46 protein-coding genes (2 of these 46 cut by a window edge) are annotated in these 57671 nt (G+C 39.4%); 15 read left to right on the plus strand and 31 right to left on the minus strand.

Annotated elements, in window-relative coordinates; translation table 11 throughout:
- The 25 genes from RGQ13_RS13960 to RGQ13_RS14080 form a co-directional block, all read right to left on the minus strand.
- Positions 1-11, minus strand: the 5' end (the start) of a protein-coding gene (locus RGQ13_RS13960; protein ID WP_348390356.1) for an RHS repeat-associated core domain-containing protein. The gene continues 4798 nt to the left of window position 1, outside the view; the window shows 11 of its 4809 coding nt (coding positions 1-11); it begins with the start codon at positions 9-11; its stop codon lies off the left edge, out of view.
- 874 nt (positions 12-885) lie between these two features.
- Complete coding sequence (locus RGQ13_RS13965; protein ID WP_348390357.1) at positions 886-2952, minus strand: M13 family metallopeptidase; 2067 nt, start codon at positions 2950-2952, stop codon at positions 886-888.
- Between the two features lie 596 nt (positions 2953-3548).
- Positions 3549-4157: an adenylyl-sulfate kinase gene (gene cysC, locus RGQ13_RS13970; protein ID WP_348390358.1), complete on the minus strand. Its 609-nt coding sequence runs from the start codon at positions 4155-4157 to the stop codon at positions 3549-3551.
- Positions 4158-4168: 11 nt separating this feature from the next.
- Positions 4169-5902, minus strand: coding sequence for an SLC13 family permease (locus RGQ13_RS13975; RefSeq protein WP_348390359.1), 1734 nt, complete (start codon positions 5900-5902; stop codon positions 4169-4171).
- A gap of 213 nt (positions 5903-6115) precedes the next feature.
- Positions 6116-7525, minus strand: a complete 1410-nt coding sequence (cysN, locus tag RGQ13_RS13980) for a sulfate adenylyltransferase subunit CysN (RefSeq protein ID WP_348390360.1) — start codon at positions 7523-7525, stop codon at positions 6116-6118.
- Positions 7526-7676: 151 nt separating this feature from the next.
- Positions 7677-8576: a sulfate adenylyltransferase subunit CysD gene (gene cysD, locus RGQ13_RS13985; RefSeq protein WP_348390361.1), complete on the minus strand. Its 900-nt coding sequence runs from the start codon at positions 8574-8576 to the stop codon at positions 7677-7679.
- A gap of 360 nt (positions 8577-8936) precedes the next feature.
- Entirely contained in the window at positions 8937-10820 is a 1884-nt protein-coding gene (locus RGQ13_RS13990) for a DEAD/DEAH box helicase (RefSeq protein WP_348390362.1), read from the minus strand.
- Between the two features lie 615 nt (positions 10821-11435).
- Entirely contained in the window at positions 11436-12434 is a 999-nt protein-coding gene (locus RGQ13_RS13995; protein ID WP_348390363.1) for a Vgb family protein, read from the minus strand.
- A gap of 357 nt (positions 12435-12791) precedes the next feature.
- A complete protein-coding gene (locus tag RGQ13_RS14000; protein ID WP_348390364.1) occupies positions 12792-13553 on the minus strand; it encodes a DUF4097 family beta strand repeat-containing protein in 762 nt (253 codons plus the stop codon).
- A gap of 228 nt (positions 13554-13781) precedes the next feature.
- A complete protein-coding gene (locus tag RGQ13_RS14005; protein ID WP_348390365.1) occupies positions 13782-15248 on the minus strand; it encodes an NADH-quinone oxidoreductase subunit N in 1467 nt (488 codons plus the stop codon).
- The gene (locus RGQ13_RS14010; RefSeq protein WP_348390366.1) at positions 15248-16789 is read right to left on the minus strand and encodes a complex I subunit 4 family protein; all 1542 of its coding nucleotides are present in this window, start codon (positions 16787-16789) and stop codon (positions 15248-15250) included. The genes RGQ13_RS14005 and RGQ13_RS14010 overlap by 1 nt, the downstream gene beginning before the upstream one ends.
- Positions 16786-18690 (minus strand): NADH-quinone oxidoreductase subunit L, encoded by a 1905-nt coding sequence (gene nuoL / locus RGQ13_RS14015; RefSeq protein WP_348390367.1) that lies wholly within the window; start codon positions 18688-18690, stop codon positions 16786-16788. The genes RGQ13_RS14010 and nuoL overlap by 4 nt, the downstream gene beginning before the upstream one ends.
- Positions 18690-18998: an NADH-quinone oxidoreductase subunit NuoK gene (gene nuoK, locus RGQ13_RS14020; RefSeq protein WP_348390368.1), complete on the minus strand. Its 309-nt coding sequence runs from the start codon at positions 18996-18998 to the stop codon at positions 18690-18692. Before nuoK ends, nuoL begins: the two co-directional genes overlap by 1 nt.
- Positions 18995-19534: an NADH-quinone oxidoreductase subunit J gene (nuoJ, locus tag RGQ13_RS14025; RefSeq protein WP_348390369.1), complete on the minus strand. Its 540-nt coding sequence runs from the start codon at positions 19532-19534 to the stop codon at positions 18995-18997. The genes nuoK and nuoJ overlap by 4 nt, the downstream gene beginning before the upstream one ends.
- Before the next feature lie 148 nt (positions 19535-19682).
- Positions 19683-20210 (minus strand): NADH-quinone oxidoreductase subunit NuoI, encoded by a 528-nt coding sequence (gene nuoI / locus RGQ13_RS14030; protein ID WP_348390370.1) that lies wholly within the window; start codon positions 20208-20210, stop codon positions 19683-19685.
- Complete coding sequence (nuoH, locus tag RGQ13_RS14035) at positions 20203-21192, minus strand: NADH-quinone oxidoreductase subunit NuoH (RefSeq protein WP_348390371.1); 990 nt, start codon at positions 21190-21192, stop codon at positions 20203-20205. The genes nuoI and nuoH overlap by 8 nt, the downstream gene beginning before the upstream one ends.
- A complete protein-coding gene (nuoG, locus tag RGQ13_RS14040; RefSeq protein WP_348390372.1) occupies positions 21182-24118 on the minus strand; it encodes an NADH-quinone oxidoreductase subunit NuoG in 2937 nt (978 codons plus the stop codon). The genes nuoH and nuoG overlap by 11 nt, the downstream gene beginning before the upstream one ends.
- The gene (gene nuoF / locus RGQ13_RS14045) at positions 24111-25535 is read right to left on the minus strand and encodes an NADH-quinone oxidoreductase subunit NuoF (RefSeq protein ID WP_348390373.1); all 1425 of its coding nucleotides are present in this window, start codon (positions 25533-25535) and stop codon (positions 24111-24113) included. Before nuoF ends, nuoG begins: the two co-directional genes overlap by 8 nt.
- On the minus strand, positions 25528-26121 hold the full coding sequence (gene nuoE / locus RGQ13_RS14050) for an NADH-quinone oxidoreductase subunit NuoE (protein WP_348390374.1): 594 nt from the start codon (positions 26119-26121) through the stop codon (positions 25528-25530). The genes nuoF and nuoE overlap by 8 nt, the downstream gene beginning before the upstream one ends.
- Positions 26122-26138: 17 nt before the next feature.
- The gene (nuoC, locus tag RGQ13_RS14055; RefSeq protein ID WP_348390375.1) at positions 26139-27926 is read right to left on the minus strand and encodes an NADH-quinone oxidoreductase subunit C/D; all 1788 of its coding nucleotides are present in this window, start codon (positions 27924-27926) and stop codon (positions 26139-26141) included.
- Complete coding sequence (locus tag RGQ13_RS14060; RefSeq protein WP_348390376.1) at positions 27926-28564, minus strand: NADH-quinone oxidoreductase subunit B family protein; 639 nt, start codon at positions 28562-28564, stop codon at positions 27926-27928. Before RGQ13_RS14060 ends, nuoC begins: the two co-directional genes overlap by 1 nt.
- A 1-nt stretch (position 28565) precedes the next feature.
- Positions 28566-29102, minus strand: a complete 537-nt coding sequence (locus tag RGQ13_RS14065; RefSeq protein WP_348390377.1) for an NADH-quinone oxidoreductase subunit A — start codon at positions 29100-29102, stop codon at positions 28566-28568.
- 265 nt (positions 29103-29367) lie between these two features.
- Positions 29368-29541 (minus strand): hypothetical protein, encoded by a 174-nt coding sequence (locus RGQ13_RS14070; protein ID WP_348390378.1) that lies wholly within the window; start codon positions 29539-29541, stop codon positions 29368-29370.
- Positions 29542-29580: 39 nt separating this feature from the next.
- Positions 29581-31977 (minus strand): AAA family ATPase, encoded by a 2397-nt coding sequence (locus tag RGQ13_RS14075; protein WP_348390379.1) that lies wholly within the window; start codon positions 31975-31977, stop codon positions 29581-29583.
- A 195-nt stretch (positions 31978-32172) separates the two neighbouring features.
- A complete protein-coding gene (locus tag RGQ13_RS14080) occupies positions 32173-32658 on the minus strand; it encodes a zinc ribbon-containing protein (protein WP_348390380.1) in 486 nt (161 codons plus the stop codon).
- Between the two features lie 207 nt (positions 32659-32865).
- On the opposite strand from RGQ13_RS14080, the gene leuS reads away from it, so the two are divergent.
- The 14 genes from leuS (at position 32866) to lipA (ending at position 47593) form a co-directional block, all read left to right on the plus strand.
- Complete coding sequence (leuS, locus tag RGQ13_RS14085; RefSeq protein WP_348390381.1) at positions 32866-35454, plus strand: leucine--tRNA ligase; 2589 nt, start codon at positions 32866-32868, stop codon at positions 35452-35454.
- On the plus strand, positions 35454-35966 hold the full coding sequence (locus RGQ13_RS14090) for an LPS-assembly lipoprotein LptE (protein WP_348390382.1): 513 nt from the start codon (positions 35454-35456) through the stop codon (positions 35964-35966). Before leuS ends, RGQ13_RS14090 begins: the two co-directional genes overlap by 1 nt.
- A gap of 8 nt (positions 35967-35974) precedes the next feature.
- A complete protein-coding gene (gene holA, locus RGQ13_RS14095; RefSeq protein WP_348390383.1) occupies positions 35975-37033 on the plus strand; it encodes a DNA polymerase III subunit delta in 1059 nt (352 codons plus the stop codon).
- A gap of 1 nt (position 37034) precedes the next feature.
- On the plus strand, positions 37035-37667 hold the full coding sequence (gene nadD / locus RGQ13_RS14100; RefSeq protein WP_348390384.1) for a nicotinate-nucleotide adenylyltransferase: 633 nt from the start codon (positions 37035-37037) through the stop codon (positions 37665-37667).
- A 293-nt stretch (positions 37668-37960) separates the two neighbouring features.
- Positions 37961-38284 (plus strand): ribosome silencing factor, encoded by a 324-nt coding sequence (gene rsfS, locus RGQ13_RS14105; RefSeq protein ID WP_348390385.1) that lies wholly within the window; start codon positions 37961-37963, stop codon positions 38282-38284.
- Between the two features lie 6 nt (positions 38285-38290).
- A complete protein-coding gene (gene rlmH / locus RGQ13_RS14110) occupies positions 38291-38761 on the plus strand; it encodes a 23S rRNA (pseudouridine(1915)-N(3))-methyltransferase RlmH (RefSeq protein WP_348390386.1) in 471 nt (156 codons plus the stop codon).
- Positions 38762-38767: 6 nt separating this feature from the next.
- Positions 38768-40711: a penicillin-binding protein 2 gene (mrdA, locus tag RGQ13_RS14115; RefSeq protein ID WP_348390387.1), complete on the plus strand. Its 1944-nt coding sequence runs from the start codon at positions 38768-38770 to the stop codon at positions 40709-40711.
- A gap of 61 nt (positions 40712-40772) precedes the next feature.
- The gene (gene rodA / locus RGQ13_RS14120; protein ID WP_348390388.1) at positions 40773-41888 is read left to right on the plus strand and encodes a rod shape-determining protein RodA; all 1116 of its coding nucleotides are present in this window, start codon (positions 40773-40775) and stop codon (positions 41886-41888) included.
- Positions 41889-42068: 180 nt separating this feature from the next.
- Entirely contained in the window at positions 42069-43016 is a 948-nt protein-coding gene (locus RGQ13_RS14125) for a septal ring lytic transglycosylase RlpA family protein (protein ID WP_348390389.1), read from the plus strand.
- A 403-nt stretch (positions 43017-43419) separates the two neighbouring features.
- A complete protein-coding gene (locus RGQ13_RS14130; RefSeq protein WP_348390390.1) occupies positions 43420-44583 on the plus strand; it encodes a serine hydrolase in 1164 nt (387 codons plus the stop codon).
- A gap of 86 nt (positions 44584-44669) precedes the next feature.
- Positions 44670-45518, plus strand: a complete 849-nt coding sequence (locus RGQ13_RS14135; protein ID WP_348390391.1) for a D-amino acid aminotransferase — start codon at positions 44670-44672, stop codon at positions 45516-45518.
- A gap of 55 nt (positions 45519-45573) precedes the next feature.
- Entirely contained in the window at positions 45574-45837 is a 264-nt protein-coding gene (gene ybeD / locus RGQ13_RS14140) for a DUF493 family protein YbeD (RefSeq protein ID WP_348390392.1), read from the plus strand.
- A 161-nt stretch (positions 45838-45998) separates the two neighbouring features.
- The gene (gene lipB / locus RGQ13_RS14145) at positions 45999-46604 is read left to right on the plus strand and encodes a lipoyl(octanoyl) transferase LipB (protein WP_405054199.1); all 606 of its coding nucleotides are present in this window, start codon (positions 45999-46001) and stop codon (positions 46602-46604) included.
- Between the two features lie 5 nt (positions 46605-46609).
- Positions 46610-47593 (plus strand): lipoyl synthase, encoded by a 984-nt coding sequence (gene lipA, locus RGQ13_RS14150; protein ID WP_348390394.1) that lies wholly within the window; start codon positions 46610-46612, stop codon positions 47591-47593.
- Positions 47594-47676: 83 nt separating this feature from the next.
- Here lipA and RGQ13_RS14155 read toward each other — a convergent pair whose 3' ends face one another.
- The 5 genes from RGQ13_RS14155 to prmB form a co-directional block, all read right to left on the minus strand.
- Entirely contained in the window at positions 47677-48741 is a 1065-nt protein-coding gene (locus RGQ13_RS14155) for an efflux RND transporter periplasmic adaptor subunit (RefSeq protein WP_348390395.1), read from the minus strand.
- A gap of 9 nt (positions 48742-48750) precedes the next feature.
- Positions 48751-51876, minus strand: a complete 3126-nt coding sequence (locus RGQ13_RS14160) for an efflux RND transporter permease subunit (protein ID WP_348390396.1) — start codon at positions 51874-51876, stop codon at positions 48751-48753.
- Between the two features lie 278 nt (positions 51877-52154).
- A complete protein-coding gene (locus tag RGQ13_RS14165; RefSeq protein WP_348390397.1) occupies positions 52155-54557 on the minus strand; it encodes a DUF748 domain-containing protein in 2403 nt (800 codons plus the stop codon).
- 177 nt (positions 54558-54734) lie between these two features.
- On the minus strand, positions 54735-55823 hold the full coding sequence (gene aroC, locus RGQ13_RS14170) for a chorismate synthase (protein ID WP_348390398.1): 1089 nt from the start codon (positions 55821-55823) through the stop codon (positions 54735-54737).
- A 3-nt stretch (positions 55824-55826) separates the two neighbouring features.
- On the minus strand, positions 55827-56762 hold the full coding sequence (gene prmB, locus RGQ13_RS14175; RefSeq protein WP_348390399.1) for a 50S ribosomal protein L3 N(5)-glutamine methyltransferase: 936 nt from the start codon (positions 56760-56762) through the stop codon (positions 55827-55829).
- A 70-nt stretch (positions 56763-56832) separates the two neighbouring features.
- Between prmB and smrB the strand changes: the two genes are divergently transcribed.
- Positions 56833-57378: an endonuclease SmrB gene (smrB, locus tag RGQ13_RS14180; protein WP_348390400.1), complete on the plus strand. Its 546-nt coding sequence runs from the start codon at positions 56833-56835 to the stop codon at positions 57376-57378.
- Between the two features lie 7 nt (positions 57379-57385).
- On the opposite strand, the gene sixA is transcribed toward smrB, so the two are convergent.
- Positions 57386-57671, minus strand: the 3' portion of a protein-coding gene (gene sixA / locus RGQ13_RS14185; RefSeq protein ID WP_348390401.1) for a phosphohistidine phosphatase SixA. 191 nt of this gene lie beyond the right edge of the window; the window shows 286 of its 477 coding nt (coding positions 192-477); its start codon lies off the right edge, out of view — the gene reads right to left on this strand; its stop codon occupies positions 57386-57388.

The following is a 57671-nucleotide window of genomic DNA, read 5'->3' on the forward strand; positions in this document are numbered from 1 at the left end:
ATTGGGCGCATATCTCCTCCTTGAGATTAAATACCTTAATGATGTAGTAGCCAATTATTGTGGCTTGGTTCACGCAACTCCTTTGCGCGTTAAATCATAATTAAGGCTAGTTTAGAAATTCAGGAATGCAAAATTTTTCGATACTAATTGCGAATAGAGTATGATCTACCTTCGAATACGCTGCGCTTAGAATACGTCATGCCCGGCTCACGTCATGCCCGGCTCGTTCGGGTATCGGGTATCCATAAAGAGCAGGAACAAAGAGGAAAGCTAGATTACCGCCTTCGCGGCAATGACGGGGGGTGGAGGAAGTTACAAGAAGATGAGCTGTCATACTCGACTCTCATCATGCCCGTGTCTCGTCATGTTCGACTCTCGTCATGCCCGACTTGTTCGGGTATCCATAAAAGCATGGATTACCGCCTTCGCGGCAATGACAGGGGGTGGCGGAAGTAACAAGAAGATGAGCGGTCATGCTCGGCTAGTCATGCCAGACTCTCGTCACGCCCGTGTCTCGTTATGCCCTGCTCGACTCTTGACATGCCCGCCTCTCGTCATCCCCAACTTGTTCGGGGATCCATAAAAGCATGGATTACCGCCTTCGCGGCAATGACAGAGATAAGCTACGGGAATGACAGCGATAACGCTAGGTAACTTTCGAGATAAACAAAAACGCGCCTTATAGGCGCGTTTTGAATGTTTAGATCCTGATTTGAGATCCTGAAACAAGTTCAGGACAATACTAACGATTCGAATACACTATCGTTTCGAATACGGTACTTCGTACCTCCTAATACGCTGTGCTTCGATAACTACTTCGGAATGAAATGTATTCGTAGTGCAACGTATTCGAAGGCGCAGAGCGCCGTATTCGTAACTTAGTTATTACCAGATTTTTACGCGTTTTTCAGGAGCGATGTACATTTTATCGCCTTCTTTAACGTCGTATGCTTGGTAAAACTCATCCATGTTAGATAGTGAGCCAAGTGCTCGGTAGTGACCTGGTGAGTGGCTATCAGTTGCTAAACGTTCACGAGCAGCTTTTTCAGTGTGCTTTTGACGCCAGATTTGCGCGTAGCCCATAAAGAAGCGTTGATCGCCAGTTAAGCCGTCAATTACCGGAGCTTCTGCACCATTTAATGATGTTTTGTATGCACGGTAAGCGATAGTTAAACCAGATAAATCACCGATGTTCTCACCTAACGTAAGTTCACCATTTACATGAGTATCTTCGAATGGGAAGTAACCATTGTATTGCTCAACAAGTTGCGCTCCACGTTTAGAGAATTCAGCTAAATCTTGCTCTGTCCACCAGTTTTTCATGTTACCTTCGGCATCGTATTTACTGCCTTGGTCATCAAAACCGTGGCCCATTTCGTGACCGATAACAGCGCCAATACCACCATAGTTAACAGCTTCATCTGCTTCTAGGTTAAAGAATGGTGGTTGTAAAATAGCGGCAGGGAAAACAATTTCATTTACTGTTGGGTTGTAATAAGCATTAACTGTTTGTGGTGTCATGCCCCATTCCCATGTATGGATAGGACCACCTAGTTTTTCTATTGATTTAGCAAAGTCTACTTTATCAACGTTAACTAAGTTAGCAATTAAATCATCATTTGAGATAGATACGGCTGAGTAATCTTCCCATTTGTCTGGGTAACCAATTTTAGGAGTAAAGGCAGCAAGTTTAACACGAGCGGCTTTTTTAGTATCAGCAGACATCCACTCTAATTCGTCAATAGACTCACCGTAAGCAGAACGTAAATTTTCAACTAATGTAACCATACGAGACTTAGCTGTAGGTGTGAAGTGACGTTTAACATACACTTTACCAATAATTTCACCTAAGTTACCGTTAATTAAACTAACACCACGTTTCCAACGAGGCTTTTGCTCTTGCTGACCGTTAATTGTTTTACCGAAAAATTCGAAGTTTTGCGCTGCAATATCATCGTTCAGGTAAGATGCAAAACCACCAACAACTTGCCAGTTTAAGAATGTTTTCCAAGTGTCCATATCGGTACTTGCAACAATTTCACCAAAACCTTCAACAAAGTCAGGTTGGTTAATAATGATATTTGCTTGATCTTGAACGCCTAAAGTTTCTAACCAAATGTTCCAGTTAAAGCTTTCAGTTAAAGTATTTAATTTAGCGGTTTCAAACTTATTGTAGCGCGCTTCACTGTCACGTGTAGCCACACGAGTCCAATGTAATTTAGCCATTTTAGTTTCAAGTGCCATAATCGATTCAGCAGATGCTTGAGGGTTATCAAGGCCAGCTAATTCAAACATTTTTGTAATATGAGCAACGTAAGCGGCACGCATTTCTACAAAACGTGCATCTTCTTTAAAATAGTAGTCGCGATCAGGAAGACCTAAGCCCGAATGCCAAACATGGCCGGCATAAGTACTTGAGTCTTTTGCATCAACAGATACGTAGTAGTATAGCGGTGAATCTAAACCCATAATTTGTGCTTTAGCAAAAAATGCAGCTAAGTCATCTTTTGTTTTAAGGGCTGCAACGTCGGCTAAAAATGGTGCTACAGGTTTAACACCTAACGTGTTTAACTTCTCAACGTTCATAAATGAACGGAATAAGTCAGCAACTTTTTGCTCATCTGAACCTGCTGTTAGTGCTTCAGCGGCAGCAAGTTCTTCAATGATAACATTTACGTCTTCGTCAGATTTATCACGTAGGTCATAAAAAGAACCGATAGAGGTTTTGTCAGCAGGAATAGCGTTTGTATCTTCCCACTTACCATTAACGTAAAGGTAAAAGTCATCTTGTGGACGTACATTTTCGCCCATGTTAGCGCGATCGATACCTGATGCTAATGGTGTTTTTTGTGTTTGTACTTCAGCGGCTGACTCTGCAGTGTTTGCAGCTTCATTACAACCTGCTAAAAGTAGTAATGACGAGCATACAACGCCCGTTAATAATGATTTCATCTCTCTTCCCGAATATTTTAGTTTTTTTCTAATGGTATAATTTTGTTATATTCTAATCGTATATATAATGCATTAGATTTATTTCGAGCTTGATATTACGAGGAATTAAAGTGAAGATCTAGTGTTAAGCGGCAAGATTAATGATTTGTTACAAGTTTAATTGTACAAGTGTAATGTTTTGTTGGCAGATTAACTTGATTTTTACAAGCATTGATCATTATTCATCAATTAAAAAAAAGACGCCTCACGACGTCTTAGATATTTCTTTACGGGTTAAAGTAGCTGCGAAACTATAACCTTTAAATGTGCGAGCATTTAAATTTAATATGATAGATATTAAATGCAAGTTATAAGCCAGTAAAAATGACTCTAACGTTTACAATACGTTAATCCATTTGGCTACTTAAGTCTCTTAGCTGTTGTAAAGAATACTGACAAAAATCTAGGCTCGAATACGTTACACTCCGGATACGTTTCACTACGAATACGCTGACGCTTCGATAGCTACTTCGTGATTCGAAATGAAATGTAATCGTAGTAGCGAAGCTACGTACTCGAAGGTACAAAGTACCGTATTCGTAGCGGCAGCGTATTCGTTACTTAGTTAAGTAACCATTTACTTCTAAGTAACTCACAATTTGCATAGCACATTGTTCAATGCTTTTGTCTGCAGTTTTTACATGAATTTCTGGTGTTACAGGGGTATCGTAAGTTGAATCGATACCAGTGAAGTCTTTGATCTCACCTGCTCGTGCCATTTTGTATAAACCTTTAGGGTCACGTTGCTCACAAATTTCTATTGGTGTGTCGATGAACACTTCAATAAATTCACCTTGCTCTAACATGTTTCTTGCCATGTCACGATCAGATTGAAACGGTGAAATAAATGCCGTGCTACAAATCAAGCCTGAATCGACAAATAATTTACCTACTTGGCTTATGCGTCTGATGTTTTCTATTCGGTCTTCATCACTAAAGCCTAAGTCACCATTTAAACCATGACGAACATTATCACCATCTAGCAAGTAGGTGTGGCATTGACGTTGAAACAATATATCGTCAACAGCATTAGCCACAGTAGATTTTCCCGAGCCGCTTAAACCGGTATACCAAAGCAAACAAGGCTTTTGATTTTTTAATTGAGCACGCTCTTGCTTAGTTACAAGGTGAGCATGCCATACTGTGTTTTCAGTTTTTTGAGTCATAATGATTATCTTTATTTAAACGGAAATATTAGTGGGATCATATATAACACCACTGCACTATAAGTTATTGAAATTGGCAGGCCAACTTTAACAAAGTCTTTTAATCGGTAGTTACCGGCATTGTATACCATTACGTTAGTTTGATACCCATATGGGCTGATAAAACTACCACTGGCACCAAACGCTACAGCCATGATAAAAGGTAACGGGTTGGCATCTAAACCAATCGCAATATTATAAGCGATTGGGAAAATAAGTGCTGCTGCAGCATTGTTTGTAATTGCTTCAGTTAACAATAATGTAATTAAAAACACCGCAACAAAAGCTATCATCACGCTTTTATCTTGTAAAAAACCATGAACTAAATCAGCAATAACTTGAGAAACACCAGTTCCTTCTAAAGCCGTTGCTAACGTTAATGCACTCACAACAATTAACCAAATTTCTAACGGAAAGCGACGCTTTATTTCATTGATAGATAAACAATTAAAAGCAAATAATGCTGCCATATAAAACATTAAGCACTTAAGTAACGATATTTCAAAAATGACAGATGTACTAATAGCACCAAGAAAACCAAACAGAGTAAATTTATCACGCCAGCCAGACAGCATATCTTCCGGTTCAACACCGGTTAAAATGAAAAAGTTTTTCGTTAAGTTCGTACGACTTACAAAGTCATTACCTACCGCAAGGACTAAAAAATCACCTGACTGAATAACTAAATCACCCAATTTACCCGATAATGTAGAGCCTTCTCGCCTAATAGCAACAACAGCTGCGTCAAACCTAGCTCTAAAGCCTGCTTGTTTGAGTGTCATACCGATAATGGCCGAACCTGGCTTGATTAATACTTCAGTAAGGTTGTCACGCAATAAACCATCTTGTTCAGCAAACAATTGCAAGCCGTCAAACTGTTGCAGTACGAACACTTTAGAAATATCACCGGTAAAAATAAGTTTATCACCCGGTTGGATATATTCTTCTGGCGTTACTGGCGAAATTAAATGGCCATGGCGAATAATTTCGATTAAAAATAATGAGTCCATGCTACGTAAACCATTATCTTCAATAGACCTGCCAATCAGCTTAGATTCTCGCATTACTTCTGCTTCGACAAAGTAATGCTTGTCATCCTTTGAATCGGCGGCTGTTTTAGGTAGTGCTCTAATGCGAATAAATAACACCAGTAAACACGCCCCCATTGCAGCTAAGCCAACCAAGGTAAAGTCAAAGAACTTTAAACTAGGCAAGCCTCGCTCTATCAGCATTGAATTTACAATAAGGTTCGTTGAGGTACCAACTAATGTTAATGTACCACCTAAAATTGCGGCGTAAGAAAGGGGTAACAATAACCGACCGGGGTTAATAAATTTATTATTCTTTATCGGAGAAATTAACGTCGCAACAACAGCTGTGTTATTAAGAATTGCCGATGCAAATGCCGTTGTTAGTAAAGTTTTAACATAAGATGAGGTTACCGATTTACTGATAAGACGGCTGGCCAATAAGCGTAAAAAGCTTGTACGTTCAAACGCAAAAGAGCAGTTTATTAATAGTATTAAGGTTATTAACCCGGGGTTAATAGCGTTATTAAAGATTTGTTCGGTTGTAACAAAAGATAAAGTAAGGCAGGCCATGGTCGCGGCGGCAAAGACACGCTCAGGGCTATTTTGATACTTCACTAATCCGATTAATGTGCCAGCAAAAATCGCTAACATCATCCATTGATCAATGCTGAGCATGGAAAACCTTTTTGTTTTGCTGTTAGGAACTAGGAACTAGGAACTAGGAACTAGGAACTAGGAACTAGGAACTAGGAACTAACATCATCAATTTTTTAATTATAAGTCAACATATACCATGCATTTTTTGCTGGCAAGATATATTGAATGATTAACTAAAAAGGCGACAAATGCCGCCTTTCTGAGTTGCAATTTTAACGGTTAGTTAAACCATTAAACAGGTTTACAGTTCCACTCAGGGAAGTTCTTACGTATAAACGCATTTAATTCCACTTCTGTAGGGCTGTATTGTCTTGTTTCTTCTTCAACGTCACCTTCAAGAGTAGTGTTAGTGATCATGCCTGCACCAACAGTAACATTGGTTAAACGATCAATAATTACAAATGACCCTGTACCTTCGACTTTGTCATAACCATCGATAACCACAGGGCCGTTAGTCGCAATATTACAAGAAGCAATTTCATTAAGCTTCATTTCATCTTCTTGAACGTGCTCTAATGTGTTGACGTTAATTCGGTAGTTGATGTTATCAATACGTCCATAAGTATTTTTAGTACCAATCTTTAATTCGTACTCTTTACCGGGTTGCATTGCTGCATCACTCATCCAAACAATAGTTGCAGCAAACTTATCGGATACCGTAGCTAATTTATTTGAACGAACTAATACATCACCACGAGAAACGTCAATTTCATCATTTAAAGTAATGGTGATTGCTTGACCAACATGAGCAGAGTCTAACTCGCCATCGGCAGTTACAATGGCTTTAACCGATGAAGACTTACCAGACGGTAAAGCTGTAACGATGTCGCCAATATTGATTACGCCGCCAGCAATAGTACCGCAGAAACCACGAAAATCTAGGTTTGGACGAGTAACGTACTGTACAGGTAAACGGAAATCTTCAAAGTTCTTATCAGAGTCAATTTTAACGGTGTCTAAAAGCCCCATTAATGTTGCGCCGGGGTACCAGTCCATTGCTTCTGAACGGTTTACTACGTTATCGCCTTTAAGGGCTGAAATTGGCACAAAGCGAATATCATGAAGGTTAATTTGCTCAGCAAATTCGCGATATTCAGTTTTAATTTTACGGTACTCATCTTGGCTGTATTCCACCAAGTCCATTTTGTTTACCGCAACAATGATATGTTTAATACCTAACAAAGAAGCAATGTAAGAGTGACGTTTGGTTTGTGTTTGCACGCCATAGCGCGCATCAATCATTACAATGGCTAAATCACAGTTAGATGCGCCAGTTGCCATATTTCGCGTGTATTGTTCATGACCAGGACAGTCGGCAATGATAAACTTACGCTTTTCAGTAGCAAAGTAACGATAAGCTACATCAATAGTAATGCCCTGCTCACGCTCAGATTGTAAACCATCTACCAATAATGCTAAGTCAAACTCTTCATCAGTGGTGTTGAATTTTTTAGAATCTGCTTTGATCGATTCTAAATGATCTTCAAAAATTAATTTTGAATCATGTAACAAACGACCAATAAGAGTAGATTTACCGTCATCGACATTACCACACGTTAAAAAACGCAGCATATCTTTGTTTTCGTGTACTTTTAAATATTCTTCAATATCGTTTTCTAATAAAGCTTGTTCAGTGCTCATTATTATTTTCCTTTCAATTCATGCAAATAATAACTACATGAATGATTTTTTAATTCTTTATGGGGCAATTAAGCTGTAATACTAAAACGCAGCAAAGCTGCATAGCCTTGACTCCTTACAACCTTGAATCCTTTCTAAATTTATCCGAAATTTAGAAGTAACCTTCCATCTTTTTCTTCTCCATAGAGCCTGATGAATCGTGATCGATCATTCGGCCCTGGCGTTCAGAGGTTTTGGTTAATAGCATTTCTTGAATAACTTCAGGTAACGTAGTCGCTTCAGACTCAACTGCGCCAGTTAATGGGTAATCGCCTAATGTTCTAAAACGCACCATTTTCATCATTGGCTCTTCACCATCTTCTAATGGCAAACGCTCATCATCTACCATTATCAAGGTGCCGTCACGCTCAACAACAGGGCGTTTAGCTGATAAATATAATGGAACGATATCGATATTTTCTAAATAGATGTATTGCCAAATATCTAGTTCTGTCCAGTTCGATAATGGGAAAACACGTATGCTTTCGCCTTTATTTACTTTGCCGTTGTAAGTATTCCACAATTCTGGACGTTGGCTTTTTGGATCCCAACGATGGTTTTTATCACGAAATGAATAAACACGTTCTTTCGCGCGAGATTTTTCTTCGTCACGACGAGCACCACCAAAAGCAGCATCGAATTGATGTTTATCTAATGCCTGCTTTAAACCTTGAGTTTTCATTACATCGGTAAATTTAGAGCTACCGTGATCAAATGGATTAATACCTGCCGCGCGGCCTTCTTCGTTGGTATGAACAATTAAGTCCATGCCACACTTTTCTGCCATCATATCGCGAAAGGCGATCATTTCTTTAAACTTGAATGTAGTGTCTACATGCATTAAAGGAAACGGCGGTTTAGCCGGAAAAAATGCTTTCATAGCTAAATGCAGCATTACTGCCGAGTCTTTACCTACAGAGTAAAGCATTACCGGATTATCGAACTCTGCCGCTACTTCCCTGATGATATGAATTGATTCAGCTTCCAGCTGTTTTAAATGTGTTAAGTTCATTGGCAACCATTTTATGTAAGTTGATGAAAAATTGAGAAATTTTTTAGAGCGCGTATTATTTCACAAAATCAGTGCTCTTTCTATATTAGTTTATATGATTCTGATCTGCGAATTTGCTATTAGATATAAGGAAAAGGTAGAAAGTTGAAAGTTCAAAGCTGGAAAGTTAGAAAGCTAGAAAGCGGGAAATATTCACACTTTTCCCCATCCATGGTACGGGAGGATAAGCATATTCTTTGTAAAGTATTGATTCAGCGATAAGACATCTAACATTTGCCATCCATGGCGGTTATACATTCCTTCGTCCATAAAAAAAGGATGACCTAAGTCATCCTTTTGTTGTTTTGATTAAGCTAGTGCTTAGTGACGTGCAGAACGCTCACCACGAGGCTTACGGTCACTATTCTCTCTACGAGGCTTACGTACTTGCGCTTCAACCGGAGCATCTGACACTGAGATGTCTAAACGTTGACGACGTATTTGTACACTACGTAACTTTTGGAATGCATCTTTTGGCATGCCTTTTGGTAGTTGTACAATAGTGTGGTTGTCATTCAAGTTGATTTGACCTATGTATGCACTGTCTAATGAAATTTCGTTAGCAATTGCGCCAACGATATCACCTGGACGAGCACCGTGATCTTTACCTACTTCAATGCGGTATGCTTGCCAATCTACGTCTGGACGTGCACCTGACGATTGACGACGTTCTTTACGCTCACCACGATCGCTGCGTTCGCCACGACCATTACGGTCATTACGATCACGGCCACCACGGTCATTACGATCTCTGCCACGAGTTTCACGAGAATCGCGTGAATCACGGTCTGAACGTTCACGACGAGGACGTACATCTTCTTTCGGTTGTAGAGGTTGCTTTAATTGTTTATCAAACAATAATGCCGCCGCTAAGTCAGCCATATCAACTTCTGAGTCTGCTGCCATTTTCTCTAAAATTTCACGCATGCTTGATAAATCTTTATCAGCAACTGAAGCAATTAACGATTTACGACAACGCTCTATACGTGACAAACCAATTTCTTGAATCGTCGGTAAGTTATATTCGTTAACAGTACCTGCAGTAGCACGTTCGTAGTGACGAACATTATAAAACTCACGAGGACGTACAAATGAAATTGCTGTACCTTCACGACCGGCACGGCCAGTACGACCAATACGGTGAACATAAGATTCAGTTTCACCTGGAATATCGTAGTTGATAACTAGGTCAATACGTTGAATATCTAAACCACGAGCAACAACATCAGTTGCTACCATGATAGAAAGCTTACCATTTTTAAGTTGCTCAACCGTACGTTCACGTTGTGCTTGGTTCATGTCACCGTTTAACGCTGCACATGGGTAACCTAAACGTTCTAATTGCTCAGAAATAGTTATTGTATCGTTACGAGTTCGAACGAAGATAAGCACAGCGTCGAAATCAAATGATTCAATTATGCGTTCAAGGGCAGTTTGTTTAGTAATACCACTTACTCGCCATGCAAGCTGAGTAATGTTCTTTTTAGACTCTTTTTTCGCTGCAATTTTTACATGTACAGGATTATCTAAGAAGCGGTCTGCAATCTTTTTGATTGCTGGAGGCATAGTTGCAGAGAACAATGCCATTTGTGTTTCTTTAGCTAAGTGATCAAGGATCCACTCAATATCTTCTAAGAAACCCATGTTAAGCATTTCATCAGCTTCATCTAGAGCACAAAATTTAACGTCAGCTAACTTTAATGTTTTACGACGTAAGTGATCCATTAAGCGACCAGGAGTACCAACAACAACTTGTGCACCTTTTTCTAGTTGCGAAAGTTGTGGACCGTAAGATTGACCACCATAAAGAGTTGCTACACGTAAGCCTTTCATGTTTTTAGCAAAATCTTCGATTGCTTCAGCTACTTGGATAGCAAGCTCACGAGTTGGTGCTAAAACCATCATTTGTGGTTTCTTTAATTTAACGTCAATGTTAGCAAGTGCAGGTAAACCAAAAGCAGCAGTTTTACCTGTACCAGTTTGTGCTTCACCTAAAACGTCACGACCTTCAATTAAAGGGCCAATAGTTTTTTCTTGGATAGGTGTAGGGTTTACAAAACCCATAGCGTTTAGTGCAGATAATAATACTTCAGGCAAACCTAAAGATTCAAAGCTAACAGTAGCGTTGTTTAATTCAGTCATTAATTTTGTCTTCTCAACAGGCAGATCAATACCTTTACGGTAAATAACTGCGAAAAAATTCAAAGTTATCCACCGGAAGACTTATGGCGAGATCGGTGCGCTACATGTGTTCAAACTACGTTCACATAGGCTTTTGGGATCTATAGCTAATTTGATGCTCTTTATCATAAGCACTCACTGCTTATGGATTCATCTGGGCTAGCTCTTGGCAAGTCAGTTGGCGGAAATAACCACTCTAATTACTAATAATTTGATTAGTAAAGTAATCTCCTATTAATCGCCGTTGTGTTGTGGCGTTAGGAGAAGTTGGCGCATGATACCTTTTTGTAAAAATAATGCAAGTAACATTGTGTAAAAAACAGGCTAAAAAACGTTATTTCACCACATTTAACGCAAAAACAGTGCCAAAAATCAGGTATTTATGAATTTAATTAAAAATTAACATAAATTTTACTAGTTTTTTCAGAACGTGGCTTCGCCATTACGCGCGAATGAATTCACGCCAACCATATACCACCCGTGGCAATTCTAAGTTAAATCATCCATGATTTAAAATTCACGCCAACCAAGTTAGCGTCACCAGAGCTCAACCCAATCAAGGCCCCGAAACCGGTTGGTCCGATTTCAATCGGACGTAATTCCCGAAGGGAAGGTAATGGCGAAGTCCCGTATTAGTAACTAGTGTAATTTTACTCGCCCAATTGTATTTGCATCGGTGCCGAACCAAACTTCTTTAGTGGCCATGTTATAATGCATATAGCGAATTGAACCTGCGCCACTTGGTACTTCTACATTTGCAATAAACTGTTTGCTATTACTATCAAACACTCTTATTTGATTTGGCGTGACACCAGTAAGGGCTATCCAAATTCGATCATTACTATCAATAGCTGAGCCATACAGTTTGGCCTTGTGCTCTTCTGGTAACAGCCAACGATTAATTTTTTTTGTAGCTGAGTTATAACTACCTAAGTAACCTAAACTGTGATCCAGATAATAAATATGGTTGTTTTGAGTTACCTCTAACCGTCTTGGGCGCTCGTTTATATCTATTAAATCTATTTGCTCAACAGTGAAACTTTCCGGGTTAATTTTTGCCAGCTTATTACTGCCAAATAAAACAACCCAAGGTATGTCGTCATAATCAACTTTAATACCATAAGGCCTAGCTGAATCGAACGGCATAGAAACAAGCTTAACCTCACCGGTTTGAGTGTTTAGAAATCCAACTTTATTACCCCATTGTGCGCTAAACCAAATATTTTCTGCAGAATTAAACACTAAAGTATGAGGATCTATTGGAGTGTCACCGGGCATGGAAAATTGCTTTATACTGCCATCAGTTGGATTTAGCCTACCAATATGGCCATTACGATTGCCGGCATACCAAACGTGATCTTTACTATCTATAATAAGGTTGTGTGGGTTAGTGTTATTACTTAATTCGAAACGCTTAAATTTTCCATTTAGAGGATTCAACATGGCAATATAATTGCCGGCTTGCCCACAAAACCAAACATTACCTTTTGAGTCTACGGCAGGATCCCTTGGACGGGTATTATCCCAAGGGACTTGCCATTCTTTAATATCAATAGTTTTAGGCCACTTTTGCTCAGCACTATGTGATGTGCAAACGAAAAGTAGAAAGGTAAAAACAATAAGATAATTAAGTTTCATAATTACTATTTTTATTATTAATTGGTAAGAAAAGTATAGTTGATAAAAAGATAGGTGTAGATCCTACTTACCACTATTTACTGAACCGACATCACTTACTGAACTCGATGCGTTAGCATCGCCATGAACTCGTTTCAGGGTCCTGCTGTTATTCCAATGACCCTGAAGTAAATTCAGGGAATGATGAGGTTGTAAAAGGGAAAACCCGATGCGCTCGTTTAAAAGCACATCGGGTTTAGGTTTTACTAACTGTTTAAAAGATTGACAGATCTTGGAAGTAAACAAAATTTAGTAAAATTCGTAAAATCAGAAGGTCAGAGTCAGGTTATTCTCAAATCTCCTGACCCTCTGATGTTTTTATGAATCGATATTAAATTCGCCTTTAACATCTTTAATATTTAAGCCACCTGAGCCACTGTCAGTAATCGTTAAGCCGCCAGCATCTGTTACTTCGATAGCCCCAGAACCGTCATCAATAGTTACAGTGCCGCCAATATGACGCAAGATCATTTCACCAGAGCCATCTTCGACATTTACTGAACCTGCTATATCAATCACAGTCATTTCACCTGAGCCGTCATTAATATCAACGTCGCCACTTACGTTGCTGATCTCCAACTCTCCGGAGCCATCATCAACAATTAAGTCACCTTGAATATTTTTAACAAATAATGCGCCGGAGCCATCTTCTACTTCAACAAAGTTATTAATATCAGTAATTGATATATCCCCTGAGCCATCATCAATATCTAATGCTAAATTTTTTGGTACCTGTACAGTTAAGTTGATTGATGGTGAATTACCATTCCAAAAACCGCTGGTTGAACCATGTTTAGCAATTAATACGGCTTTGCTGCCTACTTTAGTAAGTGTTAATTCATAATCACGCTTCTTTGTAGTTTCAATGTCGGCTTTTACAGTAATTTCAGTAGCACCTTCTACGCCAACTATATTTAAATATCCTGAGCCAGAATCTACTTCTAAAGAATTTAAATCTGCACTAGCTATAGCTAAGGTTTCTTGTAATTCTACGTTTGCACTTTGTGCACCAACATGAATAACACAGCCTGGTAATATAAGTACGGCAGATAATAAAGCGGCAATTTTGGTCATTTTCATTGTTAAATCCCTGAATTAAGTATTGTATTTTTAACTAATATTGTTACTAATACGTTAATACATCCAAAATCCAAGCCAACTTTATAACACGTTGTTTTTAAAGGGGTTGACAAACTTTAAAAGTAGTATTGCAATATTTAATTAGCGATAAATACTAAATAGTGGTGAAAAATAAAAACGAGGGTCAGAGTCAGGTTATTCTCAAATAACCTGACTCTGACCCTAGTTTCAACCAAATTTTGACAGGGCGAAAAAGCGAACTTCTTCTGAGATCACATCAGGTAAGATACCAAATATCAGTATTGTTATGCTTAAGCAAACAATAACCGCATGTGACAATCGGTTGAGTTTGATCAGGTGCTGGTTGTCTGCTTTGGCAAATAACGTAAAGATAATGCGTAAATAATAATATAAGCCTATACCACTACCCACAACTAAACTTGCTAGTAACCACCAAGCATCATTATTTACGGCAGTACTTATGATATAAAACTTACCAATAAACCCTGCAGTTAATGGAATACCTGCAAGTGATAACAGTGCAAATATCATTGCCGCAGCTTGTGCCGGAGAGCGCCAGAACAGCCCATTCCAATGCTGCCAGTTATCATTATCTTGCTCATTGTTAGCTTTAGATGTTTGGCATATGAAGGTGAATATCAGTAACGTTGCCAAACAATATGCCAGTAAATAAAATAAACCAGATTCCCACGCCATCTGTAGTGATTCATGTGACATTACGTTTAGAATTATCAGCAAATACCCCATATGGGCAATGGATGAATAAGCTAATAAACGTTTAATATTGGTTTGTTGTAACGCTAAAATATTACCAACTAACATAGATGCAATAGCAACAAAGCTGATCACGTTAAGCAGCTGATGCTCACCGTTTGGTGATACATATTGAACCGAGAAAAACCAAAACTTGATCAGCACGGCAAAAATTGCCGTTTTTGAAACCGTTGCTAGCAGCATACTTACTGGTGCAGGAGCCCCCTGATAAACATCGGGTGTCCACATATGAAATGGTGCTAATGATAGTTTAAACGCTAATCCTACAATGAATAACACCGAACCGACATTAAACAATAATTGCATTTGTGGGTTATTCACCGCTAAAAAGCTATTGCTAATATGATGAAAATTTAAATTACCACTGTAGGCATAGATCATCGCCATACCAAATAGCAAAATACTCGACGCCGTTGCGCTTAAAATAAGATATTTAAAACTTGCCTCTAAGGTTTGCCGGCGATTACGTAAGTACCCCACCATCCCAATCAACGCAATGCTCAATAACTCTAACCCTAAAAATACGCTCGCAAAGTGATTGCTTATTGCTAATAAGCTTGCGCCAAGGGTCACCAGTAATAACAATACATAATATTCATCATGAACTTCTTGGCTTACTTTTAAATAACGGCCACTCACTAAACACACAATAAACGCACAAAAGAGCACTAACGCGCTTATTGCCAGAGAAAAACCGTCTAGATAAAACAGTACTGTAGATTGAGTATTAATGGCCGGTAAAACCAGAAAATGAGCACTAGCTGCCAAAACAATACTGATAGCAGTAAATGCTTGGATCATTAACGTTGAACGCCTAATAGCAATTAATAACAGTTGTAAGACGATGGCCAATGACAATACCAGCTGCGGTAAAATGGCTAATAATTCTAAACTACTCATTATTTACTCCCTACAGCGTTAGTACTTGCTATATGACTACTTACCAATTCACTGGCACTAGCTTCAGTTAGGTTAACTCCAATGACGGCGGTTTCATTAACTGTCGCTATATATTGCTCGGGAAAATGGGCAAAAATAAGTTCTGGAAATAGGCCTAAGCAAATGAGTAAGCCCAGTAATGAACCACAGATTAATAACTCTCTTTTACCTAAGTCAGTAATACTGTGCTTAGCTTCGCCTTGAAAACTCTGCTGAAATAAATACATGCCATAAATTGCCGAGCCAATAAGACCAAGGGAGGCAAATATCACATGTAATGGATAGGTTTTAAAACTTCCAGTTAATACCATAAATTCGCCGACAAAATTAAGTAGTCCAGGTAAACCAAATGCTGCGGCAACAAATGCTAGTAGCATACCGCCCATTCTAGGCGCACTACTAAACATTCCGCCCATTGCTGATAAATCTCGGCTATGTAAGCGTTGATATAACATACCAGCCATTGAGAATAGTGCGGCACTACTCAAACCATGAGCGACAATGGTGAGTATCGCGCCATGATAAGAAATTTGTTGAAAGGAGAATAACGCTAACATAACAAAGCCCATATGTGAGATAGAGCTGTAAGCAACTAAACGTTTAAAGTCGGTTTGGGCAAAGGCAAGCTTTGCTCCGTATAAAATACTGATCACCCCAAGCACAACGGCAACATTAGCAAAGTCACTACTGGCTTGTGGAAACATATCTAAAACAAAGCGAATAAGGCCATAGGCGCCAGTTTTTAATAATACCCCCGCAAGTAATACACTACCGGCTGTAGGGGCTTGAGTATGTGCATCAGGTAGCCAAGTATGAACGGGAAATGACGGCAGTTTAACGGCAAAAGCAATAAAGAAGCCAAGCATAATGTAAAACTCTACCTCCGGATTTATTGCCATTTGCTTTAAGGTAAAGTAATCAAAACTCAAACTGCCAGTTTGTTGTTGATGAATAAACGCTAACGCGATAATGCCAATAAGCATTAATAGGCTGCTTACCTGGGTAAAAATAAAGAATTTTGTTGCAGCGTAAATCCTATTTTCGTGCCCCCAAATGGCAATTAATGCGGTCATTGGCAGTAGCATCACTTCCCAAAAAAAGAAGAATAAGAATAAGTCAGTGGCAATGAATACGCCTACTATGCCAGCAATAGATGCCATTAAATTGAAGTAATAAAAGCCAACTTTGTCGGTAATTTCTTGCCAAGAAACTAACACACAGATAACACCCAGCACTAACGTTAGTGCGATTAAAATAAAACTTAAACTGTCGATGCCGGTAGCATAATAAATATTAAATGCTGAAATCCATTCAACATTAGCCAACCTTAGGTATTGATGAAATAGCTGAGGATTATCCATGGAAAATTCAGCAAGTAAGCCAAAGCTGAACAAAATTGCTAGCAAGCTGATCCAACGCCCAGTATTAGCACGATGGTTTTCTGCTGCCCAAGCAATAACACCGCCCGTTAATAACGCAATTAAAATTTGAGTTAAAATCATAACGCACCTCCACCGATGCTAGAAACATCAGAGGTAAATAATACAATTGCTAACAGTAGTGCTACGCCAACACCTAGCATTGCCCCATACCAACGCAGTTGACCATTTTGGCTGGCTTTTAATACTTCATGCCAAGTTTGTACATTCCAGCGAATGCCGTGGACTAGTTGGTCAATAATGTCGTTTTTATTTAACTTGCTGATAAATACAAAAGGTTTAACCAGAAATGTATTATATAAAGTGTCAAAGCCTAAGCCCCGCTGTAAGAAGGAATATATATCGGCTCCGGAGCTAATACCTGGCGTTGTGTTTTCGCGGGGATCTACAACATCTTTCCCAGTTTTAGGGAAATACACTACATAAGCGATAACAATGCCAACAAATGGTGTCGCTATAGCTACCGTATGTAACCAGGAAGGATCACTATTGGTGGATGTTAAAGTTGGAAATAATGCGCTTAAATCTAAAGTAATTAAACCGCCGACAAGCGCTAGTACAGCCAGAATCATCAATGGTATTAGTTGCAGTTTATCTGTCACCTTATGTACAGTTTCATCACCACGATATTCGCCAAAGAAGGTTATAAATAACATTCTAAAACTGTAGATACTGGTGATAAGTGCGCCTAACACGCCTATCCACCAAAATACGGGCCCTGCTGTAGCAGATGAATACAGCTCCGCCAGTATTGCTTCTTTAGACACAAAGCCAGACGTTCCGGGAAAAGCGATTAGGGCAGCAATACCGATAATAAATAAAGCACTTATCAATGGAAGTTTTTTAAGTAACCCGCCCATTTTGAACATATTTTGTTGATGATGCAGAGCCAAAATAATTGAACCCGCAGTTAAAAACAGTAACGCTTTAAAAAATGCATGGGTCATTAAATGCATAACGCCAGCACTAAACGCACCAGCACCTAAAGCCAGCATCATATAGCCTATTTGGCTCATCGTAGAATATGCCAACACTCGTTTAATATCAGACTGGCCAAGCGCAGCAAAGCCGGCAAGTAATAATGTTAATGCACCGATCCAAGCGACAATAGTCATCACTTCTGGCGTTAATATAAACAAACCTTGCATTCGGGCGATTAAATATACACCTGCGGTTACCATTGTTGCGGCATGAATCAACGCACTAACCGGTGTTGGGCCGGCCATGGCGTCGGGCAACCAGGTTTGCAGAGGTAACTGAGCAGATTTACCAACCGCGCCGCCAACGAGCAGTAAACAAATCCAGAATGCCATATCATTTTCAACCAGATAATTACTATGCGCTAAAGCGGTTACATCAGAGATAGTTAAACTGCCGGTTTCACGAAATAATAAAAATAGGCCTATTGCTAGAAAAGTATCGCCAACACGGGTGACAATAAATGCTTTTTTCGCCGCCATCGCATTTTCTGGATTTTGATACCAAAATCCGATTAACAAAAAGCTGCATAACCCTACACCTTCCCAGCCAAGATAGAGTAATACCAAGTTATCAGCTAAAACCAACAACAACATCGCGACGATGAATAAATTCATGTACGCCATAAAACGTGAAAAATTTTCATCTCCTCTCATATAGGCAGCAGCGTAGGCATGAATTAAAAAACCAACTCCGCTGACCACAGAAATCATCACCATAGACAAACTATCAAGACGCAAAGCAAAGTTAATCGGCTCTTCACCTAATTTGAACCACTGCCATAAATGCGCATGTAAAACGGTGTCAGGAGTAAGCATGGCCACTTGCAATAAATACGCACTGCTGAGTGCGCTTAATGCCATAGCGCCAACGGACAGAATAGTCGCCATCAACCAAGATAATCGTTTACCCAAAAGCACTAATAACACAAAGCTCAATAACGGATAAAATGGTAAATATGAGAGTATTTGAATGTGATCCATCATTAGCCCTTCATTTCACTAAGTTCGTCAATATCCAGCGATAACCGCTGTTGATGTAAACGTATGAGTAGTGCCAAGCCAACAGCAACCTCTGCAGCAGCTAAGGTTAAAATTAAAATAAACATGATTTGGCCATCAGCTTCTTGCCAGCTACTGCCGGCAGCAATAAAGGCAATGCCAACAGAGTTGAGCATCACTTCTAAACTCATCAACATAAATAAGGTGTTACGTCTGGCAATAACGCCAATAAAGCCGATAAGAAATAGAATACCAGCTAGAATAAACGCATGCATTAATGGGATATGACTCATAAGTTGCCCCCCATATTGTCTTTACCTTGACCAAAGTCGTTTTCACCTTTGGCAAAATGATAACCAGCAATTAAACCGGCTAATAACAAAAAGGATGCTATTTCTACCGCTAATAAATAAGGACCATATAATAAAATACCGACTTGTTTAGCCGACATGATTGATGAGGTATATTGAGCGCTGTTGGCACTGTTAATAATTACATAGACAACTTCAATGAGTAATACTGATGATAATATAACTGGTCCGATCCACCGGCTAAACCAATGTTTTGAATAATGAATAGGGTCTTTATCGCCTTGTAAATCAAACATCATAACGGCGAATACAAACAAGACTAATATGGCTCCGGCATAAACGATAACCTCTAAACCTGCGGCAAACGGTGCCCCCATAAAATAGAAACATACCGCCACTGCTAACAGTGACACCACTAAATACAACAATGCATGGATCGCATTTGAGCCAGTAACCACCCGAATAGAGGCGATAATGGCAATGGCTGCGGCAATGTAAAATGGCAATTGGCTTATCATTATTATTCCTTTTAACTACGAATTACGAATACGGCGCTCTGCGCCTCCGAATACTTTTCACTACGAATTACGAAGCAACTATCGGAGCGAAGCGTATTCGAAGCATCGCGTATTCGTAGTTACGAAGTAACGTATTCGTCCCTAGTTGTTAGGGCATCAAATCTCTAACATTAACCGGCGCTTTTTCATGTTCACCTTCGCCCTTTCCTTTCACTCCTGTAGCAACACCAGACTGCTTGTAAAAGTTATAATCTGGGTATTTTCCAGGGCCACTGATCAATAGGTTCTCTTTTTCATAAACCAGGTTTTGCCGGTCATATTCGGCAAGCTCTATATCAGGGGTTAATTGAATGGCATAAGTAGGACACGCTTCTTCACAAAAGCCGCATAAGATACAGCGTGAAAAATTAATTCGGAAAAACTCAGCGCGCTTACGCCCATTAGGATCAATGGTTTGCTGCAGGGCAATACAATCAACAGGGCAAGCAACGGCACACAAGTTACAAGCGACACAACGTTCTTCACCGTCGGGATCACGAGTAAGCACAATACGACCACGATACCGCGGTGCTAAATAAGGTTTTTGCTCTGGATATTGCACGGTGTCAGCTTTGGTAAACGTATGTTTGAGTACTAACCACATAGTACGAAACTGGCTATAAAACATTTTAAGCATGTACGCCTCCAATAATGCCAGTAAGCTTTAAGACGGCTGTAAGTAGTAAATTAAATAACGCCAGCGGTAGCATCACCTTCCAGCCAAATTCAAGTAGTTGATCAAACCTGGGTCTTGGCAGTGATGTTCGTAACAAGATAAAAAACATAATGAGAACAAACACTTTACCAATAAACCAAACAAGCGATGGGATCATATTTGCCCATTCGCTTGGGAGAAACCCTGGCGGCAAATAACCACCAAAAAATAACGTAACTGACATCGCAGAAATTAAGGTGACACCTAAATACTCACCTAAGAAAAACAAAGCAAATTTTAGACCTGAATATTCAGTGTGAAACCCTGCCGTAAGCTCGGTTTCGGCTTCGGGCAAATCAAACGGTAAGCGATGGCTTTCAGCAATACCTGCCACTAAAAACACGATAAAACCGATCAGCTGAGACTGAATAAACCAGCCATCTTGTTGAGCAACCACTATGTCACGTAAATTAAAACTGCCGGTAATAAGCACTACGCCCATAACAGATAAGCCCATAAATACTTCGTAACTTATGGTTTGTGCAGCCGCGCGCATACTACCGAGTAATGCATATTTATTTTTTGATGCCCAACCGGCTAATACAACGCCATAGACAGCCAAGGATGTCATCGCTAAAAAGAATAAAACACCAATGTTGAGATCAGATATACCTATGGTGTCAGAGAAAGGTACTACGACAAAACTCAATAACACTGTAGTTGCAGCAATTACCGGTGCAGCGATAAATATAGCTTTATCGGCAAACTTAGGGGTGAACTCATCCTTGCCTAGTATTTTTAATAAGTCAGCAAGGGATTGTAAAATACCAAATGGTCCTACTCGGTTTGGCCCTAATCGGTCTTGCCAAATACCAATCATTCTACGTTCTACCCACACCAACATGGCTGCAATAGGAATAAGCAGCGCGAGAATGATACTCAGTTCAATCAGCTTAAAGATCATCTAAACCTCCCGCCATTAATCGAATAGGAATAAATTGATCGTTTTGTTTCAGCCGGACAAGTAACTGCTGTTTATTGGCTTCTGCAGAGCTGACTTTATTGGCTAAGCTTTGCTGAAATTCAGCAACCTGTTCAGTATTGGCAGCGGTTAACTTAGAATTATTCAACTCAATATGCTTACTGTCATTGCCAAATAAATAAACCAGAGCGCAATTTTCGGCGACTTCGTTAATGATTTTAAGCTGACAAATTTGATTTGAATCGGATAGTTGCAAATTCACATGCGAGCATTCACCTAAACCTAACTGTGAAGCCAAGGCGGCATTTATTTCGACATAAGGAATAGGCGATAATAATTCGAACTCGATACCTTTAAGACCTAAATAGTCATTGCCAAAAATATGCGCAGCAGGAATAAAGTTGATTGGATTATTTTTGCTTACGCTTTGATCCTTTATATTTTCACTAGCAACATTGGTATCCGGAGTTGATTCTCTACTCTCACTAGGATCATATATCTGTACTACGGGTGAACTATTAAGTAAGCCTGAACCTACTTGCTGCTGATATTTACTAATTGATTGGTTTGAATTCCACCCTGGCGCCCATGTATAAGGCATTGCATTAGCGGCGCTAGTGTTAGAACTAGCAGACTGATTGCTTTGTGGGTGACTACCTTCCATTGAAAATTTATAAGGTGAGTTATTATCAATAGTCGTTTTTCTTTCATGTACGTTTTGGTTCGCAGTCATCGCCGTTCGTCCTGACGCTCGATGTGTTTGCCTTGCAGTTTTTAATAAAAACTGTTCGGCAATAAACACCGACGTATCTGGGAAATTAGCTTCAAATCGCTGTAAGGTTTGCCAAAAGTCATTAATGGTTTTTACCTGCTCGTTTTCAGAGGTATTAACTAACTGACCGTCACCGATAATTGCATCTAACATAGTAACCACTCGCCAAGCTGGTAATATTGGCAGTTTAGGAGCAAATGCAGGATAAAAACATTGTGCCCTGCCTTGATAATTAACTAATAAACCTTGTGATTCACTAAATGTAGCCGTGGGTAAAATAACATCTGCATGTTCAGTTACGACGCTTTCGTTGTGATCGAGCGCTATAATCGTTGTAACCGATGTCAGTAATGTTTGCCTCTGTGTCGTAGTTAAATTAGACAGTTCATTTTCACAAATAACTAAGCCATCAATACTGTTGTCGCTTGCTTGTTGGCACAACTGCTCTAGGGTTAAACTTGCATCGTTAAGTAAGCTGGCTAAGCCAATACTGTTTGCTTTACTTGGCATTATCACAAAGCTCAAGTTAGGCACTCCAGTTTTCACTAAAGCCGTGTCATTAACCGCAGATGCCGCAAATCCTGTTGCTAAGTTTAAACATTGCTGAGCAAGCTCTACATTTTCTAGTGTATGACCACTGATAATTAACGGCCGTTTAGCACTTGATAATGCTGCTACAGCTTGTTCGACAAACTCGTTCTGTTTTGCAGTCAAAGAAGTAAACAGCGGTTTATGGTGGCAAAGTTTGGCATTTATCGCTTGCGTAATTGTAGCAATGTCATCGGGGTTAGAATAATTAACTGCCGTTGCTACATCATCAAGCTTGCTTGCCGTCACATCACAAATAAACAGTGGCGATAAGGTTTTTCCGGCTGCGGTTCTAACCGCTTCATCTTGCCACCTTGGAATTCGTAATTTATCGGCAATTTCAAGGCCAGCATTACGTACAGTTTGACGCAGGGCCAAAGCAATTCTTGGCGATGTTTGGGTTAAGTCTTCACCAAGTATTAATACACAGTCGGCTTGCTCGATTTGCTTCACGCTCAGCATGTTGACATGATTGAGCATTTGCTTGTTTATATTTAATAATTGCGTTTGCTTGTCAGTTAGACCAGAACAAAAGTTGTCTTCACCAAATAGATGCTTTAATGCGGCATTGGTTTCAAGCGATGCTCGCTCTGATCCAATTGCAACAAACCGTTGACCTTTATATTTTGCCAAAGATAATTGCACATCTTTGGTGGAAAGCTTGCTAGGAAATTCTTGCTTGATGCCTTTTGCTGTCGTAATTCTGTCATCGCTATTCACATAACCAAAGCCAAAACGGCCTTTATCACATAAAAAGTAGCCATTAACATCATCGTTGTATCGATTTACTACTCGTCGTACACAACCATAACGTTCACCAACACTGATATTACAACCGACAGCGCAGCCTTTACATATTGATGGTGCCGATTGTAGATCCCATTTACGAGCATAGTGCGCCGAAAATGGCTTGTCGGTAAAGACTCCTGTTGGACATACTTCAACTAAATTGCCAGAAAATTCTGATTCTAAAACACCATCTTGTTGGCGGCCAAAGTACACTTTATTTCTTGACCCATACACACCAAAATCTTTACCGCCAGCGTAATCTTTATAAAAACGCACACAACGGTAACAAGTAATACACCGATTCATTTCATGGCCAATATGCGGCCCTAAATTTTGATTGGTGAATGTACGTTTATCACCAACGTACTCACGTTGATTATGACCGGTCATCACGGTCATATCTTGTAAATGACACTCTCCGCCTTCTGCGCAAACAGGGCAATCATGGGGATGATTAGTCATCATTGCTGAAATGACTTGTTCACGAAAATGACTAGAGTAACTATCACCTAAGCCTATACGCATCCCATCAGTAATAGGCGTCATACAAGCCATGGCTAAACGACCTTGTTGCTCGGTTTCATCGTTATATACGGTAACCGCACATTGGCGACATGCACCAACCGATCCCATTGATGGGTGCCAACAAAAATAGGGTAAATCTAATTTACTTGAAAGCACGCCAGCCAATAAATTATCACCAGCATCAACTTGATAAGAAACCCCATCAACATAAATAGTTACGCTATTATCACTCATGAGCTGTCTCACTATTATTGTTGGTAGAAGTATTAATGGGTTTCGTAGTATTAGCAACGGCCGCTATATCTACCGCGTTGCTCATTGTGTTAGTGGTTGTTGCGAGTTTGTTGCCATGCTTGATTGGGCAACAACCTTTGTCGATGTGCTCTAAGAAATCATCATGAAAATACTTTAATGCACTTCTAAGTGGTTCAACTGCACCCGGTGCTAACGCACAATGAGTTTTACCAATCCACATAAAATCACAAAGTTTTTCTAAGCTATCAATATCGGCTAATGCGCCCTGACCATTTTCAATACGTGTCAAAATTTCAACAACCCAAGGCGTACCATCACGACACGGCGTGCAGTAACCACAAGACTCTTGTGCAAAAAATTGCAGTAAATTTAACACCATGCCTACCGGGCAATTATGATCATCTAAAACAATAAGCCCCGCGGTACCAAGTCGGCTGCCCACTTTAGCAATGTTGTCATAATCCATTGGTGTATCGAGATGCTCTTCAACCAGGAAATCGGTGGATGCACCGCCAGGTAATAAGCCTCTAAATTTCAACCCGTCTTGCATACCACCAGCTTTATCATAAAGCACATGGCGAATAGTCATTCCCATTGGCATTTCCCAAAGGCCTGGGTTTTTAACTCGGCCACTGGCGCCATAAATTTTACTGCCCGGATCGCTGTTCGGTGAAAATGCTTTAAACCAATCGCCGCCATTTTTAAAAATGTGCGGTAAATTACATAGCGTTTCGACGTTGTTGACAATGGTAGGTTTGCCAAATAAGCCACTTACCTGAGGAAATGGTGGTTTTGCCCTTGGGTTGGCACGCTTGCCTTCAAGCGCATTAATTAATGCGGTTTCTTCGCCGCATATATAACGACCTGCACTAGTATGTAAATATAAGTCGAGTTGAAAGTTACTGCCTTGAATATTATTGCCTAACCAACCGGCTTTATACGCTTCATCTATTGCATTTTGTATGCGTTTGGCTGCTAGGAAGTACTCACCTCGTAAAAATATATAGGCTTTGTTAGCACCAATAGTACGAGCACCAATAATCATAGATTCTACTAATTGATGCGGATTGCCTTCAATTAATAATCGGTCTTTAAAGGTGCCAGGTTCCATTTCATCGGCATTACAGACGAGGTATTTATTGTCAGGGGCATTTTCATCACCCTCATCAAACATTGGCACAAAGCTCCACTTCATGCCTGTTGGAAAACCTGCGCCACCACGGCCTTTTAAACCTGAATTTTTAACCACGTCTAAGCATTCAGCACAATTCATATTCAGAGCTTTTTGCGCACCTTGATAACCACCGTTTTGTTGATATGCGTCTAGATTTAACGGTTGTTCAAGGTTAATTAAGCCAGTTAATGGCATGCTTGGGTCAACAATAAAGTTACTCATTGTTTTCTCCTTGCTCGTCCGTTTTAGTTATTCCATCAGCCTTGGCCTGCATCCGTAAATTATTTAATAAGGCAATGACTTTATCTTTATCTAACTGTTGATAATGTTGCTCACCTATCATTAACGTTGGTCCTTTATCACAACCTCCCAAACAGGCATTAGTGATCAGGGTGAATATTCCGTCATCAGTGGTTTGCCCGTATTCAATACCCAGTTCGTTTTTTATGGTGTCGCTAATTGTTTCATAACCAGTGAGATAACAACTTATGCTATTGCATAAATGAATGACATATTTACCCACGGGTTGGCGGTAAATTAAGTTATAAAACGTTGCAACGCCTTCGAGTTGGGCTGCACTCATTTGCAGTAAATCAGCAATCGCATACAAACTTTCATCAGAGATCCAACCGCGACTTTTTTGTACGATTTTCAAGCCTTCAATACCTGCAGCTTCGCGGTATTCTAAAATAGTAGTTTCGTGCTCAATTTCATTAATTTCAGCTTCGGTTAAATAGTTTTTATAATCAATATTAACCACATCAATTTGCTGCTGTGCATTAGCTGTTTTGATTGAGAGTAAGGTCATAACGTTTGTACTAGCCTCTATCTATCTACGTCGGCCATTACGTAGTCGATACTACCTAATGTGGCGATTAAATCGGCAACCATTTGCCCTTGCGAAATCAACGGGATCATTTGCAAATGGGCAAAAGACGGGGTACGAATACGAGTACGATAACTCATCGTGCTGCCATCACTTACTAAGTGATAAGCCATTATGCCTTTGGTAGCTTCAACACTAACTGACACTTCACCTGCGGGGATCACTGGTCCCCAAGACACGTTGACAAAATGTGGAATTAAGGTGTCTATATCTTGCATAGTCCGAGACTTATCTGGTGGTGTGGTTTGTGGGTGGTCGGCTTTATAGGGTCCTGATGGCATATTATTTAAACATTGCTCAATGATGCGGATACTTTGGCGCATTTCTTCAACTCTTACGCGGCAGCGGTCATAACAATCGCCGTTGTGTCCAACTGGTATTTCAAAATCAAATTGATCGTAACCGCCATACGGACGCTGCTTACGTAAATCCCACGAATAGCCAGTTGCTCTTAGACCTGGACCAGTAATACCCCACTCAATTGCTTCTTTGGTGGTATAAGCGCCAACACCTACTGTACGAGCTTTTAGTAACTCATTTTGCATTACCATTTTTTCGTATTCATCTAAACGCTTAGGCAAGTAGTTCACGTATTCACGCACTAAACTATCCCACCCTTTTGGCAGGTCTGCGGCAACGCCACCAACACGGAAAGAGCTTGGATGCATACGAGCGCCAGTAAACGCTTCGATAATGCCAAACAGTTTCTCTCGATCAATAAACATATAAAAGATTGGTGATAACGCGCCAATATCTTGGGCAAAGGTACCGTAAAACAGTAGATGAGATAAAATCCGAAACATTTCTGACATCATGATGCGAATGACTTTTGCTCTGTCAGGCACCGTAATACCAGCGAGTTGTTCAACTGCCATCACGTAAGGGAAATTATTCATTACCCCACCTAAATAGTCGATCCTGTCGGTATAGGGTATATAGCTATGCCAAGATTGACGCTCACCCATTTTTTCAGCGCCGCGATGGTGATAACCAATATCGGGTACAGAATCAACAATCTCTTCGCCTTCCATTTGCAACACAACACGAAATGCACCGTGCACACTAGGATGGTTTGGACCAAGGTTTAAAAAACTAAAATCACTGGTTTTGCTTTGTCGTTTCATGCCCCAAGCTTCAGGGTTAAACTTTAATGCCTCTTGTTCAATGTCTTGTTGATCATCAGGCAGTGTAAACGGGTCCATTTCAGTAGCGCGAGCGGGATGATCTTTTAATAACGGATGACCAACCCAAGTATTCGGCATTAATATGCGAGCCAGATGGGGGTGATTATTAAAAGTTATGCCAAACATATCCCAAACTTCACGTTCATACCAATTGGCATTGGGCCAAATATTACTGACCGTTTCAGCACTTTTATCATTACTGTGCAGAGCCACTTTAATACGAACATCACGGTTACGAGCATAAGAGCGTAGATGATATATCAAGGTAAAATCGGCAACGTGTGAGCTTAATTTATGCTCGCGAACGCGTTCATCAATAGCGGTAAGGTCAAAGCAAAAATCAAAACCATCATCAAGTTGATGTCTAAGAAGATACATCAGCATGGCCAAATGTGCCCTATCTACCCAATAGGTTTCAATATTGTCGATTAATAATTGTTTGTGCAGAATTATTTCACTATTTATATTAGCGACTTCTTCACTAATACTAAACGGCGCTTGCACTTGCCAGTCTTTTGAATTTTTCAAAAAAGAGCTATTCATTATATGCTATCCGGCTCATCTAAAATCGTAACTTCAATACGACTTTTTTGTTTTATATCTCGTAGTGATGGCTTGACGACTTCAGTCGTGCCTTGTTCACCAACCACCCAACTTAGTGGCCTTGGTTGATTGGCAATTTTGGTTTGCAACAGTAATAAACCTTCAAGTAAAGCTTCAGGCCTTGGCGGGCAACCCGGTACATAAACATCTACAGGAATAAATTTATCAACGCCTTGTACTACCGAGTAAATATCATACATGCCACCAGAGTTTGCACATGAGCCCATGGAAATTATCCAACGAGGCTCCATTAATTGGTCATAAAGGTGGCGAATAACCGGTGCCATTTTTCGAAAACAAGTGCCGGATATAACCATTAAATCAGCTTGTCTTGGCGTAGCACGGATAACTTCAGCGCCAAAACGGGCAATATCATGTCTAGAGGTAAAGCCGGTAGCCATTTCGACATAACAGCAAGACAAACCAAAGTTAAACGGCCAGATGGAGTTTTTTCGGCCCCAGTTGATCATGTCATCGAGCTTGGCAAACATCACGTTGCGTTTTAAATCGTCTTCAGAGATATTACGAGAATCAAGCATTTCTTTGTCGATGGCGGCTTTTGTCATGGACCATTCCATATTATTGATCTCCCTTTACTGCGATATGGTTTACATTGTCAGATTTGGCTGCACTAGCACGAAGTAACTCTCTAGCGGGTAAATGTTTGTGTTTTAATTGCAAGCCTCCAATACGCCATACATAAATAAGCGCAACGAGTAAAATACCGATGAAAATTGACGCTTCAATAAAACCAGCAATGCCAACTTCGTCAAAGGCGATAACCCAAGCGAACAAGAAAATGGTTTCTAAATCGAAAATAACAAAGAATATGGCATACAAGAAAAAATGATTGGTGAAACGACTTTTAGGAGCATCAACGGCAACAATGCCAGATTCGTAGGGAGTATGAGTGTGACGACGATTAGTTTTTGGACCCAAGACTGCAGAAAGCCCGAGCATAATGGCAAGTAAAAACATTAACAGCACAAAATAGGCCGCAATAGGCCATATTTGTTCCATTTGCTGCTCAGCAACGGTTAATGTATTTGATGTGACAGCATTAACTGACTCAACAGCGATTGTTAATAGTACAACGGACAGATCTATCGCGCTCACGCAAACCCCCAATGTACGATAGACCACTGTGTATATGCTTAGCGCAAAATACACACTTATCGCGTTCTCTAAGTGCTTATTTTTATAAAAACGTTAACTTAGAGATAATATAAATTATTATTAATATATGTAATTTTTCAATTAGTTACTGATTAAAGAATAGCCAATTTTTGTAAAAAAGAAAAGGGGAAATGTAGATAAAGATGCCAGTATTTTAAACTGGCATTTTTAAAGGGATGTAGCGGAGTGTATTAACTAATTTTTACTAAATGAGTTGATTTATTAGCGCAGCAAACAACATGATAAACACTAAAATGATCAGCCATTTTGAATATTTTTGCTGCTCTTGTGCTTCCATCGGCTTACCGTATTTTTCACCGAGTATCACCATTATTGCAACACTGCCAAACACTACGGCTAAGATGACTAGTAAAGTCATAAATATTTTCCTTACAGTTTCGCAGTAACGAATTTGAATCTATTCGTTATCACCACCATTGATCATATCCGATAAATACGACAACTTGTCCATCGCCATTCCATGAATTGATTTTCGAGGATAACTGCCATCTCGCTTAGCAACGCCAGCTGTTTGTCCAAGCAATAGTTCAAGTGCTTGGTCGACATGTCCAACCGCATAAATGCTAAATTCGCCCTTTTCAACCGCTGCAATAACATCAGGATCGAGCATTAAGTTCATTTTATTGGTTTTAGGAACAATAACACCTTGATTACCAGTTAAACCTTTATCGCGACATAAACGATAAAAGCCTTCAATTTTTTCATTGACTCCACCAATCGATTGCACCTCACCGTGTTGGTTCATTGAACCCGTAATGGCAAGCTCTTGATTGATTGGCAACTTAGTAATAGAAGAAATTAACGCACAAAGTTCGGCCATTGAGGCGCTATCTCCATCGATATGCCCATAAGATTGTTCAATAGCAATATTTGCAGATATAGACAATGGAAAACTTTGACCGTATTTATGGCCAAGATAACCAATTAACAACAGTACACCCTTTGAATGAATTGATTTACCTAACTCGGCTTCTCTTTCAATATCAGTAACCCCTTGCGCACCAGCATAAACGGTTGCAGAAATACGTGCGGGTGTACCAAATACGCTATCACCAATTTCAAGAACTGTTAAACCATTAACCCTGCCAACAGCTTGCCCTTCGGTAGAGATGAGTACTTGCTCTTCTTTAATTTCTTGCAACCACGTTTCGCTTAAGCGTCCAGTTCGTCTCGCTTTTGCGGCAAGGGCAGCTTCAACATGCGCGGCCTCGATATTGCCGGTACTGCCTTGTTTTTGCCAAATAAACTTAGCTTCATCAAGTAAGTCGTTTATTTGCACAATATTTGCCGACAGACGCTGTTGATGCTCAGCTTTACGAAGTGAATAACGCACCAATAAACTTACCGCTTTATCATTAACCGACGGATAATCATGCTTTTGTGCATGTTGGCGTATCAGTGTTGCATAGGCTTTTAAGTTGTCTTCATTTTTATCAACATGGCGATCAAAATCTGCCAGCACACGAAACAATTCGGTAAACTCTTGATCGTACTCTTGCAAAGTGTAATAAATTTCAGAATTACCCAGTAAAATAACTTTAACTTTTAGCGGTATTTTTTCAGGCTGTAAGCTAACACTACTGCCCATTGCCATGTCGGCATATGGATGATCTATTTGTGCTTCACCTGTTTTTAATGCCAACTTCAACCGCTGCCATATCATCGGCTGGGTTAATAATTTTTCGGCATCCAATAATAAATAACCGCCATTGGCTCGATGCAATGCACCGCTTCGAATTAAGCGATAGTTTGTATAAACCGCGCCTTGAAAAGAAGAATAATCGATAGAGCCAAATAAATTTTGATAGGTTGGATTTTGCTCATAAACAACGGGTGCCCCCTCTCCTGGTATTCGTGATACCAGTAAGTTTGGCATAAAACGCTCTTCCATCATTTTACGACAACCCTTATCATCACGAGGATTATCAGAGCTTTCATCAATTAGTATATCTAAAACTGCCTCGGTGATAGAGCCTTTTACTTGATGAAGGTACTTCAGCACACCAAGGTTTGCTGAAAATTCACGTTCAAGCTCTTTTAGTAATGGTCTGATACTTTGCTCGGCAGTATCAAACTTTAATTTACGCATGGCTACGCTAGATTCACGTTTCCATAGAGGCAACTCTAAAAGCTTTTCGCTGAGAATGGTTTCTAACTCTTCCAGTAATTGATAAAACTCAGTACGTTTGGCTTCATCAAGGTTAGCGAAATCTTTATCATTTAGTGGTTTACCATCAACTAGTGGAGCAAAGCTTATCTCACCTTTTTCCTCATACAATACAACATCTTTTGAATAAGCATGTTCTTCAACATCCTCAATGGCTTTGTCGTATTTTTTATTAAATGCACGGTCAATTGCCGCTTTTTTTCGTTGGTAGCCAGGGTTATCAAAAATTTCAGGAAATAGATCCATCAAATCATCAATTAATGAATTTATTTTTCCTTGTAATTGCTTGCCTTCGCCGGCATTTAAATACAATTTGTGCGGCGCTTGATTATCGTCAAAGTTATTTATGTAACACCACTCGTCGGCAGTGTCTTGTTGACTGGCAAATTCTGCCAACATTTGACTTATTAAGGTTTGTCGACCACTGCCAGGCTCGCCTTTAGCAAATACATTAAACCCTGTTGATGGCATAGAAAGGCCAAAATCCAGCGCCTCTTTGGCCCGTTCATGACCAATAAATTTTTGTTTAACATTGACATCTACCTGACTTTTGGAAAATAGCGTTTCAGGTAATTCCGCACATAATTGCTTTGCTGGCACCTTGAGTGCGTCGTTAGATACTGTCATGTAATATTGATATCCTTTAAAGATATAAAGAAGGTGGTTTTATTATTTTTAGTTGGATCGAATTAGTAATTTATATGAATAAAATCCAATAAAAATAACAACCCTTTAAGGTCAGTGTATACCTAGGTAAGATACAAATGCAAAGCCAAAATAAGGTTAGTCTATAAACGTTGAAAAATTAAGCAGTTTACTACGTTAATCACTAAACGCTTGGCGAGAATATTCATTTGAGCCGCAGTTTGGACATTGAATAACCGTACTGGCATGGGTAATGTCAACTTGTCTGCCACAGCCATGACACTGGATCCGACCAAAACCAATGGAATCTCCGGTTTTGTATGTGCCGTCATGATTGAAATCATCAACTAACTCAGTCCATTCAACTTGTGTTTGATCAGTCATACCAGCTAAATGTTGCCACATGCCCTCACTGATGGCAGTAAGATACATAGAATTTTCGGCATCTTCTTTATTATGTTGATAAAAACCTAGCAAATCTTGCTTAAAGCTTTCTACTGATAATTGATATTCATTAATAGAGACTTGTTCAGCGGCATTAATAAACTCATCGGCCTTGTTTACCCATTGAATTATTGATTTCACTTCATCATCTTTGGCATCTTTTAACCAAAGATAAACCTTGTCGAAAACATTCTGATAATTGCTATTTTTGTCACTCATAAACAGTCTCAAATTTATAAAAATTAGTTGTTATAAAAAAAGTATAGTCAATCTACGTGGTTTAGGGATAAACCACGTGCTCTTCTATACCATTTATCAATTATTTAAGTTATTATTCGAGCAATATTTTAAATTCATGTCTAGTGCTAAACCAAAGCAATTAATTGCCACTATTTTTAGCACTACCAACGCTTGAGAAAACCGTTAATGGAATCCATTTATAATCCACAGTCTATTGAAGAAAAGATTCAACAGAGCTGGACTGAAAACAAAACTTTTGAAGCAACTGAAATCGCCGGTAAAGAAAAATTTTACTGCCTTTCGATGTTCCCATACCCAAGCGGACGCTTGCATATGGGCCATGTTCGTAATTACACTCTTGGTGATGTAATTAGTCGTTATCAACGTTTACAAGGCAAAAACGTAATGCAACCTATGGGTTGGGATGCGTTTGGATTACCTGCTGAAAATGCGGCGATCAATAACAAATCAGCACCAGCAAAATGGACTTATGAAAACATTGATTATATGCGTAATCAGTTACAATCATTAGGCTTTGCTTATGATTGGAATCGTGAATTAGCAACCTGTAAACCTGATTACTATCGTTGGGAGCAGTGGTTTTTCACTCAGTTATTTGAAAAAGGCTTAGTTTATAAAAAGAACGCTACGGTTAACTGGGATCCTGTTGATCAAACCGTATTAGCCAATGAACAGGTTATCGATGGCCGCGGTTGGCGTTCAGGCGCTATTGTTGAGCGTAAAGAAATTCCACAGTGGTTTATTAAAATTACTGACTACGCAGAAGAGTTATTAAATGACTTAGACCAACTTGAAGGCTGGCCTGAGCAAGTGAAAACCATGCAGCGTAACTGGATTGGTCGTTCGGAAGGTGTCGAAATGACTTTCCAAGTTGCTGATTCAAGCGAAAGCTTTGATATATATACAACTCGTCCGGATACACTAATGGGGGTTACATACGTAGCTCTTGCTGCGCAACACCCTTTAGCGTTAGCAGCAGCTAAAAACAATAGTGAATTAAGCGAATTTATTGCTTCATGTAAAAACAATAAAGCCACAGAAGCCGATATGGCGACTATGGAAAAATTAGGTGTTGATACGGGTCTTAAGGCCATCCATCCAATTACTGGTGAGCAAGTACCAGTTTGGGCAGCCAACTTTGTCTTAATGGATTACGGTTCAGGTGCGGTAATGTCAGTACCTGGTCATGATCAACGCGACTTCGAATTTGCCTTAAAATACGGTTTAGAAATTAAACAAGTTATTGCTGATGCTGAAGGCGATGACATAAACGTTGCCGCTATCACAGACAAGAACGTGCTAATAAATTCAGGTCAATTTGATGGTTTATCGTTTGAACAAGCATTTAAAGCCATCAGTGAACATTTAAGCAATGAAGGTAAAGGTAGCGTTAAAGTTAACTACCGTTTACGTGACTGGGGGGTTTCACGCCAACGTTATTGGGGTACTCCAATTCCAATGTTACGCCTTGCTAATGGTGAGTCTGTTGCTGTTCCACAAGACCAATTACCGGTTGTATTACCTGAAGATGTAGTTATGGATGGCGTAACGTCACCAATTAAAGCCGATCCTGAATGGGCTAAAACCACTTACAATGGTGAAGAAGCGTTCCGTGAAACCGATACTTTCGATACCTTTATGGAATCGTCTTGGTATTACGCTCGTTACTGTAACCCAGGTAACGATGAAATGATGCTAGACCCAAAGAAAGCCAATTACTGGTTACCAGTAGATCAATATGTTGGTGGCATTGAACATGCAATTTTACATTTATTGTACTCTCGATTTTTCCACAAACTAATGCGTGATGTTGGTTTAGTCGACTGCGATGAACCGTACAAGAGTTTATTATGTCAAGGCATGGTATTAGCAGAAACATTTTATCGAGAAGAAAGTAACGGTTCACAAACTTGGATTTCACCAAGTGATGTTGACATCGAGCGCGATGAAAAAGGTGCTGTAACTAAAGCGACTTCTAAAATTGATGGCCAACCAGTAATTTCTGGCGGCATGACAAAAATGTCAAAATCAAAAAATAATGGTATTGACCCACAAGAAGTAATTAATCAGTTTGGTGCTGATACCGTGCGTTTATTCATTATGTTTACTTCACCGCCAGAGCAAACTTTAGAATGGTCAGATTCAGGTGTTGAAGGCGCACATCGCTTCTTAAAACGAGTGTGGAAATTAGCATTTGATTTTACTGAAGCTACAAAAGATACTGCAATTCCTGCATTAGCTGATGTTGAGCTTAATTCGTCTCAGAAAAACTTACGCCGTGAACTTCATAAAACTATTGCTAAGGTAAGTGATGACATTGGCCGTCGTAATACCTTTAATACCGCTATTGCGGCAATTATGGAATTAATGAATCACTTAGCCAAAGCTAAACTTGAATCTGACGCCGATAAAGCCATTATGCATGAAGCTATTCAAGCTATTGTCTTAATGCTAACACCAATTACACCACATTTAGGCCATGAATTATGGGCAACAATTGGTGATGGTACTGCCGTTGAAGAAGCCGCATGGCCTTTAGTTGATGAAGCCGCCTTAGTACAAGATGAAAAGCTAGTGATTGTGCAAGTAAATGGTAAATTACGTGCAAAAGTTACCGTTAGTGCCAGTGCTTCACAAGAAGATGTTGAAAAGATTGCGTTTTCAGAAGAGAATGTAGTTAAATTTACTGAAGGTAAAACCGTTCGTAAAATCATTTATGTGCCGGGTAAACTTCTAAACATAGTAGCTAATTAATGATAAAAACTGTTGTTTTTACAAAATGGATAAAAGTTGCTGTTAGCGCCTTGCTGACGGTAACTATACTTACTGGTTGTGGATTTCATTTACGTGGTGATTATTTATTACCCGATGAAATGCAAACATTATACGTAAGCTCACAAGATCCGCATGGTGAACTTACCCGTTTTGTAAAAACGCATTTAAAAGATAATGATGTAAAGGTAATGAATAAAAGCGGCGCAAACATTCCAGAGTTGCGTATTTTAAAAGATCTGCTGAATCGTCGTACCTTATCTTTATTTGAGAACGGTCAGGTTGCTGAATATGAATTAACCTATTCAGTACGTTATGAAGTCAGATTTGAAAACAAAGAGACGCAACGCTACAATTTCGACCTTACACGTAACTATCAAGATGATCCAGATAGAGCATTAGCAAAATCTAGAGAGTTAAGCTTATTACGCAAAGAAATGCGTATTGAAGCTGCCTCCACCATTTTACGTAACCTTGCTTCTACCGAGCTTTAATCCCTTATATGCGCATTTATCATAACCAACTTGCTAACCAACTACAGAAACAATTACTCGATGTTTGGTTAATTTTTGGAGATGAGCCTTGGCAAAAAAATGACGCCTTAGACAACATTAAACTCAACGCTAAAAATCAGGGTTATGATGAATTAATTCGTTTTAGTAACGATGACAAATTTGACTGGAACCAGGTATATAATGAGTTTCAATCATTAAGTTTGTTTGCTGAAAAGCGCATTATTGAAATCGATTTAGTTAATAATAAACTCGATGACAGTGCGGTTAAAACACTTACCGATATTGGCAACTTTATTTCTACTCAAGGTCAAAGCGATGTTTTGTTAATATTGCATGGTCCTAAAATTGATGCCTCAACGGCTAAGAAAAAATGGTTTAAATCCTTAGATAAAATTGGCTGTTATATTCCGCTTTATGATCTTGAAGGAAAAAGCTTAAGTATTTGGCTGAATAATCAGTGCCGGCAGTTAAAGCTGAACATGGACTCGCAAGCACAATTGTTGTTAAGCGATTTTTTTATCGGTAATACTCCAGCTTTAGCGCAAGAACTACAAAAACTCACCTTGTTATTTGATCAGCAATTTATTCGCAGCGAAGATTTAGAGCAACTACTGATCAAACAGTCGAAATTCAGTCCATTTCAACTAACCGATGCCCTACTTTCTGGCCAGCTAGAGCAATGTAATAACATGCTTACCCAAATGAAACATGAAGGTGTAGCTTTGGCACAACTTGTTTGGATAATCCATAAAGAAATATTACAAATTGAGATGATGCTTAATCGCATAGCTAATGGTGAAAGCCGAGATGCCTTGTTTAAAGAATTACGCATTTGGGACAAGAAAAAGCCTCTTTATAACCATGCGCTTAACAACATCAGCTTAGCCAATATTAAACGGGCTAAAATGCGTTTAGCTAAAACCGACTTGATCAGTAAAACCAGCAGTGATTTTGATGATTTTATTTTGTTATCTGATGTTTGCTTAACTTTATATTATGGTGATGTAACGCAAAACCTGTCACTAGATTATGAGTATTTCGCCTAGCATGCCGACAGAGCATATTGGCATTTTTGGTGGTACCTTTGATCCCATTCATTTAGGGCATATAAAACCTAGCGAAGATATCGCTAAACAACTAGATCTTAGTCAAGTTTTACTTTTACCAGCCCATATACCTCCACATAAGCAATCTACATTTGCCAGTACTAAACAACGAAAAGAAATGGTTGAACTAGCCTGTGAAGAACATGCACTATTTACTTTAGATGCTCGCGAATTAAATCGGCATACAAAATCATATACCATAGATTCAATTAAAGAATTAAAACAGCAGTATCCAAATGCTAAGCTTTATTTTTTCATTGGTACTGACTCATTAATTTCATTACCTAGCTGGCATCAAATACAAGAGTTGTTGACACTTTGTCATTTTGTTGTTGGTACAAGACCGGGTTATTGCGTTAGTAACTTAAATGATGAAAGCATTCGCACTCGAATTACTGACGATATTAGCTTAGTCAAGCAACAAAGCGCCGGCAGAATTTTGTTATTAGAAACCTGCCAAGTAGATATTTCATCAACATTAATTCGTGAAAAGCTTAATAATAAAGAAAATTGTAGTGAATTTTTGCCGAACAAAGTGTCGCAATTTATTGAGCATAATAAACTTTATCGTTAATTTTCGGCCCTACTATTAACTTTTCTCACTTCGGGTTAGAATACACGCTGTATGATAAATATTTGCCTGAACAGGCAGCAGTTATTTTCGCACTTGGCCATAAAAATACCAAGTTCAATAACTATCTATTCATTTTTAATGGATAAAACGAATAACTACAGCGTTATAAAATTTTCAAGTAGAATAACTACTTATAAAATTTAATGCCTTGTATTTATCCGTTTTTCCTCATCAAAAAGTAGAACACATATTTATTGAAATTGATATAACGTTTAAATCCTAAGGAATACACTTTGCAAGCAGAAAAATTAGTTGAATTTGTACAAACTCAATTAGAAGACATTAAAGCCCGTGATATTGTAACTCTACATGTTGCAGAAAAAGCCAGCTTTACCGACTATATGGTTATTTGTTCAGGTAACTCATCAAGACACGTACGTTCAATCGCAGAAAACTTAAACACCGCAGTGAAGGCTGAAAAGATGAAGCCAGTTGGCATGGAAGGCACTGATGTTGGTGAATGGGCTCTGATCGATTTAGGTGATGTTATTGTCCATGTTATGACTGATGACACCCGCGACCTTTATCAACTTGAACAGCTTTGGTCTGACGAATAATCTCCTATGCGCCTCACCCTCATTGCCGTAGGTAACAAAATGCCTAGTTGGATTGCTCAAGGTTTTAGTGAGTATTCTCGTCGTTTCCCTCGTGATTTAAGTTTCGATTTAATTGAAATAACCCCAGGTAAACGTGGCAAAAATGCCGACATAGCGCGCATTTTAGAAAAAGAAGGCGAACAAACCTTAGCGGCTATTCCTAAAGGTAGTCGCATTGTTACCTTAGAAGTAGAAGGTAAGCCTTGGACAACTCCTCAATTAGCAAAAGAACTGGAAAAGTGGCAGATGGATGCCCGCGATGTCGTCTTGTTAGTTGGTGGTCCAGAAGGTTTAGCGCCAGCATGCATAAAAGCGTCGGAACAAAAGTGGTCATTGTCGGCTCTAACCTTACCACACCCTATGGTAAGAGTTATGATCGCAGAAAGTTTGTACCGTGCTTGGAGCATTAACAATAACCATCCTTATCATCGTGAGTAATGGTTAGTGGCAATAAAACACGTATCAATTAGAAATCACAGCGCTGAGGCAAACCTGTTTGCCCGAAGAGCTTTTATCACCTTTTTAGGTGTATTAGTTATGCTATTGATTTTATTTAATAATTTATACGAGTTAGAAGTAAACTCTTATGAAAAATATCAAACCAGATCAAACAAAAACCGTATAAAACTATTGCCAGTAGCGCCTAATCGCGGCCTGATTTATGATCGAAATGGCGTATTGTTAGCTGAAAACAAGCCTGTTTATTCTTTAGAAATAATTCCTGAGCAAGTTAAAGATATCAACAAAACCTTAGATTTACTCGCCAGTATTGTTAATATTTCAGCGGAACAAAAAACAAAATTCTTAGAGGCAATGCGTTACAAGCGTCGCTTTAAGCCAATTGAATTAATTTCTCGTTTAAATGATGAACAAGTGGCTAAAATTTCGGTAAGCCAACATTTGTTCCCTGGGGTTATCATTGAAGCGCGATTAAAGCGTTATTACCCTTTTGGTGATTTAACCACGCATTCTTTAGGCTATGTTGCCAAAATTAACCGCAAAGATTTAATCAACCTAGACGAGCAAGGCAAGTCGGAAGATTATAAAGCGACTCGCGACATGGGAAAATTAGGCCTAGAGCGCTATTACGAAGACATTCTACACGGCACCATGGGCCATCAAGAAGTTGAAGTAAATAACCAAGGTCGAATTTTACGAACCCTGAGTTTTACTCCACCGATACCTGGCAGTGATATCACCTTAAGCCTAGATATTGAGTTACAGATGATTGCTAAGCGAGCATTATCGGGTAAACGTGGTGCGGTGGTTGCTATCGACCCAAGAGATGGTGGTATATTAGCATTTTATTCAAATCCAAGTTATGACGGTAATTTGTTTGTGCATGGTATTTCATCAAAAAATTATAAAAAACTACAAAACCGCAACCGTCCATTAATCAACAGGGCAACAAAAGGCACTTATCCGCCAGCTTCAACTATCAAACCGTTTTTAGGATTAACTGGTTTAGAAAGTAATATGATCACCACAACATCCAAAATTTGGGATCCAGGTTTTTTCAAGCTTAAAAATGGTAAGCGAAAATACCGTGACCATTTAAAATGGGGACATGGCTGGGTAACAATAGAAGAAGCGATAATGCGCTCATGTAATACCTTCTTTTACGATTTATCTTACAAACTCGGAATTGATAGGATCTCGGAAACTATGGCCAAATTTGGTTTTGGCGAATCAACCGGTATCGATATTTATGAAGAAAGTGAAGCGATAATGCCAAGCAGGGGTTGGAAACGTGCACGTTATAATCAGCCTTGGTATCACGGTGATACGGTAAATATTGGTATTGGGCAAGGTTATTGGACTGTTACGCCATTACAATTGGCGCAAGCAACATCCATTTTAGTTAATAAAGGCGAAATAAAAGAACCACACTTTTTGTCCGCAATACACCAAGTCCCGACATTAACTGCTGAAGTTGATCATGATGTCCAGAGCGAAATGGAACAAACAACAGCGTTAACGAGAGAAATTATCCCGTTCGAAATAAATGAAAAACCACCGATTGAACTAAATAACCCAAACAGTTGGGACATTATCCTAGAAGCAATGCATAAAACCGTAAGGAAACCTTCTGGTACTGGTTATCGCGCGTTTTTAGGAACCAAGTACGACGCAGCAGGAAAATCAGGGACCGGTGAGGTTGTTGGCCGCGCACAAGACACAGATTATGATGCCACCAAGATCTCTGAAAATAACCGTGATAACGCCATGTTTATCGCCTTTGCTCCATTTACTGCGCCTGAAATCGTAGTAGCAATCGCAATAGAAAACGTTGCGGTGGGCGGCGGCGGTTCTAACGCGGGCCCTGTAGCAAGGCAGATCATGGATCAATACTTTGCGAATAAAAATCTTGTGGCAAAGATTAAATAAAACAGAAGCGCTAAGCTACAAGCTTTCTAGCTCCAACATTTAAATAATAACCGAGAAAAACATGCGCTATGTAGGTAAAGACGAAGCGAAAAAGAAAACGCTATTACAGCGGATCCACATTGATCTGCCGCTGTTGTTTGTGCTGTTAGTGCTGATGACTGTTGGCTTATTTGTTATTTACAGTGCTGGAGGTCAAGATACTGACTTAGTTATACGGCAAGTGATCCGTTTAGGCATTGGCCTTGGCGTAATGTTTGTTGTTGCACAAATACCACCATCGGTGTATCAACGTTGGGCAGTAATTGTATTTATTCTTGGCTTATTAATGCTCTTAGCCGTACTTTTGTTTGGCCATGTTGGTAAAGGTGCACAGCGCTGGTTGGATCTAGGTTTTATGAAGTTTCAACCTTCAGAAATCATGAAACTTGTTGTACCAATGACCATCGCCTGGTTTATTAGTCGTTATGACCTTCCTGCTAAAACAAGACATATCTTAATTGCCTTTGTCTTAGTAATGCTACCTACCTTGATGATCGCTAAGCAACCTGATTTGGGTACTTCATTATTGATTGCCTGTTCAGGCATTTTTGTTTTGTTTTTAGCTGGCGCCAGTTGGAAATTAATTGCTATATGTGCAGGGGCTATTTCAGCGTTTATGCCCATATTATGGATGTTTTTAATGCGTGATTACCAAAAACAACGGGTATTAACGTTTTTAAATCCTGAGCAAGATCCTCTTGGCTCGGGTTATCATATTATCCAATCGAAAATTGCTATCGGCTCCGGTGGTATCTCAGGTAAAGGTTGGCTGCAAGGCACACAATCACAATTAGAGTTTTTACCTGAACGACACACTGACTTTATCTTTGCGGTATTTAGTGAAGAGTTTGGCTTAATTGGCATTGTAGGTTTATTACTGATCTATTTATTAATTGTTATGCGTGGTTTATGGATTGCCTTTAATGCTCAAGAAGCATTCACAAAATTACTGGCCGGCAGCTTAACGCTAACCTTCTTTGTTTATGTATTTGTAAATATTGGTATGGTTTCAGGCTTATTGCCAGTTGTAGGTGTGCCACTGCCCTTAGTAAGCTATGGCGGTACCTCTATGGTTACCTTAATGGCTGGTTTTGGCGTTATTATGGCAATTAGTACTCATAGGCGATTGATTTCTTAACAAATAACTTAAACTAGGGATAAGCCCCCATAATCTCTAGTTCAAGTTAAATATTTAAAGTACACAAATTAAGCTAATAAATAACAACAAAACGGTTGAGTCTATTGTTATAAATTACTACACTGACTGCTGTATATACCCACTGCAGAGTAGGTTTAAAATAATAAAAAGAAGTCAATTGTGCCGTTAGCTAAATCCATTTTTCTTATATTCACCATTTTTACTCTCCTAGCTTGTGAGAGTAACTCTCGTTATTCTCAAAAACATGACAGTGTTCCTACGCGTCTGCCTACAGAATTTGAACTAAAGGAGCCTACACCTAAAGTAGTTGCGCCAAGTAGAGGTGGAAATAAAAACTATCAGGTATTTGGCAAGCCTTACAGTGTAATGAAAACGGCAGAAGGCTATAAAGCAACCGGTACGGCCTCTTGGTATGGGAAAAAATTTCATGGTCATTTGACTTCAAATGGTGAAGTTTACGATATGTATGCCTTTAGCGCTGCTCATAAATCATTACCCTTGCCTACTTACTTGCAAGTGACCAATTTAGCAAATAACAAATCCGTTATTGTACGAGCTAATGACCGAGGTCCTTTTCATCAAGATCGTTTAATCGACCTTTCTTATAGCGCAGCTTACAAATTAGGTATGTTAAGTAAAGGCACGGCCAAAGTAAGGATTGAAGCAATTACCCACTCTAATTTAGCTAAGTTTACTAAGCCTACTTATTCAAACGATGTTATTGCGACAAATACAATTGAACGGTTACCACCACTTGAAGCAATAGCTTCAACACCTAACGTCGTAAAGACAGCTAAGACTAATGTGCCAGTTCATCACGTAAAGAAATCGAATGAGTTGTCGCGTACAAAATCGACAGTGAAAACTCCATCAGCAACATTTAGACCATATATTCATGTGATGGTGACTCGCGACAAGCTATTAGCGAACAATACAGCTAAAGGTATACAGTTTTTATTGCAAGTTCCGGTAAAATTATCAGAAAAAAATGAACTTTTTAGGGTACAAGTGGGACCAATATATGATGCCGAAGAGGCAAAAATGTTGCTCGCTAATATACAGAAGCAAGGGTATCCGGAAGCATACCCGCTAAGAGCACCAAAATAAACGATAAATAGCAGGATATAAACCATTAGCAGCTGTATACCCGTTGCTATTCAAGATGCAGGTTTCAGAGTGCTTGAGCGATGCCAGTACAAGGCGCAGTTATGTAGTAATGGTACTCCCTTGCAAATATCTGCAACGAAGTAGTGGAATTGCTCAAGCTCTTCTTCGATGGGTTTAAAAGTAATTTATGCCGCGTTATTAAGTTGAAAAATGGAACAACCATTCTCTAAATTTAATGCCTTGCCTAAATTGCTTTTAATTCCCACTGAAGCCTACACTTTGAATAGCAACGGGTATATACTAACCAGCAATTTTTTTGCTAATGAAAATATAATCATGGCAATGCTATATAAAAAACTATAACTATTAAAACTACGAATCTATCGAATTTCACAGGTAAATGATGACCAACTCAGCACGTAAACTTATAAACATATTTAGCGGCCTTGTACTCGCTACAACTGCTTTTACCGCTTCTGCGAATACTATTATTCCAGCTCCACCACAAATTAACGCTGAAGGTTATATTTTATTAGATCATGCTACCGGAAAAATAATTGCTGAAGGTAATGCAGATATCCAACTAGAGCCCGCATCACTAACTAAAATGATGACGAGTTATATCATTGGTCAAGAAATTGCCGCGGGTAATATTGCCAATGATGATTTGGTTACCATTAGTGAAAACGCCTGGGCGAAAAACTTCCCTGACTCATCAAAGATGTTTATTGAAGTGGGCACTGAAGTATCAGTTAAGCTATTAAATCAAGGCATCATTGTTGCCTCTGGTAATGATGCTTGTGTAGCAATGTCTGAACACATTGCAGGAAGTGAAAGCGCCTTTGCTGATTTGATGAATGCTCATGCCCAACAACTTGGCATGCTAGATAGTAACTTTCAAAACTCACATGGTTTAAGTGGTACAGAGCATTATTCGACTCCACGTGATATGGCAACTTTAGCCAGTGCATTAATTACTGACGTGCCAGATGAGTATGCTATTTATAAGCAAAAATCATTTACCTTTAACAACATTAAACAATATAACCGTAATAGCCTTTTATGGGATAAAAGCATGAACGTTGATGGCTTAAAAACTGGCCATCATTCAAAAGCAGGCTTTAATCTAGTTACGAGTGCGACTAAAGGCAACATGCGTTTAGTTACCGTAGTTATGGGTGCAAAAAGCGAGCAAGCCCGTAAAATTGAAAGTAAAAAATTATTAAACTACGGTTTCCGATTCTTTGAAACAATCACTCCATATAAAGCAGGTGAAAGTTTCGCGACTAACCGTGTTTGGATGGGCGATATTAAAGAAGTAGATTTAGGTATTTTAACAGACACGTCAATTACTATTCCTCGTGGCCAACGCAAAAACTTAGAAGCAAACTTCAAACTTGACCAACAGTTAGAAGCGCCACTAGCGAAAGGCACGGTGGTAGGTAAAGTATTTTTACAGCTTAACGGCGAAGACGTTGGTGAATACCCATTAGTTACCTTACAAGAAGTGAATGAAGGTAGCATGTTCAGCCGTTTAGTTGATTATGTGAAGCTGCAGTTTTTATAGGCAAAATTAGGGATAAGGAACTAGGTATTAGGAATTAGGAACTTGACACCTTGAATCCTTGAATCCTTGAATCCTTAGTAGAGTTTATGACAGACATCGTTTATTTAAATGGTGAGTTACTCGCCAAAAAAGATGCAAAAATCTCGGTTCTAGACCGAGGTTTTTTGTTTGCTGATGGTATTTATGAAGTAATACCCGTTTATAACTCATCTCCTTTTCGCTTAAAACAGCACCTTGAACGCTTAGCCTATTGTTTAGAGCAACTAGGCATCACCAACCCTCACTCAAATATTGAATGGAAGAATATCATCCGTACGCTGATAGAGCGCAACGGTGGTGGTCACTTATCAATATACTTGCAAGTTACTCGCGGCGTGAGCAACGACCGAAACCAACTCATTGATGAAATCATGACCCCTACGGTTATGCTATTAGCCTCCCCGTTACTTGTTAGCGAAGAATCAATAGAAACCGCAACCGCAACGTTACTTGAAGATATTCGTTGGCAACATTGTGATATTAAATCCATTGCTCTATTAGGCAATATTATGCTGCGCAATAAAGCCCAACAACTTGGCTGTGATGAAGCAATTCTGCATCGTGACAACGTAATTACGGAAGGCTCTACTTCGAATGTATTTATGGTTAAATTCAGAGAAGTGTATACACCACCGCAAAATCAGCTAATTTTAGGTGGTATTACCCGAGATGTGATTATCGAACTTGCAGAAGAGTCTGGCTTAAAAGTACATCAAGAAAACATAACTGTTGATGACTTATTATCGGCTGATGAAGTATGGATCTCCTCTTCTTCAAGAGAAATTTCACCTATCACCCAAATTGATGATAAAATAATCGGCTCAGGCCAAGTAGGTCCTGTTGCTAATGTGCTCCATAGTGAGTTTCAAGCATTTAAAAAGACCCTAATTAATTAGCATCAATAATGTTTTCACAATGTTGGTGTTGCAACAAACGTTTAAAGAGAGCTGTATGAAAACCAAATTCAATGAACTACTTGAATTTCCTTGTGTACTAAATTTTAAAATTATGGGCGTTGCTGTGCCTAATTTACCTGATTTAATCATTGCCGTTTTACAAAATGATACGCCAGCGGATTATGTACCAACCATTAAACCAAGCAGTAAAGGCAACTACCACTCGGTTGCAATTCCAATTAGAGTGACTAGCCAAGAGCATATTGAGAAGCTTTACAAAGAGTTATCTGCAATTGAAGAAGTTCGCTACGTACTGTAAAAATACTCGATCAATTTAGCTATATTAAATTGTTTACGATTCCAGTAATAACCACATTACGCTTATGGTGGATATTTGGCCTGAGATGGCTATAATGGCGCCATTATTTACTACGAGATAAAGACTTGAGCTACCCACTAGTTATTCGACAATTAAATAGCATGGATTACGAAAAAGTTTGGCATGCTATGCAAGACTTTACGGATACTCGTGATGACACTGTTGATGATGAACTTTGGCTAGTTGAGCACCCTCCGGTTTTTACCCAAGGGCAAGCAGGTAAAGAAGAGCATTTATTAATGCCTGGCGATATCCCGGTAGTAAAGGTTGATAGAGGCGGACAAGTAACATATCACGGTCCTGGCCAACAGGTTATTTACTTTATGATTAACTTACGCCGTCGTAAAATGGGCGTACGTGAACTCGTAACATTAATAGAAAACGGCATTGTTAACGCGTTGGCACAATATAATATTGATGCCGCGGCAAAACCTGACGCACCAGGTGTCTATGTTGACGGTAAAAAAATTGCATCACTAGGCTTGCGTGTCCGTAAAGGCTGCTCATTTCATGGCTTAGCAATTAATGTGAATATGGATTTGTCGCCGTTTTTACGCATAAACCCATGTGGTTATGCCGGATTAGAAATGATCCAAACCATTGACTTAAATGGTCCAGACAACGTTGCCGAGATAGGTAACGCTTTAGTTGAGCAATTACAGCAATTATTAAATGCTGACACAGTTAGCTATAAGACAGGTTTATAATCGTCATGACAGAAACAACAGAAAAAGTTAAAACAACACGCGTTGCCCCGGGCACAAAAATGCGTGATGCGGACAAAATGCAGCATATTCCGATTAAGGTTGTGCCTTCAGAGCGTGCAACAATGTTACGCAAGCCTGATTGGTTACGCATTAAATTGCCACGTTCAAGTGACAAAATTGATCACATCAAATCGTCGTTAAGAAAACACGGTTTGCATTCTGTGTGTGAAGAAGCATCTTGCCCGAACCTGTCGGAGTGTTTTAACCACGGTACTGCCACCTTTATGATTTTAGGTGATATTTGTACTCGTCGTTGTCCATTTTGTGACGTTGGCCACGGTCGTCCATTAGCAGCTGATAAAGACGAGCCGAAAAAGCTTGCCCTAACGCTTAAAGATATGCGTTTAAAATACGTGGTAATTACCTCTGTAGATCGTGATGATTTACGTGACGGCGGCGCACAGCAATTTGCTGACTGTATTAGCGAAATAGCCGAGCACGCACCACATACAAAGGTTGAAATTTTAGTCCCTGACTTTCGTGGCCGTATGGACCGTGCACTAGACATTTTAAATGCAACCCCGCCACACGTATTTAACCATAACTTGGAAACAGCACCGCGCCTTTATACTAAAGCTCGTCCGGGCGCTAACTACCAATGGTCATTAGATTTACTGAAAAAATTTGGTCAAGCAAACCCTAACATCCCAACTAAATCAGGTTTAATGGTAGGTTTAGGTGAAACGAATGAAGAAATATTAGAAGTGATGCGCGACTTGCGAGCTCACGGTGTAACTATGCTTACCATTGGTCAATATCTTCAGCCTAGTAAACATCATTTAGCCGTTGAGCGTTACGTACATCCTGATGACTTTGATATGTTTAAGCGCGAAGCTGAGGCGATGGGTTTTGAACACGCTGCATGTGGTCCATTAGTACGTTCGAGTTATCACGCCGATAAACAGGCAGCTGGTGAAGAAGTTAAGTAAACTAATAAGCTTCCATTAAATAACAAAGGCGCTATAGCGCCTTTGTTATTTAATAGCATGTAACATGTTGAAACTTGAGACCTTTAGTTAAGTTTTGCTAGCTCAATAGTTTGTTGGTCAATGCGCACCGCTTGACCGTCTTGCAATCGTTCTCCGCCACGAACAATAACCGAATCTCCAGCAGTAATGTCACCACTTACTGATACCCAATGCCCTGCTCCTTGCCCCACGGTTACGTTAACTTTTTTGGCAACTAGATCCTCGTTTACGGTTAACACAAAGGTGTCAGATTGTCTCAGTAACAATGCATCTCTGGGCACCATTAGCACTTCAGATAAGTTTTGTTTAGGCAATGATACGCTAACAGCAGTGCCAGATAATAAGGTTAAATTGGTTGCCGCTAACCTTACATTGAAAGTACGAGATGATTGTTCACCTGCGCGGCTCCATGTTCTGATTGGCAACTCGATCAACTGTTCTTGCCATTTTACTTGCATTTTAGCTCCTGACTCTAAAAACGGTGCGATTGATATAGGAGCGGCAACGGTAATATCAAGATCATTGGGATCAACCAACGCAACCAAAGGTCGACCAACAGTAATTAATTCACCTACATAAGCAAAGCGTTCACTAATAAAACCCGAAAATGGTGCTTTAATCTCAGTTTTTGTGATGTTTAGCTGAGTTTGCTTTACTTCCATTTGTTTAGCCACGACTTCATTTTGGGCGACAGTTAAGTCTTTCTCTGTACGCTCTAGTTCGCTTAATGCGGTATTATTAGTTTCACTGAGTTTTAATAAACGCTGTTTTTGTTTAGTTAAATAGTTAACATTTGCTTGATACTGCTGCGATTGAGCCTCTTGTTTGGCCATCAATAATTTGAGATCACGATTATCGATGCGGGCAATTATATCGCCTTGTTTAACTTCACTACCAATATCTACAATTGATAATAACTGCCCAGTTTGTTCAGCAGAAATGGTGGCGTTCATTCGACTCACCACATTCCCGGGTAACCATACTCGTCCTTGCACTTGTTCTGTTTTTGCAATTTCAATGCTCACTAGTTGTCCTTCACTTTCTGCAGCAATGACTAGGTTTGTAGCAAAGAAACTAATAGACGCTAGAGCTAATATAAATTTGTTCATCATTTATCCTTAAATTTTTGTTTGTGATTGAATTGCTAAAGTATTTAGCTCTGGTTCAACTACCAAGGGGTTAAGTGAAGACTTTCTAAAACCAAAATCACTGCGTTGTAAAAGTAACAGGCAAGGCAGTAAAATAATGGTAAACAAAGTGCTTACCGCTAATCCACCGACGATAACCGCAGCCAAACCACGATAAATCACACTGCCTGCACCAGGAAGCAACAACAGTGGCAGCATGCCAAAGAAACTTGTAGCAGTACTCATAAAAATGGGACGTAACCTTAAAGATAAGGCCTGTTGAACCGCACTCGCTCTGTTCACACCTTGAGCCTGAGCCAAACGAGTTTGATGGACTAACAATATGGCATTATTAACGACCAAACCGAGCAATATAACAAAACCTATCATGGTCAATAGATCAAGCGGTTGAAAAACGAATAAATTAAGTAATCTCAATGCCAAAATGCCGCCAACCGTAGCCAGTGGAATAGTAATAATAACCAAAGCGCTGTCTTTAACAGAGCGAAATAAAGCTGCCATTAGTAAGAACAAGATCACCAGTGCAAATAAGAAATTTTCACTCATCACGGTGATGGCTTTTTCTAATTGGTCGGCGCTGCCACCGTAAACGATAGAACTGTCTGCAGGCAGCGCAGCTTTTAATTTAGGTTCGACTTCATTTTTTAATACCGCAATAGTTTCTTCTAACGACCAACCTTCTGGAGGATTCACATTCAAGGTAATGGTACGATTACCATCGATACGTGTTAAACGACTTGGACCTACGGTGCGTTTAATAGTAACTAACTCTGCTAACTGAGTGATATTACCATTACCGGTAACAACGGGAACATCACCTAAATTATCAGGATCATCCCAACCTTCCGAACGAACAATGATATTTAAGCGTTTGCTACCATTAAAATATTCCCCAGCATAAACACCATCACCCAAGGTTCTTACCACTCGCCCTACATCACGACGAGACCAACCTTGCTCAAGAATGTTTCTATCTTTTGGTGTTAATCTTAATTCTGGTGCCGACATTTCAGGGCTTGGATTAGCACGAACATTGGCTCCTTCAATAGCATCGTTTACCCATTCTATCCCTTGACGAGCGGCACTTTGTAGCGCTTGCGTATCTCGGGTTTGTAAGTGTATTTGTACTTGTCTTCCTCCACCAAAACCACCAAATAAATTACCCTGCCTAGCGAATGCGCGAGTGTCTGGTAAATCTACTAGTACTTCTTCTTGAACCACTCTTAATAATTCTTCAACATCTGCTTGATCTTTAGCTCTTACTCCTAAATTTCCGCCAAAAGGTCCAGAGAATAGATAATAGTTTTTAAGTGCTGGCTGCTTTTCGCCATTCATATAAGGCTTTAATCGCTCGACAATTGGGTTAACCACTTCACGTTCAATGGTTTGTATATTTGCGCCAGGAGGAAATTGCAAATTGGCATCAATAGCATCACGCTTAACCGGTGGTAAATAATCCAAGCTTGGAATAGCCAACACAGTAATAATCACCGGAATAACCAAAAGGCAGGTGGATACAGTTAAACGCTTTTTACTACTGGAAGTTAATTTAACCACCCAAGTGGTGATCCCGTGCCAAATGGCTTGGTTGGGATCTTTGATCTGCTGCTCTTTGATGTAGTATTTCGCCAATACAGGAAGTAGTACCACGGCGACAAGTAACGAAACCGATACTGCAATAGCTATAGTTAAAGCTAAATCACCAAACAGTTGCCCTTCAATATCTTTTAAAAAGAATACCGGTAAGAAAATTGCAACTGTTGTTGCGGTAGACGCTAATAGCGCGCCCCAAACTTGCTTGGCCCCTTGCTCAGAACTTTCATGACGGTTTAAACCTTTTTCACGCATTCGAAGAATATTTTCTAGAACCACAATGGCAGCATCCAGTACCATACCCACGGCAAATGCTAAGCCTGCTAATGAGATGACATTAAGCGAGCGGCCGGTTAATTGTAATACGATGAAAGTTGTTAATAAGCTTATAGGGATAGCCGTAGCAATAATAAACGTGGCACGAGCTCTGCGAATAAAAAACCATAACACCAATAATGATAACACCGCCCCGACAAACAAATTACTGGTAACTAAATTAATTGCCCGGTAAATAAATACTGATGCATCAAATGACTGGATCATTACTAATTTTTTGTCAGCTAGTAACTCACTATTTAATAGCGCAACTTCAGTTTTAACCCGATTTAACGTGTCTAATACATTTGCACCACTTACTCGGTCTATGCGCATTGAAAAAGCAGGGTTACCATTTTGAACAGCGACACCCTGTTTGTCAGCGCGACTTACTTGTACAGTGGCAATGTCTGCTAAACGAATATTACGGCCGTTACGAGATTCAAGTATAAGTTGCGACAGCTCTTCTATTTCATACTTACCATTAAAACGTAAAGTGTATTGTCTACGGCCGACATCAATGAGGCCACCTGAAATGTCATTGCTGCCCGAAACTAAAGCGATAAGTTGCGGTATTTCAATACCAAATTCTGCGGCTTTAATAGGGTCAAAGCGTATTTGTAATTCTTCTAGGTTTTCACCATTAAACATTTGCACACTAGCCACGCCTTCAATGGCTTCAATTCTTGGACGAATAGAATCTTCAGCAAAATCGATATAGTCGTCGATGTCATGCTCATTACCAGGTAAAGCTTGTAAAAAGAAAAAGGTTAAAGCAGGGTTACCGCCACCAAAGCCACCAAGCATTACCCGCGGCGGGGTTGCATCTCGGGGTTGAGATTGTACTCGCGTCATGCGACTAATAACTTCCATTAGAGTTTCTTGCATGTTGTTGTCAATGCCAAACTCAAGATTGATAAATGCATTACCACTATTGGCAAAAGCATTCATCGATTTCAGGCCAGGAATACCACGAAGTACTTTCTCTTGCGGCTCTAGAATTTCTGACTCTATCTCTTGCGGTGATGCTGCTCGCCATGAAGTTTGGATGGCAATTCGCGGATTTTCAATATCTGGAAATAATTGTACTGGTAGTTTGTTTAAGCTGAATAACCCGAGGAATAAAATCAACGCGACAACCACAGCGACTGCCGCTGGAGAATTTAATGCATTAGAGGTGAGTTTCATTTTTATTATTAACCTGATGATGTCAAATTTATTAACAACACATTAACAACATTGAAGGGTTACGATAATTGGATGAGTCTAAACGAAGATTATCTGCGATGAGTTACTGGCCAGAAATAGTTTGCAACCACTTGACACAATTTGACATATAACTAGCCATTACGAGTCATGTAAAGATCTATACGAGTTAATGCTCTTTGTGGGTAACGTCCGAATAAATTCGGACCAACCAGTATTTTGAATAAGTAGGTGTGGATTCAATTCGTTTGAGATCACTACTATTCCATAGAAATAGACACACCAGAGGTACCCTTTTCTTGATACTTTGCTTTACACAAAAATAAGCGTTTATTGGTGATGCCCTTCTCAGACAAATAGCTTTTCAAAGAGATAGCCCTTTGTTTAGCGAGAGCGGCCAATTGTGCCTCTAATTGCTCCCCTTGATATTCATTTGATAATTGGGCTTTATCTGTTTGATTACTTTCGCCGCAAAGGTGCAAATCAATTTCATCACGTCTTTTTAAAACCTCTACCAATTTACTAGCATAATCTAATTGTTTAAGTTCTAAGTGCGAACTATTGACATTAAAAATCATATCTTCGAAGGCTATTCGATTAGACGCATCGACTAGATATTCTGCGGCCATAAAAGCTGCCCCATAGGGTTGCAAAGCATATTTTAAAAAACCTATTGAACCTTTCTTTACAGCTTGAGTGATCGACTTTTGGATTATTGAGTTCACATTTACATTGGCATCATTTAAATCCCCTTTGACTGGAATTTCGATGTCTATGATGCCTTTGCTATCTTCTAGTACACTGATAGCCATAGGAATTGGTAATGTTGAGACAACTTTACTCTCATCGATACTTTTAATTTGTAACTTGCGGATAACCACGTCATTGCTCATTTCTATTTCATTTTGCTGTAACTGCAATTTAAATTTGTGGTCAAATTGGCCACGGGTAAATTGATAACCCGCGAAAGGTTCAATAAATGGCGATATTGTCACAAAAGACATATCTTCTATTTGCCCCGATAGTGATAAATCTAGTGGCTGCTTAGTCAAATAAGCCTCACCTTGTACTGAAATATTGGCATGCTTATTTAACTTAGTGTTTAACTCAAAACTGCTTTGCTTTTGTATTTCAGAATTTGTCAGGTTAGTAAGCAGTAATTTTTCAATATCCAATTGAATTTTATGCGGTTGGCTTTTTAATATTTTAACAAGGTTTATATTGGCAGGGGCAGCTAAACTAATCATGTTTATATCGTACAAAAATTCTGTTTTTGAATTGTCTTCAATCGATACGCTTACTTCTTCAACCTCTGATATGGCCCCAGTATCAGAGGTTTCGCTTGTACTTATATTCGAAGAGTGGAAGCGCTGTTGAACTTTCTCAATGACCTTTAACCAGCTTGGTTCATTTTGCTCATTTAACTGTAGTGAAGTTTGTAACCCGGCAAGCTCAAGTTTTTCTAAATTTAGGTTGGAAAATGAACTGTTAAGCTGAATATTTTCAAAAATCAATTTATCAAGTTGGTTGATAGCGTCGACTTTGGTATGGCTGTTAGCTTTGTTTGTTTGCTTAATATCATTAGTGAACCAAGATAATCCCGAAAAGTCGAGTTTATTGATACTTACAGATAAATCCTCCGTAATAGTCATGTCGTTAGAGTCTAGACTGTTAAACCCGATAAGTAAGTTATCACTTGCCTCATCAATAATTGAAAATTTCTGTAATTCGCTATTTACTGTACCTGAAACTAGCGTCTCGTTTTGCATTGCCTGCACCTTTATCGATACATTGGCCGCTAGTTCCTGCAAGTTAATCGCTAATTGCTTGCTATCAAGATGCAAATTTTGGCTCAATAAATCACCATTAAAGTTTAAGATTAAATTATTATTTTTGTCGCGAATTCCATCAACATAGAGATCTGCATTCGCCATGCCTTGCAATGAATTAAGCGGCAAAGGTGAATAAATATTGGCAAGCGTCTTAAAGTCATCATACTGGATATTTTTAATAGTAATATCGCCTTGCACTGATGGTGTTGTGGCAAGTGGTTGCGCGGTGAGTTGGGCACTAATTTCGGTATTATTAAGCCGTGAGTCAAGGGTAAGTTCAGCAGGATAATCATGCCACGTTGATACCCTTGTTAACGTAAATTGGTTAATAAGATATCGACCCGTAAATTGCTTGAGCTGGATATCGACTTCAATATTAGTTAAGTGCACTAAATCTACATCTAAATTAGGTAATGCCAAAGCTTGCTCTTCATCGACAGGGATCGGCTTCCCGGTTTTGTCTTGCTCATTTGCAACAATTGGGATTACCACTTCAAAATCGCCATTGTCACTTTCAATGACCGCCAATTTCGTGTCTTGAATTTCAAACAGTTCCGTGGCTATGCCTCCGCTAAAAAGACCTTGCCAGCGATAGTCAGCTCGCATTAAACCAATTACTAATTTTTCTTCGTTGTTGATACCTACTCGAACATTTTCAATTTGTAAGCTACCTGAAAACAAATTTAAATCAACATCTTCAATGGTGACATTATCAAAGCCTTGTTGGCTTATTTTATTAATTACATAATACCGAGCCGCTTCAGGTAACAAGATTAATAAAATAGCGATAACTAAAATTGAACTTACAAGGTACTTTCTACGAGAGGTCATATGGGGATTTTTCTATCACTAATTGGTTTATTGTTAATATAACTATTAGTTATAGAACATCAAAAGCAAAAAGCTACTGAATCATTGCATTGGAACAAAATGAAGTAGGGTCAGAGTCAAGTTTCAACAACAAAACTTGACTCTGACCCTACTTGATAAATCGAAATTGAGGCAGCTCTACTCGATTATAGGGGTTGAACAATTCACATCACCGTTTTGAGCGATATGACGTAAATAGTGATCCATGATAGTAATTGCCATCATAGCTTCAGCAATAGGTACTGCGCGAATGCCCACACATGGATCATGACGACCACGGGTAATAATATCTGCAGGTTCACCTTTAACATTGATGGTTTTACCGCTTACGCCAATACTTGACGTTGGTTTCAAGGCAATGTTGGCAATAATGTCTTGGCCTGAAGAAATACCACCAAGTACTCCTCCGGCAGAGTTCGACAAAAATCCGTTCGGTGTCATTTCATCACGATGCTCAGAGCCCTTTTGATTAACACAAGCAAAGCCATCGCCAATTTCAATGCCTTTAACCGCGTTAATACTCATTAAAGAATGAGCAAGCTCTGCGTCTAAACGATCAAATACAGGCTCACCTAGGCCAACAGGCACATTAGTAGCAACTACTTTTACGGCTGCACCAATAGAATCTTTCTCTCTTAATATGCCACGGATAAGCTCATCTAATGCGTCTAGCTTATTAACATCAGGGAAGAAGAATGGATTATTTTCTACTTCATTCCAGTCATAAGTGTCAGCATAAATATCACCGATTTGGCTGACACAGCCTTTGATTTCCATACCCATTTTTTGCTTAAGGTATTTTTTGGCAATAGATCCAGCGGCAACGCGCATTGCTGTTTCTCTAGCAGAAGAACGCCCACCGCCGCGATGATCTCGAATGCCATGCTTTTGTAAGTAAGTATAGTCGGCGTGACCAGGACGGAACATTTGTGATATTTCACCATAATCCTTTGAACGTTGGTCAGTATTTTCAATCATTAAACCAATTGGCGTACCAGTTGTTTTCCCTTCAAATACACCAGAAAGAATTTTAACGACATCAGCTTCTTTACGCGCTGTGGTATAACGAGATGTGCCAGGTTTTCGGCGATCCAAATCAATTTGTAAATCGGCTTCGCAAAGCTCAATGCCCGGAGGGCAACCATCAACAATGGCACCTAGTGCCAAGCCGTGGCTTTCACCAAATGTTGTTACGGTAAATAGTTTTCCTATTGTATTACCAGCCATAATTTATTTCTTCGCCTTCTGTTCAAATAATTCTTTGTATTGCAATAATTGTTGTTGAGTAAGTTTAAACACACCTAAACCGCCGTGTTCAAAATCAATCCAAGTAAAGTCTACTTCAGGATATTCTGCGCATACATGAAGCATTGAATTGCCTACTTCACATATTAACACACCATTCTCTGATAAATGTTCACTCGACTGTGCCAGTATAGTCCGCACTATATCTAAACCGTCATCTCCGCAGCCTAAGCCCATTTCTGGCTCATGATGAAATTCATCAGGCATATCACCAATGTCATCTGCATCTACGTACGGTGGATTGGTTACTATCAAATCATATTTTCCACCTGGAACACCAGAGAAAACGTCAGATTTAATAGGAATAACTTGTGCATTTAATTCATGGTTATGGATGTTTAAGCTGGCCACATCTAAAGCGTCTTCAGATAAATCTAAGGCATCTACTTCTGCCTCTGGAAATGCGTAGGCACAAGCGATGGCAATACAGCCACTGCCCGTACACAAATCTAATATACGAGTTGGTTCGCTGCTAATTTGATCGATGAATTTATTTTCAATTAATTCACCAATAGGTGAACGTGGCACCAATACTCGTTCATCAACGTAAAAAGGTAACCCGGCAAAATACGCAACGTTAGTTAAATAAGCGGCAGGAATACGTTCATCAATACGACGCAAAATTAAATTAATGACTTCAACTTTTTCAGTTTTAGTGAGGCGGCTTTGCATAATAGCGTTATCCATGTTGCCAGGTAAATGCAAAGCAAACAGGGCTAAATTAACCACTTCATCCCAGGCATTATCGCTGCCATGACCATAATACAGATCGGCCTCATTGAATCGGCTAACACCCCAACGTAAAAAATCGGCAATGGTATGCAAGTCAGTAGTGACTTCATCAATATTTAACTCAAGCAAAGTTGGCTCCTAAAGCGGTTATACGGTCTATACAGTGTTATTTAAACTTTAAATAACTTACACTGGGGCAATGAAATTTAAAGATGCCCTCAATGAGAGCGAAAAAAAAATATTTAAACAGGCGATAGGCAAAGTAAAGCCTATTAAGCAGGACACAATACACCCGCAAACTCTTGTCAGCAAGAAGAAAAGTATACAACAAAAGCAAAAAAAAGAGTTTGAAAAACAACAGTTTTTCTTTTCAGATGAATTTGAGCCTAATTTAGAAAGTAAAGGACCAATGAAATACGTAAAAGAAGGGGTTGATGCCTTTGAAGCAAAGCTTTTGCGTCGCGGTGAATATTCACCAGAACTCATCCTAGATTTACACGGATTAAAGCAGCAAGAATCAAAACAAGAAATTGCAGCATTGTTAGCGGCATGTATAAAGCAGCATGTAAATTGTGCATGCATTATACATGGCATTGGTAATCGAGTTTTAAAAACTAAAGTACCTCATTGGTTGGTACAACACCCTGATGTTATGGCATTTCATCAAGCACCGCTTGAATATGGAGGTGACGGCGCCTTGTTGGTTCTAATTGATTTAAAAGATGATCTTTTCTGTAAACAGTGAAGTTATACTAGCAAAAATCATCTGGGCATACGTGATTGACGATATGACCAGCCATTGATTGAGTATTGTAATTAATTTGCGCAATAGCTGCGGTGGAAAAAATGGGGGCACTTTTCTCAAAAGACATTTCAGCAAGTAAATAACTTACTAGCGGCATATGCGAGACAATCAATATATTGTTATAACGCTCAATAGCGATGGTGCCATCTATATAGTCATGTACTTCGCTTGCAGAGCCTGCAGGTGTAATTAAGTCTAATGTTTGCAGCACCGCGCTAGCATTTAACTCTGTT

Origin of the sequence: Thalassotalea psychrophila, from assembly GCF_031583595.1 — a bacterium.
Classification (GTDB): Bacteria; Pseudomonadota; Gammaproteobacteria; order Enterobacterales; family Alteromonadaceae; genus Thalassotalea_A; species Thalassotalea_A psychrophila.

Excerpts from the sequence above, each read along its gene's own strand:
- aroC (WP_348390398.1), bottom strand. The coding sequence starts at position 55,823 with ATGGCTGGTAATACAATAGGAAAACTATTTACCGTAACAACATTTGGT.
- RGQ13_RS14010 (WP_348390366.1), bottom strand. The coding sequence starts at position 16,789 with ATGATTTTAACTCAAATTTTAATTGCGTTATTAACGGGCGGTGTTATT.
- ybeD (WP_348390392.1), top strand. The coding sequence starts at position 45,574 with ATGAAAACCAAATTCAATGAACTACTTGAATTTCCTTGTGTACTAAAT.
- nuoL (WP_348390367.1), bottom strand. The coding sequence starts at position 18,690 with ATGATGGATCACATTCAAATACTCTCATATTTACCATTTTATCCGTTA.
- RGQ13_RS14060 (WP_348390376.1), bottom strand. The coding sequence starts at position 28,564 with ATGGAATGGTCCATGACAAAAGCCGCCATCGACAAAGAAATGCTTGAT.
- RGQ13_RS14080 (WP_348390380.1), bottom strand. The coding sequence starts at position 32,658 with ATGAGTGACAAAAATAGCAATTATCAGAATGTTTTCGACAAGGTTTAT.
- cysD (WP_348390361.1), bottom strand. The coding sequence starts at position 8,576 with ATGAACTTAACACATTTAAAACAGCTGGAAGCTGAATCAATTCATATC.
- RGQ13_RS13975 (WP_348390359.1), bottom strand. The coding sequence starts at position 5,902 with ATGCTCAGCATTGATCAATGGATGATGTTAGCGATTTTTGCTGGCACA.
- nuoJ (WP_348390369.1), bottom strand. The coding sequence starts at position 19,534 with ATGATAAGCCAATTGCCATTTTACATTGCCGCAGCCATTGCCATTATC.
- RGQ13_RS14000 (WP_348390364.1), bottom strand. The coding sequence starts at position 13,553 with ATGAAAATGACCAAAATTGCCGCTTTATTATCTGCCGTACTTATATTA.
- nuoC (WP_348390375.1), bottom strand. The coding sequence starts at position 27,926 with ATGAATAGCTCTTTTTTGAAAAATTCAAAAGACTGGCAAGTGCAAGCG.
- RGQ13_RS14070 (WP_348390378.1), bottom strand. The coding sequence starts at position 29,541 with ATGACTTTACTAGTCATCTTAGCCGTAGTGTTTGGCAGTGTTGCAATA.
- RGQ13_RS14090 (WP_348390382.1), top strand. The coding sequence starts at position 35,454 with ATGATAAAAACTGTTGTTTTTACAAAATGGATAAAAGTTGCTGTTAGC.
- rlmH (WP_348390386.1), top strand. The coding sequence starts at position 38,291 with ATGCGCCTCACCCTCATTGCCGTAGGTAACAAAATGCCTAGTTGGATT.
- cysC (WP_348390358.1), bottom strand. The coding sequence starts at position 4,157 with ATGACTCAAAAAACTGAAAACACAGTATGGCATGCTCACCTTGTAACT.
- nadD (WP_348390384.1), top strand. The coding sequence starts at position 37,035 with ATGCCGACAGAGCATATTGGCATTTTTGGTGGTACCTTTGATCCCATT.
- holA (WP_348390383.1), top strand. The coding sequence starts at position 35,975 with ATGCGCATTTATCATAACCAACTTGCTAACCAACTACAGAAACAATTA.
- nuoI (WP_348390370.1), bottom strand. The coding sequence starts at position 20,210 with ATGCTTAAAATGTTTTATAGCCAGTTTCGTACTATGTGGTTAGTACTC.
- nuoH (WP_348390371.1), bottom strand. The coding sequence starts at position 21,192 with ATGATCTTTAAGCTGATTGAACTGAGTATCATTCTCGCGCTGCTTATT.
- RGQ13_RS13965 (WP_348390357.1), bottom strand. The coding sequence starts at position 2,952 with ATGAAATCATTATTAACGGGCGTTGTATGCTCGTCATTACTACTTTTA.
- RGQ13_RS13995 (WP_348390363.1), bottom strand. The coding sequence starts at position 12,434 with ATGAAACTTAATTATCTTATTGTTTTTACCTTTCTACTTTTCGTTTGC.
- RGQ13_RS14160 (WP_348390396.1), bottom strand. The coding sequence starts at position 51,876 with ATGAAACTCACCTCTAATGCATTAAATTCTCCAGCGGCAGTCGCTGTG.
- nuoF (WP_348390373.1), bottom strand. The coding sequence starts at position 25,535 with ATGAGTAACTTTATTGTTGACCCAAGCATGCCATTAACTGGCTTAATT.
- RGQ13_RS14165 (WP_348390397.1), bottom strand. The coding sequence starts at position 54,557 with ATGACCTCTCGTAGAAAGTACCTTGTAAGTTCAATTTTAGTTATCGCT.
- nuoG (WP_348390372.1), bottom strand. The coding sequence starts at position 24,118 with ATGAGTGATAATAGCGTAACTATTTATGTTGATGGGGTTTCTTATCAA.
- RGQ13_RS14130 (WP_348390390.1), top strand. The coding sequence starts at position 43,420 with ATGACCAACTCAGCACGTAAACTTATAAACATATTTAGCGGCCTTGTA.
- lipA (WP_348390394.1), top strand. The coding sequence starts at position 46,610 with ATGACAGAAACAACAGAAAAAGTTAAAACAACACGCGTTGCCCCGGGC.
- nuoE (WP_348390374.1), bottom strand. The coding sequence starts at position 26,121 with ATGACCTTACTCTCAATCAAAACAGCTAATGCACAGCAGCAAATTGAT.
- smrB (WP_348390400.1), top strand. The coding sequence starts at position 56,833 with ATGAAATTTAAAGATGCCCTCAATGAGAGCGAAAAAAAAATATTTAAA.
- nuoK (WP_348390368.1), bottom strand. The coding sequence starts at position 18,998 with ATGAGTCATATCCCATTAATGCATGCGTTTATTCTAGCTGGTATTCTA.
- RGQ13_RS14135 (WP_348390391.1), top strand. The coding sequence starts at position 44,670 with ATGACAGACATCGTTTATTTAAATGGTGAGTTACTCGCCAAAAAAGAT.
- RGQ13_RS14075 (WP_348390379.1), bottom strand. The coding sequence starts at position 31,977 with ATGACAGTATCTAACGACGCACTCAAGGTGCCAGCAAAGCAATTATGT.
- RGQ13_RS14005 (WP_348390365.1), bottom strand. The coding sequence starts at position 15,248 with ATGAGTAGTTTAGAATTATTAGCCATTTTACCGCAGCTGGTATTGTCA.
- lipB (WP_405054199.1), top strand. The coding sequence starts at position 45,999 with ATGGATTACGAAAAAGTTTGGCATGCTATGCAAGACTTTACGGATACT.
- RGQ13_RS14155 (WP_348390395.1), bottom strand. The coding sequence starts at position 48,741 with ATGAACAAATTTATATTAGCTCTAGCGTCTATTAGTTTCTTTGCTACA.
- leuS (WP_348390381.1), top strand. The coding sequence starts at position 32,866 with ATGGAATCCATTTATAATCCACAGTCTATTGAAGAAAAGATTCAACAG.
- cysN (WP_348390360.1), bottom strand. The coding sequence starts at position 7,525 with ATGAGCACTGAACAAGCTTTATTAGAAAACGATATTGAAGAATATTTA.
- rodA (WP_348390388.1), top strand. The coding sequence starts at position 40,773 with ATGCGCTATGTAGGTAAAGACGAAGCGAAAAAGAAAACGCTATTACAG.